This is a genomic window from Aequorivita soesokkakensis, from assembly GCF_001641085.1.
In the GTDB taxonomy this organism is placed as follows: domain Bacteria; phylum Bacteroidota; class Bacteroidia; order Flavobacteriales; family Flavobacteriaceae; genus Aequorivita; species Aequorivita soesokkakensis.
Window position 1 is genome coordinate 1 of sequence record NZ_LXIE01000014.1, and the last position, 46,300, is coordinate 46,300.

Below are 46,300 nucleotides of genomic sequence, written 5' to 3' on the forward strand. Positions count from 1 at the left end.
AACCGAGGTTTTTTAGTTTTACAGAGATTTTTTCAACTCGTAAACTCATAAACTCATCGACTTAATTCAACAGAAAGCTAACATTTACAGTAGTTTTAATCTCCATTTCGCCGAGGGCTATTGTTTGGTCACCACTTCCGGAGGAAGAATCACTCATTGCCATTTTATACATAGGTTGAGGTCCAACAGAATTATTAAATTCGCTTATGGAAACAGCTTTGCCTACTGTTTGGTTTAAAACAGAAGTATATTCTTCCGCCTTCATTTTAGCATTTTCAACCGCTTTTTTGCGGGCTTGGCTTTCCAAGGCAGCTTTGTTTGAGGACGAAAATTGAACTCCGTCAATTCGATTGATTCCTGTGTCAATAAGGCCTTTCATAACAGCTTCGTATTTTTTTAAATCCCGTAATTTTACCGAAAGAGATTGATTGGCAGCAAAGGTGTAGGTTTTACTATTATAATCGTAATTTTTGCTCAAGTTCATATATTCCGTTTTCACATCTTTATCGGCTATGTCCATTTTCTTCAGAAATTTTAAAACCTCGCTAATCGTAGCATCGTTTTGTTCTTTCAAGGTTTTGGTGTTTTCACCTGTATTTTCAACGCGAATGTTGATGGTAACTTCATCCGGAATTACACGAACAATGCCTTCGCCGGTAACGTCTATTGTATTTGGTGGTAAGGTGTTTTGCGCCATCATAGTGGTGGTTGTTATTGCTAAAATTAATAGTGTTTTTAAGGTTTTCATTTTTCTAAATTTTTGTTTGTTATTATTTGGCTTTTAGCTATTGGCTTTTAAATTTTACCTAATTTATGCAGAATGAACAAAAGAATTAAAGGAAGCGCCAGCAAAACAACAATCCATAAACTGGTTTCAAATAAATATGGGGCAAACAATAATGTTAAGGCATATCCTCCAATTGCTCCGCCAATGTGGGCGTCGTGGCCAATGTTTCCCATTCTTTTTTTCATTCCGTATATGGAATACAACAAATATGCCATCCCAAAAAGCCAAGCGGGAACAAAGCCGTAGAATAAAATATTTGGTTCAAACAGAATTGAGGAATAAACTATTCCCATAACGGCACCACTCGCCCCTATTGCGCTGTAATGGTATTCATCTTTATGAAAATAAAAGGACAAAAGATTCCCCACCAACAAACTGGCAACATAAATTATCACAAAATATGTCACACCCAAATTGCCAATAACAACATTTGCAAAAAAATAGAGCGTAAGCATATTGAAGAGCAAATGTGAAAAATCTGCGTGCAGAAATGCAGAACTGAACATTCTAATCTGCTCGCCACGGCGAATTCCCGCGATGTTGAACTTATACTTTTCGAAAAAAGCGAAATCGCTGAAACCTTTCATAGAAATAATGACGTTGGCGGCGATGATGACAATTGTAGCTATATCTAAATTCTGCATTTTGTATTGAAAACTTTATAGTTATTTATTAATTATGGATTTAAACTGAATATTGAATATTGAACGTTGAATATTGAACATTTATTTAATTAGTTTTGCGGTAACAATACTTATGCAAAGATTGCTTTATATACTGGCATATCCAATTCTTTGGCTACTTTCCATCTTGCCGATGCGCATTTTGTACATCAAATCCACTGCGCTCTATTTTTTGGTGTATTATATTATTGGGTATCGTAAAAAAGTGGTAAAAGACAATTTGGCATTGGCTTTTCCCGAAAAGACGCAACAAGAAAGAAACCGCATAGCAAAGCAATTCTTCAAACATTTATGCGATGTTATTTTTGAAACCATAAAGGCATTTACAATTTCTGAAAAGGAAATCCGGAAACGTTTTGTGGTTACCAATATTGAAATACTCGAACCCTATTATCAAAATGACAAAAGCATCCTTTTAATGGCTGGCCATTATGGGAATTGGGAATGGAGCGGAATTTTGAACAAGTTGATGCAGCATCAAGCGCACGCCGTTTACAAACCTTTGGACAGCAAACAATTTGACGCTTTGGTAAAAAAAACTCGCGAACATTTTGGCGGAATCATAGTCAGCAACAAAAAAATTGTAGCTGTTCTTTTCCGAAAGTGGAAAAAAGGAATTAAAACCCTAACCTATATTCTTTCCGATCAAACCCCAAAAGTAGGCGCTTTTAAACACCGAGATACGTTTATGGGAATTTACGTGCCAATGTTTACAGGAACAGAGGAATTGGCAAAAAAACTAGATTTTGCCGTACTCTACCTAAAAGTTGAAAAAGTGAAGCGAGGTTACTACACCGCCACTTTTGTTCCCTTGGTTGACAACCCAAAAGAATACCCAGATTTTCAAATTACCAGAATGTTTTTTGATGCTTTGGAAACCCAGATTCGCGAAAAACCTGAGTATTATTTATGGTCGCATAAGCGGTGGAAGCTGAGGAAAGTTTAAGAAAATTGGAAATAAAAAATTTCCTTGAATCAACTTATTAAGTTTTTATTTAAGAATTAACGATAACAAAAACCATTGACCTAATTATTTAAAGGACAATTTCTACAAAAAGAATTACATAAAACTTTAGAGCCAATTTGAATGAACAACGAACTAAATAATAAAATTTTTAATTTAGTTCCTTTAGTTACTAAAAAATTGGAACCAAAAAAACTTAAAGAAGATCCAAATGTGGATTTAGTTGGTATTCCTTTTTTATTCAATTTAGGAAAAGTCGAAAACATAAAAAGGTCGAGATCTGATGGTTATGGCAACATAATTGAAGCCTATAAAAATGGTTTAGGTTTAGATATTCAAAACTATCGGAAACTAAGTGATATTGCTAATCAAATAATCGAGTTTGAACCTTATGCAAGTTTTGCTACTGTAAATTTTATCGAAGAACATTTATTTGAATGGATAATTGAAACTTATAAAAACAATAAAGCTAAAAATGAGCCTTTAAATTATTTGCAAGATACTTTTGAGAATGACCTTAAAGAATATCACTTCTATTTTAGAGTACACGCTTTAGGAATTAACTCAAAATTCAAAATCGGAAAAGTAGATTTTACATTTTTTTCAGATGATTTACTTTTAGATTATTCTAAAAAATTCAAAGAGCAGTTTCCCGAAAAACCAGAGAAAGAATTTGAACTAATCTTTAAAGATTATATTTCAAAGCCAATCGCAAAAGTTAGTTCTAAAGGAATACAGGATAAAGCAAAACGAAATGCACAAAGGCAAGTTAATGTAGCCATCGATTCTTTAAAATGCTTTCTAATAAAAGAATCTATAAATTCATCTTCAAAAATTATGGATGCGGAATATAGGTTTACTGATAAATTTCCAAATTCATTCATTTACGACACAAGTTCTGAAAAATTTGACTTTAATCTACAATTTGAAAGAACAGACGGAATAAAGCCTATTTCATTGAATAAAGAAAAAATCGAAGAACTATTTAAATCTGGTTTGGGTGAGGTTTCGGATTTCATTTCGAACTCACCGACTAATGAATTGTCAAGACTAATTTTAAACACAATTTCAAGTATTGGAACTTATTCTTCAACAAGAAATTTACACGAAAGAGTAGTAAAAATAATTTCGGCTTATGAAATTCTTTTTATCCCTTTAAAAAAGGGAAAAGGTAGAGGGCTGACTATTATTAAATTAAATGTTTTACCAAAAATAATTGAAGTGAATGAACTCCAAATGGCAATAAAATTGTTCGTAGAATTTTATGATATAAGGGATAAATATCTACATAACGGTTTAGAGAAACACATCGATATTGATGACCTTTTTAAGGTTCAAAAAATTACAATATTTTTATTACAAAGATTGATTAGATTAAATAAGGAATTGACTAACTCTCTAGATTTACTAAAATACTTTGAAATAAAATAAAAACTGGCTTAAAAATATAAATATCAAAAGTAATTACTTCAAAATTTTAGGTTTCTAAAAAATTACAACCCCGCAATCCCCTCAATCTCTCCAATAATCCTATCCGCCAAAGCATCCGCCTCTTCCTGGCTTTTTGCTTCGGTATAAATCCTAATAATCGATTCTGTATTTGATTTTCGAAGATGCACCCAGTTTTCAGCAAAGTCAATTTTTACACCGTCAATCGTATTTATTTGTTCAGTAGCATATTTTGCTTCCATCGCTTTCAAAATTGCATCGACATCCAACTGTGGTGTTAATTCAATCTTCTTTTTGCTCATAAAATAAGCATTGTATTTTTTCCGAAGTTCACTAACGGCAATTTTTTCTTCAGCTAAAAAGCTTAAAAACAAAGCAATCCCAACCAAACTGTCGCGACCGTAATGTAACTCTGGATAAATAATTCCGCCGTTTCCTTCGCCGCCAATTACAGCATTTGTTTCTTTCATTTTTTCAACCACATTCACTTCGCCAACAGCGCTTGCAGTATAAGTTCCGCCGTGTTTTTCGGTCACATCGCGCAAGGCACGGGAAGACGACATATTTGAAACGGTGTTTCCGGGAGTGTTTTGCAACACATAATCGGCAACCGCAACCAGCGTATATTCTTCGCCAAACATTTCGCCTTTTTCGTCAACAAATGCAAGTCGGTCCACATCGGGATCTACAACAATTCCAAAGTCTGCGTGGTTTTTTACAACACTTTCCATCAAATCGCCCAAATGCTCTTTCAAAGGTTCCGGATTGTGTGGAAATTGTCCGTTTGGCGTGCAATGCAACTTTACGGGTTCAACGCCCAAAGCCTCTAAAAGCAAAGGCACCGCAATTCCTCCCGTGGAATTTACTGCATCAACAACCACTTTAAATTTGCAGCGTTTTATGGCATCGGCCTTTACCAAAGGAAGATTCAATATTTCGTCAATGTGCAAATCTATGTACGCATCATTTTTATGGATTTCGCCTAAATGATCAACTTCTGCAAATTCGATAGTTCCATTTTCTGCAATATCGAGAATTTGTTGTCCGGCTTCAGCGTTTAAAAATTCACCTTTATTATTTAGTAATTTAAGGGCGTTCCACTGTTTTGGATTGTGGCTTGCCGTTAAAATTATTCCGCCATCGGCATGTTCCAAAGCAACCGCAACTTCAACAGTTGGTGTTGTGGAAAGGTTTAAATCTATCACGGTAATTCCCATTCCAACCAAAGTGTTCATTACCAATTGCTGGATCATTTCACCCGAAATTCTGGCGTCGCGACCCACTACAACTTTATAGGTGTCTTTGTCGCGTTGTTGTTTCACCCAACTTCCGTAGGCAGCTGCATATTTTACGGCATCAATTGGGGTTAGGTTTTCGCTTTGCAATCCGCCAATAGTTCCGCGAATTCCCGATATAGATTTTATTAATGTCATTTTGTACTGTTTTTGGTTTGTGGCATTTTATACTTTACATTTCGTATTTCGTACTTCACACTTCGTATTTCAAAAGTTATTTTCTAAATTTATTTTTCAATTTTAAAAAGTAAAGCTCAAAGTAAGTGTAAGACAAATGAGCGATCAACAATGTGCCTGCGAAAGTAAGCAGATGTATTAAAAATATGGTTAAATTTTCATTAAGGTTTTGGAGCATTTCCAGTTTCAGAAACAAAAATACAACAGCATTTAAAACAATGGCGTGAAACATATAGATTCCATAGGAAATACTTCCGAAGTGATTTAAAATTTTACTCTTCACCTCCACCCCGCGATTGTTAAAGGCAAGCGAATGGATAAAGAATGCAAACAGCAAGCAAGTAAATGCTGCGCGAAGCCATAAAGGTGCTATCAAAAACCAATCGGTTACAAAATAAAGCAAAGTCGCAACGCAAATTACTAATGGAAAAACCGCCGAGCGTTTTAAAAATTCCAGTTTTTTCTTTTCTTCCAGAATTGCAATCACGCCACCAGAAAAAAGGTAGAAAAAAACAAATTTGAATTTATGAAGCACCTCAAAAAAATCAGACCAATAAAGAATGAAATACCCAAGTAGCAACACGGTCAAAATCCTTAAAATCCATTTCACATTTATAAAAAATAGAAGTGGCGCAATAACGAGATAGAATTGTTCCTCAATCCCGATGGACCAAAGAATTTCAAGTATGCCGCCGGGTTCGTAGGTTGTTGCGAAGACATTCGGAAGGAAAAAAATGTTGTAAAAAAGCGCTTCTTTCCACGTGTAATTTATTTCAAAAGGAATATTTAGAAATGGCAAAAGCACATTATAAAAAAACAGTCCAAACCCTAAAACGAGATAATAAAGCGGAAAAATCCGCAGAATTCTTCGAACGTAAAAATCCTTGATTGAAAATGTATTTCGAATTTTTGCACGATAAATAAGCCTGATTATTAAAAATCCGCTCAATACAAAAAACATATAAACCGCTTCCACTCCACGATGAAAGATGGGAAGCCCATCAAAATAAGGCAATCCCTGATGGGCGGAAAGTTGGGGCAAGTGAAAGAGCAACACGAGGGAAGCAAGGAAAAACCGCAATGGGTCCAAATTGGGTAATCGGTTCAATTTTCAGTTTTTACAGCTCAAAAATACATATATTTATTGAATGAATTTTTTAGCCCATATCTATCTTTCCGGCAACGAAGAAGGCGTTATTATCGGCAACTTTATTGCTGACGGAATTAAAGGAAAAAAGTATTTAAAGTATCCGCCACAAATTGCAAAAGGAATTTTATTGCACCGTGGCATTGACAGTTTTACGGACGCGCACCCTACTGTTCATCAAAGCACGGCGCGTCTTCACAAAAATTACAGTCATTACAGTGGTGTAATTGTAGATATATTATACGATCACTTTTTGGCTAAAAATTGGAGCAATTATTCAGATCAACCTTTGAATGAATATGTGCAGGATTTTTATGGATTACTTCGGAAAAACTTCACGATTCTTCCCGCGAGAATCCAAAAAATGATGCCTTATATGATCGCCGATAATTGGCTGCTAAGCTACGCGACCGTTGAAGGAATCAGTAAAATTTTGGCGCAGATGAACGTGCGTACCAAAGGGGTTTCAAAAATGAATTTGGCGGTTGCGGAACTCGAAGAATATTACGATGAATTTGAAGCTGAATTCACTTCCTTTTTTGATGAATTAATTGCCTTTTCCAACCAAAAACTAAACGAACTATGAGATTATCATCACTCGCCCTGATTGTATTTTTGCTATTCGCCTGCAAAGAAAACCCCAATGCACAACCCATAGTTGAAAAACCAAAAGTAGAAACAAAACAAGCAGTAATTGCAGACAGCGCAATGGTAGTTTCAGCACGCGCCGAAGCTTCCAAAATTGGAACGGAAATTCTAAAAATGGGCGGCAATGCTTTTGATGCTATGATTGCAACAAATATGGCTTTAGCCTTAACTTATCCCAACGCCGGTAACTTAGCAGGCGGAGGATTTTTGGTTTATAGAACCCAATATGGCGAAATTGGCTCGTTGGACTATCGCGAAAAAGCGCCAATGGCCGCCACAAAAAACATGTATCTCGATAAGGATGGAAATGTTATTCCGAACAAAAGTTCCATCGGCGCAATGTCAGTAGGTGTTCCCGGAACGGTTGCCGGAATGTTTGCAGCCCACGAAAAATTTGGAAGTTTGCCAATGGAAGTAATTTTAAAACCCGTGATAGAGCTTGCAAAAAAGGGCTATATAATCACCGAAAAAGAAGCCAAAGAATTGGAAATGTATGTTGCCTATTTTGAAGAAGTAAATGGCGAAACTATTCTTTATTCCGAAGGTTTAAAAACTGGCGATACGTTGAGAAATATTGCTTTGGCAAGTACTTTGGAACGAATTTCCAAAAACGGCCGAGCCGAATTTTACGAGGGCGAAACTGGCCAAAAAATTATTTCATTTTTAAAAGAAAAAGGTGGAATTATCACTTTGCAAGATTTGGAAGCTTACGAAGCCCAATGGCGCGAACCGATTGTTTTTCAATATAAAGATTTAAAAGTAATTTCCATGGCGCCACCTTCCAGCGGCGGTATCTGCTTGGCACAGATTTTAAAAATGGTGGAGCCTTATCCTATTTCCGAATACGGCCATAATTCAGAAAAATACATTCAAGTTTTGGCTGAGGCAGAACGCCGTGCGTATGCTGATAGAAGTTATTATTTGGGCGACCCGGATTTTGTGAATATCCCGACTGATTCATTACTTTCCGAAGCCTATATTTCCCATAGAATGGATAGCTTTTCCTTTGAAGCAGCAACGCCTTCCTCTGAAATTAAACCTGGTGTAATTATGGGGTATGAAAGTCCGGAAACCACACATTTTTCAATAGTAGATTCTTTTGGAAATGCGGTTTCTGTTACCACCACGCTCAATTCAACATTCGGTTCCTTATTGTATGTAAACGAACTCGGTTTCTTCTTAAACAATGAAATGGACGATTTTAGCGCAAAACCAGGCGAGCCCAATGTTTATGGCTTGGTTGGCGGACAGGCAAATGCCATTGCACCCCAAAAAAGAATGCTCAGCTCCATGACGCCCACCATTGTTGAAAAAGACGGAAAGCTTTGGATGGTTGTTGGAACTCCCGGCGGTGCAACCATAATCACTTCCGTAGCACAAACCATTTTGAATGTTTACGAATTTAATATGGATATGCAAGAAGCCGTTGATGCTCCCCGCTTCCATCATCAATGGTTGCCGGATGCCATTCGGTATGAATTTGAAAGATTTCCTAAAGATTTAATTGAGGAATTGACACAAAAAGGCTATCCCGAGAATATCGATACAGACCCAATAATTGGCAAATTGGACGCAATCTTAATCCTTCCCAACGGAAAGTTGCAAGGTGGGGCCGATAGTCGGGGTGATGATACTGCCAAAGGTTATTAAATATTTCCGCTCTTAAACGAAATCTTGTGCATTACATCGAAAGCTGTATATTTGGCTCGCAAAAAAGGTTAGATTTGAGGGAATTAACCGTGGATTTTTACAAATTTAAGATCGAGACTTTTTGAAGAAACTATTCATATTCGCCTTTGCGGAAGCTTAAATATTCTTTTTTTATCTCCTATTGCAAAAAAATAACAATCTCTTTTTTGCAGTAAATTCTTTTTGTTTCATAAATCCATTTTTAGTATCTCTTCGCCATATATGGCGATTTTAGCCTATGAGAAATAAATCTTTTCTAAAGGATTTGTATTCCATTATCGCGTTTGTGGTAAGTGGGGCTCTTTGTGCAGGGCTAATTTTTCTTCTTTACGAAAAAAACGAAAACACACTAGGTTTTGAAACTACATTAAAAAACCTAACCACCATTTTTATAGGTGTGAGCGGTTTCCTCTCAGCAATTTTAATGGTTTTTTTGGCCACTTCAGCAATGACTTTGAAATCAAACAAAGCCAAAATAATTGACAAAATAAGCAAGACGACACAAAAGATGCATAATTTCAGAAGTATTGCTGAAATTATGTTCAACTCAAATATTTGGCTTCCGGGCTTAAAGGATTATATTGAAAAGGAATTTGCAGAGCTTTCCTATTTTGACGTAAAAGAATTCTATAAAGGAAAGTCAAAATTGGCGATTGAGTTTCTTCAGGAAACACATCATTACGGCGAAACAGAAAACATTTATTTGGAATTGAAATCCTTGTTGATGACGAGCCCAAAGGAAAAGCACATTCCAGAAAATATAAATTACCCAGTTTTTTACAACAACAACATTATAGATAAGTGGGTTGAGCATAAATCCGGTTCGGGACTTTGGTATGTTTTTGGTTATAAATATGGCGCTTATAAAGATTCCATAAACCTAGAAGCCATTTTTGAAAGACATCAAGAAAAAATTCTCACTTTAGCAAATACAATAGATGGTGAGCTTTTTGAAAATTCTTCCTTTAATGAAGTTTTTTTCGCTAAACTTTGGGAGCATTTAACAAAAGATGTTATCCCTAAACTATACCAATTTCAGAGCCAAATGCAGAGAAAAACACCGCGATTGGTGCGTTATTTATATATAATTTTTTTACTGCTGATGGTTTTCGGGGTATTGCTTCCGCTTATTTATTTGATGATTGATTTTTCAACTTGGGCAATTATTGTGGGTTATTCCATTGTTATTAGCACCATTTTCTACATTGCAGTAACCTTTCACGATTTTCTTTCCAAAGAAGTAAATCAGTAAATTTTTAAGAAAAAATCGTCAAAAATTAACACCTACAGGATGGCATGCATTCTTTATTTTCGGTTCAATTAAGTACCTTTGCAAGCTATGCTGAAAAATGAGGATTTTATTGAAGTTTTGGGCGCCCGCGTCCACAACTTAAAGAACATTGACGTTCGAATTCCACGAGAAAAATTAGTAGTAATTACAGGGCTTTCCGGCAGCGGAAAATCCTCTTTGGCATTTGATACTATTTATGCCGAAGGACAGCGCCGTTATATTGAAACATTTTCTGCTTATGCACGTCAGTTTTTGGGAAGTTTGGAACGGCCCGATGTAGATAAAATTGAAGGCCTTTCCCCCGTAATTGCAATTGAGCAAAAAACTACAAGCAAAAGTCCGCGTTCTACTGTAGGCACCATTACAGAAATTTATGATTTTCTTCGTCTTTTTTATGCACGTGCAAGTGATGCGTATAGCTACAACACGGGCGAAAAAATGGTCAGTTACAGTGATGAGCAAATAAAACAGCTTATACTGGAAGATTTTGCCGATAAAAAAGTGAGCGTTCTCGCTCCAATAATCCGTTCCCGAAAAGGACATTACCGCGAGCTTTTTGAACAGATTGCCAAACAAGGTTTTCTAAAAGTTCGCGTGGATGGCGAGGTTCGAGATATTGTAAAGGGAATGAAAGTGGACCGCTACAAAACCCACGATATTGAAATTGTAATTGACAGATTAAAAGTTCCCTCTCCTTCCGAAGCTTCAGCGAAGGAAGGCAAAGAAAGCGATAACACCAAACGTCTTTCGGAAACCATAAATACAGCAATGTACCACGGCGATGATGTGCTGATGGTCTTGGACAACGACACCCATGAAGCACGCTATTTCAGCCGTTCGTTGATGTGTCCGTCTTCGGGAATTTCCTATCCAAATCCGGAGCCGAACAATTTTTCGTTCAACTCGCCAAAAGGGATGTGCCCAAACTGTAAAGGGCTTGGAAAACTTTACGAAGTAAATTTGAACAAGCTCGTTCCAAATCCAAAACTTTCCATAAAACAAGGAGCCTTGGCCGCGCACGGCCCACAAAAGAACAATTGGGTTTTTAAGCAACTTGAATTGATTGCGGAACGCTTCAACTTTAAGTTGAGCGATCCGTTTGAAAGCATTCCGCAGCAAGCAAAAGATGTAATTTTTTTCGGTGGAAATGAAAAATTTGATGTCGCTTCCAAGGAACTTGGCATTACCCGAAGCTATAAAATAGATTTTGAGGGCGTTGCTAGCTTTATTCAAAATACATTTGATGCCAATGAAACCACTTCCCTAAAACGTTGGGCCAAGGAATATATGGACAAAATTCCCTGCCCTGAATGCAACGGAACAAGGCTTCGGAAGGAATCGCTTTATTTTAAAGTAAACGGAAAAAACATCGCCGAACTCGCCAATATGGACGTGGTTGAATTGGCGGAATGGTTCGCAAATCTCGACAAAAGCCTTTCTGAGACACAACTTAAAATCGCTTCGGAAATTATAAAGGAAGTGCGTTCAAGACTTCAGTTTTTGGTGGATGTTGGGTTAACGTATTTGGCTTTGGATCGCAGTTCAAAATCGCTTTCGGGTGGTGAAGCGCAGCGAATTCGTTTAGCAACGCAGATTGGTTCGCAGTTGGTGGGGGTGCTGTATATTTTGGATGAGCCCAGCATTGGCCTGCATCAGCGCGACAATGAACGCTTGATTTTTTCACTTAAACAATTAAGGGTAATCGGGAACTCTGTTATTGTTGTGGAGCACGACAAAGATATGATTGAAAGTGCCGATTACGTTATTGACATTGGGCCCGCGGCGGGAAGACATGGCGGCGAGATTGTTTCCGAAGGCACTCCCAAAGAAATAGAAAAACACAACACACTTACCGCAGATTATTTGAGCGGAAAGAAAAAAATTGAAATCCCAAAAAAACGCAGAAAAGGAAACGGAAAGACCCTAACGTTGAAAGGTGCTTCGGGAAATAACCTTAAAAATATTTCAGTTGAATTTCCATTGGGAAAAATGATAGGTGTGACGGGCGTTTCGGGTAGCGGAAAATCTACGCTTATAAACGAGACCCTCTACCCTATTTTAAACGCACATTTTTTCAACGGAGTAAAAAAACCGATGCCGTACAAAAAGATTGAAGGGCTTGAGAATATCGATAAAGTGATCGATATAAACCAGTCGCCCATCGGCAGAACGCCTCGAAGCAATCCGGCAACATATACTGGCGTTTTTTCAGAAATACGGAGTCTTTTCGCCAAAACTCCCGAAGCGATGATCCGTGGATACAAACCCGGCCGTTTCAGTTTCAACGTTGCCGGCGGACGTTGTGAAACCTGTAAAGGTGCCGGTTTACGCGTTATTGAAATGAATTTCCTGCCCGATGTTTATGTGGAATGTGAAACCTGTCAAGGGAAACGTTTCAATCGTGAAACGTTGGAAATTCGTTACAAAGGCAAATCTATTTATGACGTTTTGGAAATGACCATCAATGAAGCAGATGTCTTTTTCGAGAACATTCCAAAAATACACCGAAAAGTAAAGACAATTAAAGATGTAGGATTGGGTTATATTACGCTCGGCCAGCAATCCACAACGCTTTCGGGCGGAGAGGCGCAACGCATAAAATTGTCCACAGAGCTTTCCAAACGCGATACCGGCAATACTTTTTATATTTTGGACGAACCCACAACCGGGCTTCATTTTGAAGACATCCGCGTATTGATGATTGTACTGAACAAACTGGTTGATAAAGGCAATACGGTGTTGATAATTGAACACAATCTGGACGTTATCAAAACCGTTGACTATATAATAGACATTGGTCCCGAAGGAGGAAAACAGGGCGGAAAAATTATGGCTTTGGGTACACCAGAGGAAATTGCTGATGACAAAAAAAGCTATACGGCGCGATTCCTTAAAAAAGAGCTACATTAGTTGATGGATGTTGGGTGCTGGATGAATTATATTTAATACTGATTACTGAATTACTGAAAACTGAATAAATGAGAAATGAACAAACGCCTAAAAACTGGAACGAGGTAAAAACAAACGACTCTTGGGCGATTTTTAAAATCATGGGAGAGTTTGTAAACGGTTATGAAAAAATGAGCCGTATTGGTCCCTGTGTTTCAATTTTTGGATCTGCACGAACAAAACCCGACCATAAATATTACAAGCTTGCCGAAAGCATCGCCAAAAAAATTACCGAAAATGGCTATGGTGTCATTACCGGCGGTGGCCCCGGAATTATGGAAGCTGGAAACAAAGGCGCACATTTGGCTGGCGGTACTTCCGTAGGTTTAAACATTGCATTGCCTTTTGAACAGCATGATAACCCGTATATTGACAGCGATAAAAGTATTGATTTTGATTACTTTTTTGTTCGGAAAGTAATGTTCGTGAAATATTCGCAGGGGTTTGTGGTAATGCCCGGAGGTTTTGGAACACTGGATGAATTCTTTGAAGCCCTAACCTTAATACAGACCCATAAAATTGACAAATTTCCAATAATACTTGTTGGTACCGAGTTTTGGGGAGGTCTTTTTGAATGGGTGAAAACAACGCTTTTACACGCCAATAATAACGTGAATGCCGAAGATTTAGACCTTGTGCATTTAGTGGATACCGAAGATGAAGTTCTTACTATTTTGAATGAATTCTACAACGAATACAATCTAAGCCCGAACTTTTAATCTTCATAAAAAATTCTTGATACTTAAACGTTTTTTATATAGTATTCTTTTATGCCTTTCAGTCCAGGCAGTGGCCCAGCATACCCTAACAATTGATGCCACGCTGAATCCATCGCAAAGAACTATTTCAATAAAACAGCAGCTTACCTATAAAAACACTTCCGCAGATACATTAAAAGAAATATTCCTGTTTGATTGGGCAAACAGTTTTTCTTCCAAAGTCACGCCCTTGGGCAAACGTTTTGCCGAAAACTATGAGAGCGCATTTCATTTTGAAAAGGAATCGGAACGCGGAAAAACTACCATTGAAAAAATTTATACCAATTCCACAGTTCCCCTGCAATGGCAAAGAGGCGCTGCTGTTGATATTCTGAAAGTTATCCCGGAAACACCTCTAAAACCCGGTGACAGTTATACTTTTAATTTGGAATATACCGTAAAAGTTTCTGACGATAGATTTACGCGTTATGGAGTTGATAAACAAAATGATTACAAGCTTCGCTACTGGTACATAGCTCCAGCGGTTTATGATGGTGAATGGCAGGTTTACAGCAATAAGAACACTGATGATTTATTCTTAACTCCTTCAGATTTTTCCATAAAACTTCACATTCCGAAGAATTATACCGTCACTTCCGATTTTGATGTGGTCTCAGAAAATATTTCAGAAAACATAAAAAACCTTGAGCTTTCAGGAAAGGACAGAACAAATTCGGTATTGTATATTGAGAAAAATTCAAACTTTGAAACCATTGAAACCGATAAATTACAGATTGTCACCAATCTGCAAAACAGCAAGGTAAATCCGCCCGTGCAGGCTTTGATGATTGATCGGGTTGTTCACTTTTTAGATTCAAAACTGGGGGCATATCCACATAAAAAAATGGTCATTAGTGAAACCGATTACCGTACAAATCCGGTTTATGGCCTCAACCAATTGCCAAGTTTTATAAGCCCTTTCCCAGATGGGTTTGAATATGACATGGAGCAACTAAAAACAATAACCCGCAATTATATTGACAATACGCTGATTCTAAATTCACGCGAGGATTATTGGTTGCAGGATGCCTTGCAGATTTATTTGATGATGGAATATGTTGATATCTATTATCCAAAAATGAAGATAATAGGTAACCTGAGCAATTGGTGGATCATCCGTTGGGCACATGCGGCAGACTTGGAATTTAATGACCAATACCCAATACTTTACCTCAATATGGCCCGCAACAATATTCATCAGCCACTTACCGCATCAAAGGATTCTTTGCTGAAATTCAATATGAATATCGCCAACGGATACTACGGTGCAAGCGGGTTAAAATATTTGAATGATTATTTGGGCGATGATGTTTTGAAAAAAAGTATCAAGGAATTTTATTCCGAAAACAAAATGAAACCTATAAAATCTTCAGATTTTGAAGCGTTTCTTTCCGAAAAAACTGTGCTTCCAATCAATTGGTTTTTTGAGGATTTTGCGAACACCCGGACAACCATCGATTTCAAAATAAAGAAGGTAGAAAAGAAAGGAGATTCGCTGCAGGTTTTCATCATAAACAACAAAAAATCTGAGCTTCCCGTTTCGTTGTACGGTTTAAATAAAGATGAAATTGTTTTTCAAACTTTTACAAAACCTTTTGACAGTATTACCACCATAACAATTCCTTCGGAAAATATTCGAAAGTTGGCGTTGAATTACGAAGGAAGAATCCCGGAATACAATCGCCGCAACAATTTTAAGGCAGTAAAAGGTTTGTTGAACAAGCCAATTCAATTCCGTCTTTTTCAAGATATTGAAGATCCAAATTACACCCAGTTTTTCTTTATGCCAATTTTTGAATATAATCTTTACGATGGCATTTCAACGGGTTTGCGCCTTTACAACAAAACAGTGCTTCCAAAAGCGGTGCATTACAGTTTGGAGCCGCAATTCGGTTTTAGAAGTAAAACGCTTGTGGGAAGTGCTTCCATAAGTTATACCCAAACTATGGATCAAGGCGGATTATATGCAATGCGGTATGGTTTTTCTGGAAATTATTACTCCTATGATCGTGGATTATTTTACAAACGTTTTACGCCATATATAACTTTCGCTTTCCGTAACGACGATTTAAGGGACAACGAAAAACAGTTTATAAATCTTCGGAATGTAAACGTTTATCAGGACGAAGACCCTAATAATCCACAACAAGAGCCCAATTACAGTGTTTTTAATATTCAATATGTATATTCAAACCCAAACCTGATAAATTATTTTAGAGGAGTTGTGGATTATGAAATTTCTTCAAAGTTCAGCAAAGTTTCCATGAATCTTGAATACCGAAAACTCTTTTTAAGCAACCGTCAACTTAATCTTCGCTTTTTTGCAGGAGCATTCCTTTTTAACGATACACGGGAGAATGAGGATTTTTTCAGCTTTGCGTTGGATCGTCCAAATGATTATCTTTTTGATTACAATTATTATGGACGAAGTGAAGATACCGGACTTTTCAGCCAACAATTGATTATTGCCGAAGGTGGTTTTAAATCACAACTGGAACCGGCCTATGCCAATAGCTGGATAGCTACGGTTAATGCCAGCACAAACATCTGGAAATGGATCTATGCCTATGGCGATGCTGGACTTGTTCACAACAAAGCCCGAGGTACAAACGCAGTTTTTGACAGTGGCATCCGCTTAAGTTTGGTGGCCGATTATTTTGAGCTTTATTTTCCCGTTTATTCAAGTTTAGGTTTTGAGCCCAGCTTGCCACATTATGATGAAAAGGTGCGGTTTATAGTAACTTTGAGCCCAAAAACATTACTCGGATTGTTTACAAGAAGATGGTATTAATTGAAACCCGAAAAATTCATAAATTCACAAAATGCAATTTCTAAACAACTGGCGAATTATTCTCCTTTTATGCATAACGCTTGGCTTGGCGCCTTTCTTTACAGAACCGCACATTTGGGGCAAACTGAAATGGATTGCTGGTGGCGCCAAAGGAATGCAAGCTGCGGATTGGTTTGACGTTTTGCTTCACGGATTCCCTTTTGTTTTATTGGTTAGATTGCTGATTATTAAACTTCTTTCAAAGAAAAACAACTAGTTTTAAAAACCTGTTTTCCCTGAAATTCACTGTGGATAACTAAGCGTTGTGAAACACGCCCGATTTCGTTATTTTTGTAAACCATAAAAATTTTAAAACGATGCAGACAAACCCAAAGACTAACGGCGAGATTTCTTTTGAAGATTTTAAAAAAGAAGTGCTGAATGATTACAAAATAGCAGTAACCAGCCGCGAGTGTAGTCTGTTGGGCCGTCGCGAAGTGTTGACGGGAAAAGCAAAATTCGGAATTTTTGGCGATGGAAAGGAAGTGCCACAATTAGCGTGGGCAAAAGCATTCCAAAATGGTGATTGGCGAAGCGGATACTACCGCGACCAAACTTTTATGATGGCGATCGGGAAATTGACCATCGAGCAGTTTTTTGCAGGTCTTTATGCACATACTGACATTAAAGCAGACCCAATGAGCGCCGGAAGACAGATGGGCGGTCACTTTGCAACACATAGTTTAAATGAGGACGGCAGTTGGAAAAACCTTACCGCTCAAAAAAATAGCAGTGCCGATATTTCACCCACCGCAGGCCAAATGCCCCGTTTATTGGGTTTGGCGCAAGCTTCAAAAATTTTCAGAAATGTAAAAGGGATTGAAGATAAAACCAATTTCTCCATAAACGGTAATGAAGTTGCATGGGGAACCATAGGAAATGCTAGTACAAGTGAAGGCCTTTTCTGGGAAACCATAAATGCAGCCGGAGTTTTACAAGTACCAATGGTGATGAGTGTTTGGGACGATGAATACGGAATTTCCGTTCACGCAAAATATCAAACTACCAAAGAAAATATTTCAGAAATACTTAAAGGATTTCAACGCACAGAAGAAGAAAACGGTTACGAAATCATACGCGTAAAAGGCTGGGATTATCCAGAGCTTATTGAGGTTTACAACCGTGCTTCACAAATTGCGCGCGAAGAGCACGTTCCCGTTTTGATTCACGTGCAACAACTTACGCAACCGCAAGGCCACAGCACAAGCGGTTCGCACGAACGCTACAAAAGCAAGGAGCGTTTGGAGTGGGAAGCAAAATATGACTGCAACGTAAAAATGCGGGAGTGGATGATAGCCAGCGATATTGCTTCGGAAGAAACCCTTGTAGAAATTGAAAACGATATAAAGAAAAAAGTCCGCGATGGTAAAAAAGCGGCTTGGGAAGCTTTCCTTGCGCCACAAAAAAAAGAACAGGAAGAAGCGGTAGTTCTGCTTGGCAACTTAGCCGAAAACAGCGCCAATAAAGTTTTCATTGAAAAAATAAAAAACGAACTGGCTTCAGAAAAGGAACCTTTGCGCAGAAATATTCTTGCAGCGGCACGTAAAGCGTTGCGATATAGCGTTGGTGAAGCTTCTTCAGAAAAGAAACAATTACAGGATTGGATCAATAATTATTTCGAAATAATCCAGCCAAAATACAGCGCCCACCTTTATAGTGAGGCAAAAGAAAATGCAAAAACCATAAAAGAAGTCCTTCCCTCCTACGCCAATGACGCCGAGGATGTAGATGGCCGTGTTATTATCCGCGACAACTTTGACGCTATATTCAGTAAACATCCAGAAGTTTTGATTTTTGGGGAAGATGCCGGAGAGATTGGCGACGTAAACCAAGGTTTGGAAGGAATGCAGGAAAAATACGGCAAACTAAGGGTTGCCGATGCAGGAATTCGCGAAGCTACTATTCTTGGGCAGGGAATTGGAATGGCGATGCGTGGCCTCCGCCCTATCGCCGAAATTCAGTATTTAGACTATATATTGTATTGTCTTCAAATAATGAGTGATGATTTGGTGACGGTGCGTTACCGAACCAACGGTACCCAAAAAGCCCCATTGATTGTTCGTACCCGTGGCCACAGACTGGAAGGTATTTGGCACAGTGGCTCACAAATGGGCGGTTTGATCCATTTACTACGCGGAATGTATATACTTGTACCGCGAAATATGACCAAAGCCGCAGGTTTTTACAATACATTGTTGGAAACTGACGAACCCGCTTTGGTTATTGAATGCTTGAACGGTTACCGTTTAAAGGAAAAAATGCCGAACAATCTGGGCGAAATTAGAACGCCAATTGGTGTTGTTGAAACTATTAAAGAAGGAACGGACATTACCTTGGTTTCTTACGGAAGCACTATAAGAATTGTGGAAGAAGCCGCAAAAGAACTGCAACAAGCAGGAATAGATGCCGAAATTATTGACGTGCAATCCCTACTTCCTTTAGACTTGAATCATGATTTGGTAAAAAGTGTAGCCAAAACCAACCGTTTGCTTGTTATTGACGAAGACGTTTCTGGCGGAGCCTCAGCTTATATACTTCAAAACATTTTGGATGTTCAGGGCGGTTATAAACACTTGGACAGCAAGCCACAAACGCTTGCCGCGAAAGATCATCGTCCAGCTTATGGAACGGATGGCGATTACTTTAGCAAGCCTTCCGTTGAAGATGTTTATGAAAAGGTTTATGAAATTATGCATGAATCAAATCCGTTAGATTTTCCAAAATTGCGATAAAATCCACACTTTAAAGATTTTGAAAATCATAGGGGGATTTCCCCCTATTTTCAATTTAATTCAAAAAATAATTGCTTTTAGTCCTATAATTATTTTACATTAGCAATTCAATTATAAAAACAAAAACAAGTTTATGTTGCATTTCAGCCTAAATACAAACAATAATAATAACGTGCTGCCGTAATAAAAACTTGTCGCGATATATGGCCTGTCAAGTTTTTTCTTGACAGGCTTTTTTTTTACATCCCCCTTGCCCCCTTCAAAGGGGGAATGTCAATACTAACTAATCAATTAAAAAATAGAAATTATGTGTGGAATTGTATGTGCATTCAAATTAAAAGAGCCCGCAGAGGCCTTAAGACTTCAGGTATTGTCAATGGCAAAATGTATCCGTCACCGCGGGCCGGACTGGAGCGGAATTTTCAGTAACGACAAAGCAATTATGGCGCACGAACGCCTCGCCATTGTAGATCCCACTTCTGGCAAGCAACCGCTTTTCAGCAGTGATGGCAACCTCGTTTTAGCAGCCAATGGCGAAATTTATAACCATATGGCTCTTCGGAAACAATTCAAGGATTATGAATTCCAGACCAAAAGCGACTGCGAGGTAATCCTTCCGTTATATAAAGAAAAAGGTGCCAGCTTCCTCGATGAAATGAACGGCATCTTCGGCTTTGCGCTTTATGATATTGAAAACGACAACTATTTTATCGCCCGCGACCATATGGGCATTATTCCACTTTATTATGGTTGGGACCAAAACGGAACCTTTTACGTAGCTTCCGAATTAAAAGCTTTGGAAGGCGTTTGCACAAAAATAGAACTCTTCCCGCCCGGTCATTATCTGGACAGCCGCGAAGGCGAACTGAAACGCTGGTACTCCCGCGATTGGATGGAATATGAAAACGTAAAGGAAAACGAAACAAAAATTGCCGAACTCCGCAAAGCCTTGGAAGCAGCAGTACACCGTCAATTGATGAGCGATGTGCCATATGGAGTTTTACTTTCCGGCGGCCTGGACAGCAGCATCACTTCCGCCATCGCAAAAAAATATGCCGAAAAACGTATTGAAAGCGAAGACACCGAAGGCGCTTGGTATCCACAGCTTCACAGTTTCGCTATCGGACTTGAAGGCAGCCCCGATCTTGCAGCTGCACAAAAAGTGGCAGATCATTTAAAGACCGTTCACCACGAAATAAAATTCACAATTCAGGAAGGAATCGATGCCATCCGCGATGTGATTTATCACTTGGAAACCTACGATATTACCACCATCCGTGCCAGTACACCTATGTATTTAATGGCCCGCGCCATTAAGGCGATGGGTATAAAAATGGTACTAAGCGGTGAAGGAGCTGACGAAATTTTTGGCGGCTACCTCTATTTCCACAAAGCCCCCAATGCAGAGGAATTCCACAAGGAAAACGTGCGCAAGTTGGACAAACTACATATGTATGATTGCCTCCGCGCCAACAAATCCCTAGCCTCTTGGGGAATTGAAGGCCGTGTACCCTTTCTCGATAAGGAATTTATGGACGTCGCTATGCGCATAAACCCGCAGGACAAAATGATAAACGGCGAACGCATGGAAAAGTGGGTATTGCGAAAAGCCTTTGAAGACATGCTCCCCGAAAGCGTTGCCTGGCGACAAAAGGAACAATTTAGCGATGGTGTGGGCTACAGTTGGATAGACACCCTAAAGGAAATGGTAAACGAAAAAGTAACCGACGAACAGTTGGCAAACGCCAAATACAAATTCCCCCTCCAAACCCCCACCAGCAAGGAAGAGTTTTACTACCGAAGCATTTTCGCAGAACATTTCCCCAGCGACACCGCTGCCCTAAGCGTGCCCAGTGTACCCTCGGTGGCATGCAGCAGCCCCATTGCTTTGGAGTGGGATGCCAGCTTTAAGAATATGAACGACCCAAGCGGCAGGGCGGTAAAAAATGTCCATACAGATGCTTATGCGAAGTAGGGAGAAGTAAAATATAATTTTTTTCTCGGCCTATTTATATTTTTTGTAAATTTAGGTTATTCTTAAAATTTGCCATGGTTTTAAGGCAGAGTTAAACAATTTATTAAAAGGTCAAACGCCAGTGATTTTGTTTCACTGGCGTTTTTTTATGCGCTTCCCTCAACCTTTCGTTGATAACTTCCTGAAACCTATTCTTTAACAACTTGGGTTTTGGGGTATATTTGAAGAGAAACAATAAAAGATATAATGCGGATAAACACCATATGGTGTTTATCCGCTTGTTGCCATTAATTTTGATAAAAAACAAATGAAGAGATTTTTATTTATTACAATTTTATTATGCCAAAGTTTAATCATAGCGCAAAACGAATCTGATTTTAAAATATATGAAAGTCCAGCTTATAACGACGAAGTAAAAACTGATAGCGTAAGAGCTATATACACTTCTGATTTAGGTAATACTGGAATTGTGAGAAATGACGAAAAACGAATTGTATTTGATTTATTTAACGAGAAATTATCAAAGATTCACACAAAGATTATTGAGACAGACCGTAAAGAAACTTATATTGGAGATATTTTTTTCAATAATCAAATTAATGTTTTTACAGAGACGTTTCCAGATAAAGACGTAAAAGTACTTTCCTGTTATGTTTATAATTTAATTGACAAAACAGATAGAAAAATTGAGTTATCATCAACTACAATTGATAAAAGGTTAAGTCTTTTTTCTAATGAAAAAGGTGCGGAATTTTCAATTTCACCAAATATGAACTATTTCTCAATAACCAATTATACCATTCACAGAGATGAGATTTTTTATCATGTTAGTGTATTCGATTCCAAAACTTATAAATTGATTTATGACCAACAAATTACCCGGAATGAAAACAAATTTTATTCACTTTCAGAAATTAAAATTGATAACGAAAAAAACGTATTCGTATTAAGCGAATCCTTTTATGATGAGGAATCTCCTAAACTAAAAAGTGAAGAAAATAGACATTTTATTTTAGAAAAATTTAATGGGAATAATTATTCAAAATTGAATTTAGATTTGGAAGGTAAGCACATTAAATCCTTAAAAACTGTCGTGAATGAAAATGATTATAATGTTTACGGTTTTTATTCTGATTCGGGTTTGAATGCAATTAAAGGTGTTTGTAATATTTTAGTTGACATGAATAAATTTGAAATAATTGAGAAAAACTTGCAAGATTTGCCAGCACAAGTTTATGAAGATTTGTTTGGTAATGACAAAGTAGATAAGAAAAAAGATGAAGAGTTGTTTAATTTCAAAATAGATTATATTCTAAATGACAGTCAAGACAATGTTTATCTGTTGGCTGAACAATTTTACATAACTTATAATAATAATCAAAAGGTTGAGCATTATGATGATATTTTAATAATCAAATTCAACTCCAATGGCAATTTAGATTGGGGAAGAAGTATTTTTAAAAAGGATTATAGAACTTCCTATAAAGCCTTTCTCAAAAATGATGATTTGCACATCATTTTAAATTCAGGAAAAGAGCTAAAAGAACTCGAAGACGGCAGAACCAAAACATCTCAAGGATTTTTTGAATCATCCGCTTTATATGATTTTGTTTATAATAGTTCTGGAAATAATTCAATTCACAAACTTCAAAACAACAAAAAGAACACTTATTATTTGCCAAAATTTGGTAATTATATAAATGGTAAATTTATTATGATAAGTGATTCACGGAATGAACGACAGTTTATGTCATTGGAGTAAAAAAATTAATGGCAACAAAGAACTGAGGTAAAAAACAACTAATTTCTTCAATAAATTTTGACAGTATTATTCTACGCTTACAGATTGAGATAATAGACCCGTAAGCTATTTTTTTTGTGTATTCAATTATTTTACCGCAAGCACCGAAACGAATTCCGCGTCATAGGGCAGGCCACTCGTGCTCAAGACATAAATATTACCTTCCCCCCAGCTAACACAAGTTTGCAACGTGTGCTCACATCCTAAACCTCACCTCCCACACAAAACTTTCATATTTTCACTCCATACTTTCACAAATTAGCTTCATACTTTCATATTTTATGCAATAACTTTCATAAAATACTTTTACATTTTAAATTTTACATTTATCATTTTAACTTTATATTCCTATATTTTCATATTCTAACATTAAACTTTCACTTTTTTCTTTTATACTTTCACATTTTCCTTTTCTACTTTCAAAAACATACTTGCAACATTCCAAATAAAACAATAATTTAGTAAAACAAAACCCAAGCAGTATGATAACACTAAACCTAGAACAAGTATTCAAGGCCCGTGGCATAGACAAAGGCTATTCACTTATGATAAAACACGGCATATCAAGCAGCGCAGCGGGCAACCTACTCTACAGAGCGCCCCGCAGCATCCGCCTAAAACATATAGAAATACTTTGCAAGCACCTAGTCTGCGAACCAAGCGACCTCTTCGCCTATACCCCAGAAAAAAATGAGACCCTAAATGAGAACCACCCCCTACAAAAACTCATCCGCGACCAAGCAGAGGCCAACCTAAAACAAGCCATAAGCAACCTAAGCTACCAAGAGCTCATAGCGATCACAAAAAACATCAGCAAGAACAAAAAAGAAGACAATTCACATTAATTTTAAAAAGCAGTCCTAAAATAATAGTCAAAACTTCCGTATCTTTAGGAAACTAACCAATACAGAGTACTATGGGCATGTTTCACTATTACGAATTCAAGGAGTCACAAGTTTTTATTTTTGATAATTTCCTTGTGAACCAAATCAAGGAAGGAATTACTGTAATCCCTGCCCACAATGACAAACTGCGCAAAGTGATAGACAAACATTTTGCAAACAAAAAAATGGTCTATATCTCGAATAGATATTTTAACTACGCAGTAGATCCCCTAACCTATCTCGAAACCTCAAAAATCCACAACCTTGTGGCTATGGCCATTGTGGCCGATACCGCTATCGCAAAATCAAACGCAGCTCTGGAAAGTATGTTCTATAAAAAGAAATTTGAAGTATTTGAGACCCTAAGCGAAGCAATGGCTTGGGTTCAAATACAACTTGCAGAAAGCGAAGTCACAAAAGAAAATTAAAAAAAGTCTAAGTACTAAATTACGGCAGCCACTTTTTATCGAAATTAGGTTTCCTTTTTTCAAGAAAAGCATCCCGCCCTTCTTTCGCTTCGTCCGTCATATAGGCAAGTCTTGTAGCTTCACCGGCAAAAACCTGTTGGCCCACCATTCCGTCATCGGTTAAATTCATTGCAAACTTCAACATTTTTATGGAAGTTGGGCTTTTTGCCAAAATCTCCTGCGCCCACTCATAAGCAGTGTCTTCAAGTTCAGCGTGAGGAATCACGGCATTCACCATTCCCATTTCAAAAGCTTCCTGTGCAGAATAATTTCTTCCAAGGAAAAAGATTTCGCGGGCACGCTTCTGCCCTACCATTTTAGCTAAGTAAGCACTTCCGTAGCCGCCGTCAAAACTTGTAACATCAGCATCGGTCTGTTTAAAAATGGCGTGTTCCTTGCTGGCCAAAGTTAAATCGCAAACCACGTGCAAACTATGTCCGCCACCAACGGCCCAACCCGGAACTACACAAATAACGGCTTTCGGCATAAAACGAATCAACCGCTGTACATCAAGAATATTCAAACGATGATAACCATCCTCACCCACATATCCTTGGTGGCCGCGTGCCTTTTGGTCGCCACCGCTACAAAAACTATAAACACCATCTTTGGAAGAAGGCCCTTCGGCAGAAAGCAAAACCACACCAACGGAAGTATCTTCCTGTGCATCGTGAAAAGCATCCAGTAGTTCGGCAGTTGTCTTTGGGCGAAACGCATTGCGCACATCGGGCCTATTAAAAGCAATACGTGCCACGCCATTTGCTTTTTTATAGGTTATATCTGTATATTCTTTAACGGTTTTCCAGTTGGGTGAAGACATAATTCTTATTTTTGTTTTCAAAGATATAAATTGTTTGTGGTTTATGGTTTGTTGTTTAACCGTTGAAGCCACAAACCCTAAACATAAATTTCATAAAATAATGAAACATTTTCTTTCTTTTTTCGCAATTCTTTTCACAATCACCCTTACCGCACAGCAGCCATATAAATTTACTACCATTACTGACTTGGAGGCCACACCTGTAATAAGCCAGGGAATTACGGGAACGTGCTGGAGTTTTAGCAGTACTTCTTTTTTGGAAAGTGAAATAATTCGCCTTACGGGAAAGAAAATAGATTTGAGTGAAATGTACCAAGTGCGAAATACCTACCCTCTTAAAGCAGAAAACTATATTATGCGCCAAGGTCGCGCGCAGTTTGGCGAAGGCGGTTTGGCGCACGATGTAATGAATTCCGTAGAAAGAAATGGTTTGGTTCCCGAAGAAGCTTTCAGTGGTTTATTTGTTGGCGAAACAGTTTACAACCACGCCGAAATGGTTGCAGTGCTTGAAGCAATGCTAAAAACATATGTGGACAATCCCGGAAGAAAACTCAGTAAAAAATGGCGATCAGCGATTGAAGGGGTTTTGGACGCGTATATTGGTAAAAACTTAACCAATTTCACTTTTGAGGGAAAACAATACACGCCACAAACATTTTTGGCAATGACCAAAATACAGCCAGCGGATTATGTAAATCTCACAAGTTTTACGCAGGCACCATTCTACTCACAATTTATATTGAACATTCCAGACAACTGGAGTAACGGCAGCTTTTATAATGTTCCGTTGGATGAAATGATGGCGACAATTGACAATGCGTTGGAAAAAGGTTTCACTGTAGAATTGGATTGCGATGTAAGTGAAAAAACATTTTCCTCAAAAGATGGCGTAGCTGTTATTCCCGAAAATGCCGAAAATAATGTGAAAGCGTTGCAAGGCATTTATCCCGAAAAGAAAATCACCCAGGAATATCGGCAGGAAGAGTTTGAAAATTATGACACTACCGATGACCATTTAATGCACATTACAGGAATATTGCAGGACCAAAACGGCACAAAATATTATAAGGTAAAAAACAGTTGGGGAACAGATGAAACGCGTGTTGCCAATGGCGGATACATATATTTTAGTGAGGCTTATATGCGTTTAAAAGCAATAAGTGTTACAGTGCATAAAGATGCCTTGCCAAAAAACACGGCAACAAAACTTAATCTGTAAAAAAATATGACAATAAAGTTGGCTCAACTTTTGTTATCTTTGAAGCGATGAAAAAATTATTGTTTATAATATTGTTTTTCCCGTTAATTGCCGCTGCGCAGTTGGATTTTGAGAGCAATAAATTTAAACTTGATGTTGTGAAACTTCCCGAGATTGAAAGTTTGATGACTACTTCCCTACCTTCCAATTCAAATTTTACCAATAAATATTCCAATAAAATTCCTTCTTTTAAACTAAGCAAGGAAAATTACCGCGAGCCCGTAAGTATGTTTGAGGCCATAAGTAGTTACCAACAGCCTACCTCAAACATTCAGATAAGTCTGGATCCGCGTGAATATGGAGTTTTTGGTGGCAACAGCAGCTATTCTGCAGATAGCGCAACTTCCGTTAAAAATATTGCCTATAAAGAATCCCGAGGTTTTTTACGGCCTGAATTAATATACCCTTATAACTATTACCAACGCCCCACCAGAAGAAGTGGTTTCTACGTAGGTTATGGGGTCTATGGAACGCCTTCACAGTAATTAAATATCTTTTTTCTAAGTACAATCTGATGATCAATTTTAAAATAAATTAAGTTTTGTTTTATTTAGTTAGGATTCCTTACTATATTTGTTGAAGCGATATTGCTTTCAATCTTAAATTCTTTTAATTATGAAAAAGTCAGTTTTTTATCACGCCGGTTGTCCGGTTTGTATTAGTGCCGAACATGAAATCCTTGGACTTATGGATCCTTCTTCCGTTGAAATTGTTCATTTGGGAGAGGACAAATCAAAAATCCAACAAGCTGAAAATGCAGGCGTAAAATCCGTGCCCGCTTTGGTTACCCCTACTGGCAACGTACTCCATATAAATTATGGAGCTTCAATGGCCGATGTTAAAGGTTGAAAATTCAATTAGGAATACTAACTTTGCCTGTTAGGGCTTAATCCTTAACAGGCTTTATTATGGAAAAAAGTGTTTTTGACACCTCCTTTCAACAGGAAAGTGTGAGCAACAAAATAGTAGTTGGATTGGAACGGATTTCCGAAGTTTTCCGAACACTGCTCTGGGCAGAAGCCAAAAATTCTGGGGTAAGCCCAATTCAGATTCAAATCCTCATTTTTATTGCCTACCATAAAAGCTCACTATGCACGGTTAGCTATTTGGCAAAGGAATTTGATGTAACCAAACCCACCATCAGCGATGCTGTGAAATCTTTGGAACAAAAAAAACTGATTTTAAAAGATTTTTCAAAACCTGACAGCCGAAGTTATCTCATAGCTCTTTCGGAAAAGGGAAAAGAATTGGTTTCTGTTACAGAAAATTACGCCAATCCGTTAAAAAAGCAATTTGATACATTCGATGAATCGCAACTGGAAATCGTTTATGAAGCCATCGTAAAACTTATCTACAATTTAAACAAAGCTGGGATAATCAGCGTACAACGAACCTGTTTTGCATGTAAATTTCACAGTAAAAAAGAAGGTGGCGATTATTGTGAATTTCTTCAAAAGCCTTTAAAGACCGAAAGCATTCGCGTTGACTGCCCTGAATTTGAAGAAAAAATTTAAATCAATTCTATTCCGTCTTCCTTAATCACAATCTGCTTGTCTTTATAAAGCGTTCCAATTGCTTTTTTAAAGCTTTTCTTGCTCATCCCCAACATATTTTTGATAGTATCGGGATCAGATTTATCGTGAAGCGGTAAAAATCCACCCGCTGCTTCCAATTCTTCACGAATAAAGTTTGCATTGGGCTCAATGCTTTTATATCCGGGCGTTTGCAGCACAAGATCAATTTTATTGTCGGGGCGTATTTTTTTTATGAATGCCTTCATTTTATCACCCGTTCGGATGTCCTCAAAAATATCTTCAATATAGATAAGTCCTTTGTGAACACCGTTTACAATTGCGTTAGCTCCTTTTTCGGTAAGGTGTGTCACCAAAATATCAACTTCCTGAAAAGGCTCAACGGTCAAGGTTTCATTTTGAAGAAAGTGATTGGTTTTACTGCTTCCTACCAAACGGTTGGTTTTTTCATCAATATATAGGTAAACAATGTACCAATTACCTTTTTTCATTGGGCGCGCTTGCTCCTTAAAGGGAACAAAAAGCTGTTTTTCCAGCCCCCAATCCATAAAAGCACCATATTCCGTTACATCGCTACAGTGCAAATAACCAAAAGTATTCAATTGCAGAAAAGGATCGAGCGTGGTGGCGATGGGACGTTCTTCATTATCCAGATAAATGAAAACCGAAATTTCATCACCTATTTCATATTCCTCCGGTTTATATTTATGTGGCAAAAGCACCACATTTTCCTCGTCATCGCCCAAATAAAGACCCGGTTCGGTTTCCCGAAGTATCTCTAAAATATTGTATTCGCCCAGTTTTATCATAGCTGCAAAGGTACTGTTTTATAGTTAAAAAAAATGTGAAACACGTATATCGAAATGAAACTAAAAATGTAAATTCACGTTGAAATGCAAAAAATTACGCAACATAACCTTCCTAATGATTTCCAATTGAAAAGTAAATTGGAAACAGATATTGGCGTTGTTTATTTTTATGGAAATATCGTTGTGTTTGAAGCAAATGAAGGCGTAACGCTTTCCTATAAAACAGGTTTCTCTGTTTTATTGAAAGGCCTCACAATAGTGGGAACTAAACCATTTGTTTATATTTCAAATAGAACAAACTCATATTCCATAAAACCAATGGATTATAAATATTTGAACAAAGTGCCAACTTTAAAATGTGTTGGCATTGTTACTTATAGCGAAGTTGGACATTCCAATGCAGAACTGGAATCCAATTTCTGCAAAAAACCATTCCGGATTTTTGAAAATTTAACCGAAGCCGTTATTTGGGGAAAGGGTTTTTTATAGGATATATTTGAAATAATCCAAAAGCACTTTATCGTTTACCGTTGAAGGCGTGAAAATTTCAAGCAAGGCTGGCCCTTCATCACTATCAAAAAAATCATTAATTCTTTTGGTTAAATTATCTTCGGAATCAATGGTTTGGTAACTAAATCCGTACATTTCCGAAAGCTGTTTTGCACTTAGATTGTGCTTCGTTTCAAAATAAGTATCAAAAAGCTGGGAATCCTTTTCTCCCGGAAGTATTCTGAAAATGCCTCCACCACCGTTGTTCACAACAATAATTTTGAAATTCTTCGGAATGTAATTGTTCCAAAGTGCATTACTGTCATAGAAAAAACTGAGGTCGCCCGTTAAAAAAACCGTTGGCAATTTTGAAGCATAGCCGGCGCCGATTGCCGTGCTCATACTGCCATCAATTCCGCTGGTGCCGCGGTTGCAAAACACTTCTGCCGAAACAGGAATGTCAAAAAGTTGCGCATACCGAATCGTGGCGCTATTGCTCAACTGCAATTGGATGTTTTGTGGAAGCTGTTTAAAAATTTTAGAAAAAACCATAAAATCAGAATACGGAATTTCATTTTCATAAAACTCGTGACGCTGCAATCTATGCGTTTTTATGGCTAACCATTGGTTTTGATACTCGCTATCTATCTTTCGCGTCTTCGGAAGAAATTCAGCAAAAAAATTATTTATGGTTAATTTGAAATGTTTATCCAACACAAAGTAAGTATTGTATGCCTTTTTGGAATCAACATGCCAATGCTCTTTAGGCGGAAAACTGCGCAAAAATGCTTTTATCTTTTTAGAGACCACCATTCCACCAAAGCTTAGCAAAATATCTGGCTGTAATTTTTTGAAATCTTCTTCCGTTAATGAAGCAATGAGTTGGTCAATGGCTGAAATAAAATTTTCATCATGTAGATTTGATGTGGTTTCGGTCAAAACCAAAACGCTTTCATCTTTTGAAAGTTGGTCAATAAAACGCTGTTCCACACTATTTGGTGGCAAAACGCCGACTAGAACCATCTTTTTTTCACTTCTGTTCCATATTTCGGCATAAGAAAAAAAATCTTCCTCAAAAGTTTTTGTGTTTTTTCGAGGCACTACGTTTTGTGGCCAAACCAATTGGTTTTCAGTAGTGTGATAAAGCGGTTCAGAAAAAGGTACGTTAATATGTACAGGGCCATTTAGCTCTATTGCTGTGTTCAGTGCAATGTTAACCTCCGTCTCATTTTTAACCTGAAAATCTTCCCCTTCAACACAATTTGCGCTGTAAAGAATATGGTTTTCAAAAACATTTTCCTGCCGAATGGTCTGTCCGTCGCCAATATCTATATAATCCGAAGGTCTATCTGCGGAAATAACAACCAACGGAATATCGCTATAATATGCTTCCGCCACGGCGGGATAATAATTGAGCAAGGCCGAACCGGAAGTACAAATAACCGCGACCGGCTTCTGAAGCTGCTGCGCCATTCCCAACGCGAAAAAAGCGGCACAGCGCTCATCAACAATGCTGAAACACTTAAATTGCGGATGTTCACCAAAACCAATGGTAAGCGGTGCATTGCGCGATCCCGGGGAAATTATTATGTGGTCTATACCCTTGTCCAAACATAATTGTACAAGCGTTTGTGAGAGAATTTTATTTGAGAATTTCATGGATTACAAAGGTACAAAGAAGCCCAAAATATTATAGCATTGGCTTCAATACTTGTAGCATCGTTTGCATTTTATTTTGCGTTTCCTGCCACTCTTCCTGCGGTTGGGAAGCGAGTGTTATGCCACCGCCCACAAAAAGACGTGCCGTGTTATCAAAAATCTTCATACAACGCAGATTGACCATTAATGAAGCCGCTGCACCATTTTCCATAATTGGACCTAAAAAACCTGTGTAAAATTCTCTCGGATAGCCTTCATTGTCAACAATAAAATCCTTTGCTATTTTTTTTGGACTCCCACAAATGGCAGGGGTTGGATGAAGTGCCGCAGCAACCGTGGTTAAAGTTGCTTTCCCATTTTTTAGAATTCCAGTAATATCGGTTCGTAAATGTAGTACTGATCCTGCGCGATGTGTATGTGGGTTTGAAACTTTTAAAACTGAAGTAACCTTCTGCAAACTGGTGGTAATGGCATCGGTAACCAATTGCTGCTCGTCCAATTCTTTCGGGCCCCAAAGTACAGGTTCTTTATTTGTAAATGGTTGCGTTCCCGCCAGGGCCATTGTTTTAAAGGAATCATTCTCAACCTGAACCAATGTTTCGGGTGTGGCGCCGCACCAAATTCCAGTTTCGGGATGATACCAAACATATCTAAAAGCTTTGGGGTAAGCCGAAAACAATTGTTTTATTAAAATTTCCAATGAAAAGTTATTCAAAGAAAAATCCTTATGTCGGGAGATTACAATTTTATTCGCCTTTCTTTTTTTAATTGTGTCGAGGGTTTTCTCAAAAAGCTTAATGTATTTATTTTTTTCCTTAATATCTTTTAAAATGACAACAGGGCTTAAATCGATTTCTTCTTTAATCAGTTGACATTGATAGCTTTCAGCATCACTTTGAGGTATATATAAAGCTGTTTCACTATATTCAAAGGGAGCAAAAACAAATCCATTATCGGTAAATGCGGTTATCCTATGCGTATGATTGTCTTTTTGCAAAAGTGCATTTACACTTTCACTTTCGGGCAATGAAAAAATCACAAACGGTATTTTTTTTATATAATGCTGCGAAATTTTTTCGATCAGTAGGTTAAAGTCCATTACTTATTTTTGGGTAAGGTAAGGGTTGTGAGTTTTATTTGTGATACCAATGCGCCTTCCTCATTGGTTATTTTTATTTGCCAAAGCTGTGTGGTCCGTCCTTTGTGAATAATGCTGGCATGGGCATAAACATAGCCATCGCGAACGCTTTTAACGTGGTTTGCGGCAATTTCAATTCCGCGTATAACAATTTCTTCTGAATTCAAAAAAAAGTAAGCGCCAGCACTGCCCACACTTTCTGCCAAAGCCACCGAAGCACCCCCGTGCAGTACACCATCAGGTTGGTGAACCCTTGGAGTTACAGGCATTCTGGCAACTAAAAAATCATCACCTACTTCCGTGAACTCTATTTCTAAGGTTTCCATTAAAGTGTTCTTGCACATTTTTTTTGAAATTGCAAGAATTTCGTCTTTGGTGTACTTCATTCTATTGGATTACATTTGTAAAAATACAAAATTGAAGTTTACAAAATGAGCATTCAAAAAGAGGTTTCCTATACTGCCACAAATACCTATCATACGCTTAATGAGCTTACCGAAAAAACTAAGAATATTTGGATTGTTTTCCACGGAATGGGTTACTTGAGCAAATATTTCATCAATTATTTTTCAGAACTCAATGCTGAGGAAAATTACATCATTGCACCACAAGCGCCTTCCAAATATTATCAAGACAAAGCTTTCAAACACGTTGGGGCTTCTTGGCTGACACGTGAGAATACGCTGATGGAAACACAGAATATTTTGAATTATGTGGATTCCGTTTTTGAAAAAGAAATTATTGGAAAAACAAAAAACCTTATTGTTTTAGGATATTCACAAGGTGTTTCCATTGCAGCGCGATGGGTGGCAAGCCGAAAAATACAGTGTGATAAATTAATTCTCCATTCGGGAGGAATTCCAAATGAACTTCAAGCTGCTGATTTTGAATTCCTGAAACCTTCCGCCAAAGTTATTTATCTATATGGAAATAACGATCAGTACATCACGGAAGCCCGTAAAACCGAAGAACAGCTAAAAGGAAGCAAACTCTTTAAAGACCGCTTAAACATTGAGGTTTTTGAAGGTGCACATGAAGTAAACAGACAATTCCTATTAAAGATTTCAAAATAGTTTACTATTTTTAGTGCATTTCATCGAATAATTTTGCGCATTAACTTCTTTTGCATTTCTTTTACTACGCTTTAACAACCAATAGCCCCAAACTATGAAAAAGCTAATACTAACCTGCGTATGTATGTTTATAGCGTCAATAGTTTTGGCGCAAGTGAGCAAAGAAGAAAAACAAGTTCTTTTAAATCTTTATACCGCTACCAATGGTTTAGAATGGAATAACCAGTGGAACCTTGAAAAACCTGTGGAAACCTGGTATGGAATTACCGTGGAAAAAAACAAGGTTGTTGGTATTAATTTGTTGTTTAACAATTTAAACGGGAAGTTGCCAGCTTCTTTGGGACAGTTGGAAAATTTAAGAAAACTGGAGCTTTCCTTCAATCCAATTTCCGGAAGCATTCCTGCAGAGTTTGGTAATCTTGAACAACTGGAAGTCTTGGCAATCAACGGTACGGCTGTAAGCGGAAGTATTCCAGCGTCTTTGGGTAATCTTTCCAACTTAAAACAATTGCATCTAAGCAGCAATCAATTAAGTGGCACAATTCCCGAAAGCCTTGGTAATCTTAAAAAAATTGAAGTATTCAACGTGTTTGATAACGATCTTTTTGGCACATTGCCACAGGGGCTGGCCAGTTGCCAAAACCTAAAGCAACTAATGGTTGCGGAAAATAATTTTAATAACCCCAATGATTTTTCAGTGATACTACTGTCAAATTCGGGAGCAAAAATAGATTTACTTGAAAATTCCCCACATATTGAATCTTCCCAATCCATAATTGCTGTGGAACGGGATGAAAATGAAGACTAACACTATTCTATTATTTCCTCATTTCCGAGCGGCCCTTTTTAAGGGCCGCTTTTTTTAAAAACACGTTAAAAAACATATTTTACAGTTAAAATACATTGTAAGAAAAAAATATTTAGTAGATTGTCCCTGGTCTTTGAACCAAGTGGACCCCACCCACTCCAAAGACCTTAAAGCTTAATATTTGGTTAAAAAACAAGCTTTTAAATTGAGCGGCTCTTTTAGGGTCGCTCTTTTTTTTTATTTGAATGTTATCTGCTATGTTTTCTATATTCCAAATGAAGCTGATTTAGTTATATTTATGGTTATGATAAAATTTTCAAAATCACTTTTCAATAAACTTTATTGCTTCACAATTGTATTGCTTTTAATCATCTCCTGTCAAGATAAGCAAGCTTCCAATGAAAGAGCACCGGAAAAGCCCAACAATAGCGATACTTCCCTTGTACTTCTTGGGACCATACAGGATGGTGGTTCCCCTCACATAGGCTGTAAAAAGGATTGTTGCAAAAACCTCTTTGACCATCCCGACCCAAAAAGACAAGTGATTTCTTTGGGACTATTCGATAGTAGTACCAAAAAGAAATATCTATTCGATGCCACACCAGACATTACAACACAAATGAAAGCTTTAAAAAACTTTGGTGTGCAAAGCGAAAATGAGCTTGCGGATGGCATTTTTTTGACCCACGCCCATATAGGTCATTATACAGGCTTAATGTATTTGGGTAAAGAAGCTACAAATTCAAAAGACATCCCGGTATATGCAATGCCGCGGATGAAGACTTTTCTCGAAAACAATGGGCCTTGGAGCCAGCTTGTTAGTCTGAACAATATTGATATAAAAACTTTGGAAAACGAAACACCCATAAAACTTTCCAGCGAAATAAAAGTTACACCCATTCTCGTGCCACACAGAGATGAGTACTCCGAAACGGTTGGTTACCACATTCAGGGACCGAACAAAAGCGCCTTGTTTATCCCAGATGTTGACAAATGGGATAAGTGGGACAAAAACATTGTTGAAGAAATAAAAAAAGTGGATTATGCCTTTTTGGATGCCACCTTTTACAGCGGGGAGGAAATAAGTGCTCGCGATATATCTGGAATCCCCCACCCTTTTGTTATCGAAAGCTTGGAACGTTTTAAAGATTTAAACGAACAAGAAAGAAGTAAAATAATTTTTATCCATTTTAACCATACCAATCCTTTGATTGATATTAATAGCGAAGAAACTAAAAACGTCTTGCAACAAGGGTTTCGGGTTGGGCAGATTGGGGAGGTTTTTGAATTGTGATGTTCTTTTAGTTTGAATAGATTATAAACTAGTCTAACAAACAGTTTTATTAGTCTAATTGTCAATGTTATTAGTCTAACAGACAGTATCATTAGTCAAATAATCAATATAATTAGTCTAAATGTCGATGCTATTAGTCAAAACGTCAATTTTATTAGTCTAAACATCAATGTTATTAGTTAAACGGTCAATAGTATTGACTAAAAAGTTAGTTTTATTAGTTTAACTATCAATAGTATTAGTCTAACTGCCTATTAACCTATCAAATAATAGCTATTTACTACTCCAAACCATTTTTTAATTATATTTACCCTTCCTCCCCCATTCCGGCGTCTTAAAGATTATTGAGAGCTTAGATAATTTAAATTAAACAAAATATTTAATTAGTAATTCTATAATGACAACGAAAGAAGCGATTTTAAAAAGTTTAGATGAATTGAAAGGACTAAGTAATTACATGGAAATTCATGATCATATTATCCAAAATGGTTATTATGATTTTGGAACTGCTAAAACGCCTCCAGCTACTATTTCTGCTCAATTAGGCGAATTTATAAGGAATGGAGATACACGAGTTAAAAGAATAAAACAAGAAAATGGAAGCTATTCCTATTATTTAACTAAAAATGAATCTGAAATTGGAATAGAAGTTTTAACTGGTTCTTCTGAAATTACTGAACCAATTAAAACAAAACGTAAAACCTATAATGAAAGAGACTTACATAGACTTTTGAGTAGTTATTTAAAGAATACAAAAATTTACTCAAAAACGATTTTTCACGAACAATCAAAATACGGAAAAGACAATAATCAAATATGGACACATCCAGATATGGTTGGCATTAAATTTTTGAACTTACACACTAAGGTTAGTCAAAATTTTCTAAAATCAATTAATAGAATTGACACTTTTAAATTGAGCTCTTATGAAATCAAAAAAGAAATTAATTCTGATTCTGAACTTAAAAAAGCATATTTTCAAGCAGTATCGAATTCAAGTTGGACAAATTATGGTTATTTAGTTGCATTTGAGTTTAGTGATAGTTTATCAGATGAAATGGAGAGACTTAATCAATCATTTGGCATTGGTATCATTGAATTAAATTCAAATCCGTATCAAAGTAAGATTCTGTTTCCTGCTAATTATAGAGAACTTGATTTTAAAACTATTGATAAATTATGCAAAATCAATAAGGAATTTGAACAGTTTATAGAACAAACAGATAAATTAATGACAGCCCAAGAACGTTATTACAAATCAACTGAAAAGGAGCTGGATGAGTTCTGTGATAAATATTTTGAAAATGACACAGAAATTGAGAATTATTGTAGAGATAAAAACATTCCAATTGCAAATTAAAAAACTAGTCAGAAACTAAAAAAAACCGCAACCCTTTCAGGTTGCGGTTTTCACATTAATCTATTTCTAGAAGCTTACTTTACCTCTTCAAAATCTACGTCTTCAACATCGCTATTTTCTTCTCCGTTAGAAGAAGCATTACCAGCATCCTGTGAAGCATCACCCGCTGGAGCGCCTTGCTCTGCTTGGGCTTTGTACATTTCTTCAGAAGCAACTTTCCAAGCTTCGTTTATTTTATCCAAAGCAGGTTGAATATTGCTTACCTCCTTGGTTTCGTAAGCTTTTTTCAATTCTTCCAAAGCATTCTCGATTGGTTTCTTTTTATCATCAGATAATTTTTCGCCAAACTCTTTCAGTTGCTTTTCAGTCTGGAAGATCATTGCATCTGCTTCGTTCAGTTTTTCAACTTTTTCCTTGGCAGCCTTATCACTTTCAGCATTTGCTTCCGCATCAGCTTTCATCTTTTTGATTTCCTCTTCGGTAAGACCAGAAGAAGCTTCAATACGGATGTCCTGCGTTTTGTTGGTAGCCTTATCGGTAGCGCTCACTTTAATGATACCGTTGGCATCAATATCAAACGTTACTTCAATTTGTGGCGTACCGCGCTGCGCTGGTGGAATACCATCCAAATGGAAACGACCTATTGTTTTGTTGTCGTTTGCCATTGGGCGTTCACCCTGCAATACGTGGATCTCAACACTTGGCTGATTATCTGCCGCAGTAGAGAATACCTGACTTTTCTTGGTAGGAATGGTTGTGTTGGCCTCAATCAATTTGGTCATTACACCGCCCATAGTTTCAATACCAAGTGAAAGTGGCGTTACATCTAAAAGAAGTACATCTTTCACATCTCCGGTTAAAACACCACCTTGAATTGCAGCACCTACGGCCACAACTTCGTCTGGGTTTACACCTTTACTAGGTTTTTTTCCGAAGAATTTTTCCACTGCTTCCTGAACTGCAGGAATACGGGTGGAACCACCTACTAATATTACTTCATCTATATCGCTTTTGCTTAATCCAGCAGCTTTCATTGCTTTTTCGCAAGGCGCGATTGTTCTTTTTACAAGATCTTCAATCAGTTGCTCAAACTTAGCACGTGTTAGCGTTTTTACCAAGTGTTTTGGTCCGCTGGCGGTAGCCGTTACGTATGGCAAGTTGATTTCGGTTTGCGTTGAAGAAGACAATTCAATTTTTGCTTTTTCAGCAGCTTCCTTCAAACGTTGCAGCGCCATTGGGTCCTTGCGAAGGTCAAAATCTTCTTCAGCCTTAAACTCGTCTGCCAACCAGTTGATTATTTTTTGGTCAACATCGTCACCACCCAAGTGCGTATCACCATCAGTTGCAAGAACTTCAAAAACGCCATCACCCAATTCAAGGATACTAACGTCGTGCGTACCACCACCAAAGTCAAATACTACAATTTTTTGGTCAGTTCCTTTTTTATCAAGACCGTATGCAAGTGCAGCGGCAGTTGGCTCGTTTATAATTCTTTCCACTTTAAGTCCGGCAATCTCACCCGCTTCTTTGGTTGCGTGGCGCTGGCTGTCGTTAAAATATGCTGGAACAGTAATTACCGCACGGGTTACTGGCTGACCCAAGTAGTCTTCGGCAGTTTTCTTCATTTTCTGAAGAATCATCGCGCTCAATTCCTGCGGTGTGTACATACGTCCATCAATATCAACACGGGCGGTGTCGTTGTCACCTTTAACCACTTTGTATGCTGCGTGTTCCGCTTCGCTTTTTGATTCGGAATATTTGTTCCCCATAAATCTTTTTATGGAGCTAATGGTCTTTGTAGGGTTTGTAACCGCCTGACGTTTTGCAGGGTCGCCTACTTTAATTTCGCCACCTTCCACAAATGCAATTACGGAAGGAGTTGTTCTTTTTCCTTCGGCATTAGGAATAACTACTGGCTCGCTACCTTCCATTACGGCAACGCAGGAGTTGGTTGTACCTAAGTCGATTCCAATTATTTTACTCATATCTATAGTTTATTGTTATTATTTAAATCTGAAAATTTTTATTTACGGTCTGTATAAGACAATGATTGTGCCAGCGGAAAACTACTGCCATGATGGCAGAAACTTTTTTTGAATATATTGTTGGCAGTAGTTAAGCACCAAATCTCAAATTCCAAATTTCAAGAAAAAATAGGTCAACACTTTTGGAATTTGGAATTTGAAGATTTGGAATTTACCCGCAAAAGTTCCCCCCACTGCGTAGTGTAACGCGGGCTTCTTTCCTTTTTAATAAGCTCCCATTCATTGATTCGCGTTCCCACCAAACCTGAAGAAATGGTCGCTTTTCCAAATTTTCTGTTGATGGCATCAAAAGTTTCTATCAGCTTTGGGTTGTTCAGTTTTGAAGGCTGGTGAAACAGATTGCCTTGCACGTAATCCTGCGGAATAATACCCGTAAGGTTCACCCCCACTTTTTTGTAGCGATAACCCGGTTTATAGATTTCTACCAATGCCTTCCGCGCAGCTGAAATAATTTTGAAGGTATCATTTGTGGGAACTTCTAGGGTCACCGTGCGACTGTTTGAATATTGCTGGTCCACATTACTGTGATAATTGGTAATGATGAAAACCTGCACATAGGTAGCGCAGGATTTTTGGGCGCGAAGCACTTCGCTCACTTCGCTGATGTAATAGGCGCAGGCTTCCTCAATGCGTTCCAAATCCGGCAATTTTATACCGAAGGATTTTGCGGTGCCTATTCCTTTTTTGGGCGGCGGTTGTGTTATAAATTCATTGCATGGTTCTCCCCTCAACTCACGCCAAGTGCGCTCGCCCACCACGGTCATTTCCTTTCGGACCCATTGAAGCGGTAATTGGGTAAACTGAAAAGCATCAAAAACGCCTATATTTTTCAACCGTTCGGCATGCTTTCTGCCGATGCCCCAAACATCTCCTATCTTGCACCATTTCAGCGCCTCAATTCTTTTTTCTTCGGAATCTATTACACATACGTGGTTGTTTTCCGCTATTTTTTTCGACATTTTGTTGGCTAGTTTTGCCAGTCCTTTGCTAGGCGCAATTCCAACACCCACCGGCAATCCTGTATTTTTAAAAATTGTGTCTTTTATTTCGTGTCCGTAATTCTTCAACGAAACATTTTTCATTCCCGAAAAATCCGCAAAGGCTTCATCAATACTGTACACTTCCACATTTGGGGAAAACGTTCCGAGGATATTCATTACCCGCTGCGACATTTCGCCATAAAGCGTATAATTTGAGGAGAAAAAATTCACTTTATGGGCAATCAATTGATCCTTTATTTTAAAAACAGGTTCAAACATGGGGATGTCCGTAATTGCTTTAGCTTCTTTGTTTGCGGCAATCACGCAGCCATCATTATTGCTAAGCACCACAACGGGTTTTCCCAAAAGGTCGGGACGAAAAACCTGTTCGCAACAGGCGTAAAAACTGTTACAATCTACCAAGGCAATCATCGGGCGTAATGGATTATATAAGTGATAATTCCCCAAACGGTGAACTCTTCCTCTTCTTCAGAAAAACCAAACGGAATGCGTTGTATCTTAAATTCCCCTTCTTGAATTATTAATGCCAAGTCATCAAAATTTCGTGATAACGAACGGTCAATAATCAATACATCTTTATTGAGAATATTGTGTTCCTTAAAGGCATTTCCATCCACCCGAACAAAAAAAGTAGCATCGCGGTTCACAACAAGCTCTTGGTTTAAATCAATTGTGGGTTCCAAATAATGTGTTGCGGGGCTTGCAAAACCAGTCTGTTTTGAAACGCCCGGCTCGTGCCTACTTTTTACTTTTGTGAGTTTGCCTGAAGTGAAGATTTCCATAATTCAAAAATAGGAATATTTCCTATTTTATGGAATATTTCCAATAATAATTATGAACAAATACTACTTTCCTTTTAGCGGGATAGCGCAAAATTTCTTAGGTTTGAATTAAGATTGAATTTATGGAAAGTATCAGCGTTTTTGACATGCTAAAAATAGGAGTTGGGCCGTCCAGCTCCCACACTTTGGGTCCGTGGCGCGCGGCGTTGCGTTGGATTGGAGAGTTGAAAGAAAAAAACCAGTTTGAGGAAGTTACCGAAATTTCAGTAGATCTGTACGGTTCATTATCCCTCACAGGCAAAGGCCACGCCACCGATATTGCGGTAATGCTCGGGCTTTCGGGTTTTGACCCTGTAACTTTTCCTATTGAAAATATTGAAAAGGAAATTGATTTTATCAATTCAGAAAATAAATTGAAACTGAACGGCGAATTGGAAGTACCCTTTTTTCCGAAACAAAACATCATCTTCAACCGAAAGTTTTTGGAATTTCACCCCAACGGAATGACTTTTAGGGCCACGTTGAAAGATGGTTCCAAAAAATCTTCTTCTTTTTATTCAATAGGCGGCGGTTTTACTGTAAAAAAAGAACGGAAGCGCAAAAAAATTAAATTGGCAAAATTTGCCCAATTCCCCTTCCCTATTGAAAAAGGAACGGAACTATTGGCATATTGCAAAGCCGAAGGAAAAAGCATTTCTGAAATAGTTTTGGAAAACGAAAAATCACTGCGAAGCGAAGCCGAAATAAACGACGGTTTAAAGAAAATCTGGAATGTAATGCTAGATTCCATGTACGTTGGCGCCCATACGGAAGGCACCTTGCCGGGCGGACTCAACGTAACGCGCCGTGCTTTTGAAATGAACAAGAACCTAATTGGCGACAGCAAATACACAAATGCCGAGGAATGGATTGCCGCAATCAGAAACACCGAAGTAAAGTTCCGTCAAATTCTGAAATGGGTTTCGTGTTTTGCCTTGGCCGTAAACGAAGTAAATGCATCATTGGGACGGGTTGTTACCGCTCCCACAAACGGAAGCGCAGGGGTTATTCCTGCCGTGATGATGTATTATATGGTGATTGAAAATCACGATGCAAACTTTGAGGATGTCCGTAAATTTTTGCTTACTTCGGGCGAAATCGGGAGTATTTTCAAAAAAGGCTCTACTATTTCCGCTGCTATGGGCGGCTGCCAAGCAGAGATTGGAGTTTCCTCTTCAATGGCGGCTGGAGCTTTGTGCGAATTGATGGGCGGAACTCCAGAACAATGCTTAATGGCCAGTGAAATTGCAATGGAACATCATTTGGGCATGACTTGCGACCCGATTGCCGGCTTGGTTCAAATTCCTTGTATTGAGCGCAATGCAATGGGTGCCATAAAAGCAATCAACGCCTGTGAAATGGCTCTGGACAGTGATCCAAGTAAAGCCAAAGTACCGCTTGATAAAGTGATTGCCACTATGTGGGAAACCGCAAAAGATATGACGTCTAAATACAAAGAAACCAGTGAAGGTGGCTTAGCGGTGCAAGTAAATATAAGTGATTGTTAAAATAAAATTCCAAATCTCAAATTCCAAATTCCAAAAATCGTAAATCGTAAATCGTAAATTATTTGCAATCTTCTTTTCTTCGGGAATCTATAATGTGAATTATCTTCCAACCCTCATCAAATTTTGTGAGCGTAAAGGAATTTGCGCCACAATGGCTAAAATTTCCGTTGAACCAAAATTCATAGGGAGTCCAAACATGGGCCAGATTTCCGTCAATTTCAATTTTATAGCCAAGTAAACGTTCATCCCATTTCTGATCGGCGGGACGGTAAGCAATAGCATTTACAAAATTATTTGCTTCCTCGCTATTTAACTTATGGCTTCCGTTTTTATCAGTAAAAACAGTTTGCATTATTATATTTTCTGCCATTACCGACTTCATTAAAACGGTATCTCCTTTGTGAAAACCTTCAAAAAAAGTGTCGATTACATTTTTTGCGTCTGTATCGGAAAAAGCATTTTGCGAAAAGGAATTTGTAAAAGCGCTAAAGCAAAGTAAAAAGACGGAAAACTTCATAAGTACATATTAAAAGAGTGAACTTCAAAATTAGTACTTTTACCCTCCAATTTGTTACAACTATGAGCACAGCAAAAAAAGAATACAAGCGCATCACTACCAAAACGCTGGTAGATATGAAAAAGAAAGGCGAAAAAATCTCTATGCTTACGGCCTATGATTTTACGATGGCTAAAATTGTGGATAGCGCCGGGATAGATGTGATTTTGGTTGGCGATTCTGCCAGTAATGTAATGGCCGGTCACGAAACTACACTACCTATAACTTTAGATCAGATGATTTATCACGCCGCTTCTGTGGTTCGTGCTATTGAGCGAAGTTTGGTTGTGGTTGATTTGCCTTTCGGAAGTTACCAAAGTGACCCGAAAGAAGCGCTTCGTTCAGCAATTAGAATTATGAAAGAAAGTGGAGGACACGCTGTGAAACTTGAAGGCGGAAAAGAAATAAAAGAATCGATAAAACGGATTTTAAACGCAGGGATTCCCGTGATGGGCCACTTGGGCTTGACGCCACAATCCATCTATAAATTTGGAACATATACCGTTCGCGCAAAAGAAGAAGAGGAAGCAGAAAAATTGCTTGAAGACGCAATTTTACTTGAAAAAGCAGGTTGTTTCGCAGTGGTTTTGGAAAAAGTTCCCGCCAAATTGGCAAAAGAGGTTGCTGAAAAAATTAGCATCCCCGTAATAGGCATAGGTGCCGGGAATGGTGTGGATGGCCAAGTTTTGGTTACCCACGATATGATTGGGATGACGCACGAATTCAATCCGCGCTTTCTTCGACGTTATTTGGATTTATATACTGAAATGAAAAGTGCTTTCAGTAAATACAGCGCAGACGTGAAAAGCGGTGATTTTCCAAACGATACTGAACAATACTAATTATAAGACCTTTAGATTATTGGATTTTTAGATTATTAGAAAGAAATCCAGCAATCTAAAATTCTAACAATACAACATTCTGATAATCCAACAATCCAAGCTACATAGCACCAAAGACAATCTTCAAGTTTTATTTGAAGACAATCATTTAATTGTTGTAAACAAACGGCCCGGTGATATTGTGCAGGGCGACAAAACGGGCGATGCTCCTCTTTCCGAAGTTGTAAAGGAATATATTGCGGAAAAATACAACAAACCAGGGGCGGTATTTCTTGGAGTAGTTCACAGATTAGACCGACCTACAAGCGGAATTGTAGTTTTTGCAAGAACGTCAAAAGCATTGGCACGATTGAATAAAATGTTTTCAGAAAGGGAAACCGAAAAAATATATTGGGCAATCGTGAAAAACACGCCGCCCAATACGGAAGATACTTTGAAGCATTATTTAAAAAGAAACCCAAAACAGAACAAATCCTTCGCGCATATTAAAGAAGTACCGGACAGTAAAAAAGCGGTGCTTCATTACAAAATTTTGAAAAAACTGGATAATTACTATTTGCTGGAAGTGATTCTTGAAACGGGCAGACACCATCAAATCCGTTCACAACTTTCGGCCATTGGCTGCCCTATTAAAGGCGATTTAAAATACGGTTTTGATAGAAGCAATGCAGATGGAAGTATTCATCTTCACGCGAAAAAGTTAAGTTTAGTTCATCCGGTCCAAAAAGAGGAAATTACTATTGAAGCGCCAACTCCCGATGATGCGGTTTGGAATGCGTGCAATTAAAGCTTTATCAAATTTTTCTTTAAAGCAAAGATTACCAAACCGACCCTGTTTTTTATTTTGAGACGTTTAAAAAGGTCTTGCCTATAGCCGTCTATGGTTTTTGGGCTTAAATCCATTACATCTGCTATTTCCTTATAGGTCATTTCTGAACAGGCCAACTGTATAAAGGTCAGCTCGTTTTCCTTAAAATTCATAATCATTCCCTCCTCATCGGGACTGATGGAATGCAACAAGGTTTCGGAAACTTTCTCTGAATGGTAAAACCCTCTTTCCATCAATTCATTCAATGCTGTATTTAAAATTTCAGGGTGAATATCTTTCAGCAAATATCCTTTTGCGCCTTTGCGGAGCATTTTCAGGATTGTTTGCTCATCATCTTCCATAGAAAGTGCTAGTACCTTTATTTTTGGATAATTTGCTGTAATCCACTCAGCTGTTTCAAACCCATTCATTACGGGCATATTTATATCGAGCAAAACAATTTCGGGCAACACTTCCCTTTCCTCTATAAAGTCTTTAAATTCTTTCCCGTTCTTTGCGTGGAAAAGTACTCTGAAATGTGAAAAGGAATTGATGAGTTTTTCCAATGAGCGCGCAAAAAGAGAGTGGTCGTCAACAATTGCAACAGTATGTTTGTCTGCTAAGTTCATTGGGAATTTTTATATGGATAACTCAAAAATAATTGGGTGCCTTTTCCTACTTCCGAAACAATTGAAAAATCTGCATTAATAAGGGCGGCTCGACTTCTCATGGTTTCCATTCCAGAACTGTCTGTTTTTACGGAAGTGTCAAAACCTACACCATCATCAATTGCAGTTATATCCAAGGATTTTTCTTTATAATCTAAATGTACGAATAATTTTGAAGCTCTTGCATGTTTCACAACATTTGATAGGAATTCTTGAAGAATTCGAAAAATAATGATCTCGTTTTCGCTGTTTATTGGTATTATATCTCCAGTAATCTTTAACGAAGCGTCCAAATAACCCAATCTTTTAAATCGGTCAAGTTCCACTTGCAGCGATGCCAAGAGTCCATTTTTAAGCACTACATCGTTATTGAGCACTTTTGAAAGCGTTCTTATTTCTTGTACGGTTTCCTGCACGATGCTTTTGGTTTCACTTACTTGATCATGGAAATTCATAGGGATGGCATTCATCAAAACATTCAGTTGAATATTTGCGACAGAAAGTAACTGTCCCACATTGTCGTGCAATTCCCAAGCAATGTTCTTAAGGGTTTGTTCCTGAATTTCTATTTGAGAGTCTGCAAGTTCGCGCTGGTAGCGTTGCTCTGCTTCATAGCGTTCCTTTAAAAATTTATTTTTTCGCCGTTGAAAAGCTACAACAAAAACAATTGCAAAAACTGTAAAGAACAGCAATACCGCAATAAAGTAAACTATTAAAAGCTTTTCTTGGGGAAGTAAGGGTCCTTTTTCCGTAAGCATATTAAAAATCCAGCTATATAGATGGAATAAAGTAAATAATTGATCCCAAAGATAACCTGTCTATACAAACTGACAAAACTGGGGTCAATGGAATTACTGTAATAAGAGCTATAAAGAAATAAAGGGGTCGTACATAGGTGGAAGATCAATGCTCCCACCGAAACATAGAAGGGCAAACTTTTTTGAACCTGCAATATCTGGTCACTTTTCAGCAATTCCAAATAATAGAAAGCAATGCTGAGGAAGACGAGCAAGGTTCCCAATATATTGGAGATTGGCATGAATTTTATAAAGAATTCCCCCGAAAAAACAATTTCCAAAATACTTACTATTAAAAACACAACCGAAACCCGATTAAGAATAACGATAGAACTTTTGGAAGACAAATACCACTTAAAATAATTTATATAGAATAAATAACTTATTATGGAAGAAATATTTCCCCACCAGTAATTTGTCTCGAAGGGAGTTCCTTTTAAAAAATGCAAAAATCCAGTATTTACAAAATAGGCATACCAACTAAAAAG

42 protein-coding genes are annotated in these 46,300 nt (G+C 37.8%); 26 read left to right on the forward strand and 16 right to left on the reverse strand.

Going from position 1 to position 46,300, the window contains the following annotated elements:
* Positions 1-61: 61 nt before the first annotated feature.
* On the reverse strand, positions 62-748 hold the full coding sequence (locus tag A7A78_RS07675) for an SIMPL domain-containing protein (RefSeq protein ID WP_068761877.1): 687 nt from the start codon (positions 746-748) through the stop codon (positions 62-64).
* A gap of 47 nt (positions 749-795) precedes the next feature.
* Positions 796-1,431 (reverse strand): rhomboid family intramembrane serine protease, encoded by a 636-nt coding sequence (locus tag A7A78_RS07680; protein ID WP_068761878.1) that lies wholly within the window; start codon positions 1,429-1,431, stop codon positions 796-798.
* Positions 1,432-1,543: 112 nt separating this feature from the next.
* Here A7A78_RS07680 and A7A78_RS07685 point away from each other — a divergent pair, with 112 nt between their 5' ends.
* Entirely contained in the window at positions 1,544-2,416 is an 873-nt protein-coding gene (locus tag A7A78_RS07685) for a lysophospholipid acyltransferase family protein (protein WP_068761879.1), read from the forward strand.
* A gap of 141 nt (positions 2,417-2,557) precedes the next feature.
* The gene (locus tag A7A78_RS07690; RefSeq protein WP_068761880.1) at positions 2,558-3,865 is read left to right on the forward strand and encodes a hypothetical protein; all 1,308 of its coding nucleotides are present in this window, start codon (positions 2,558-2,560) and stop codon (positions 3,863-3,865) included.
* Between the two features lie 62 nt (positions 3,866-3,927).
* Here the strand turns inward: A7A78_RS07690 and glmM are convergent, their stop codons facing one another.
* Together glmM and A7A78_RS07700 are read right to left on the reverse strand one after the other, a co-directional pair.
* On the reverse strand, positions 3,928-5,316 hold the full coding sequence (gene glmM, locus A7A78_RS07695) for a phosphoglucosamine mutase (protein WP_068761881.1): 1,389 nt from the start codon (positions 5,314-5,316) through the stop codon (positions 3,928-3,930).
* 76 nt (positions 5,317-5,392) lie between these two features.
* A complete protein-coding gene (locus A7A78_RS07700; protein ID WP_068761882.1) occupies positions 5,393-6,463 on the reverse strand; it encodes an acyltransferase family protein in 1,071 nt (356 codons plus the stop codon).
* A 40-nt stretch (positions 6,464-6,503) separates the two neighbouring features.
* Here A7A78_RS07700 and A7A78_RS07705 point away from each other — a divergent pair, with 40 nt between their 5' ends.
* The 12 genes from A7A78_RS07705 (at position 6,504) to A7A78_RS07760 (ending at position 24,487) form a co-directional block, all read left to right on the forward strand.
* Entirely contained in the window at positions 6,504-7,088 is a 585-nt protein-coding gene (locus tag A7A78_RS07705) for an acyl carrier protein phosphodiesterase (protein ID WP_068761883.1), read from the forward strand.
* Positions 7,085-8,800 (forward strand): gamma-glutamyltransferase, encoded by a 1,716-nt coding sequence (gene ggt / locus A7A78_RS07710; protein ID WP_068761884.1) that lies wholly within the window; start codon positions 7,085-7,087, stop codon positions 8,798-8,800. The genes A7A78_RS07705 and ggt overlap by 4 nt, the downstream gene beginning before the upstream one ends.
* Before the next feature lie 277 nt (positions 8,801-9,077).
* Positions 9,078-10,091 carry a hypothetical protein gene (locus tag A7A78_RS07715; protein WP_068761885.1) on the forward strand — a complete coding sequence of 338 codons (1,014 nt, stop codon included), beginning with the start codon at positions 9,078-9,080 and terminating at the stop codon, positions 10,089-10,091.
* An 87-nt stretch (positions 10,092-10,178) separates the two neighbouring features.
* Positions 10,179-13,040, forward strand: a complete 2,862-nt coding sequence (gene uvrA / locus A7A78_RS07720) for an excinuclease ABC subunit UvrA (protein ID WP_068761886.1) — start codon at positions 10,179-10,181, stop codon at positions 13,038-13,040.
* Between the two features lie 68 nt (positions 13,041-13,108).
* The gene (locus tag A7A78_RS07725; RefSeq protein ID WP_068761887.1) at positions 13,109-13,798 is read left to right on the forward strand and encodes an LOG family protein; all 690 of its coding nucleotides are present in this window, start codon (positions 13,109-13,111) and stop codon (positions 13,796-13,798) included.
* A 16-nt stretch (positions 13,799-13,814) separates the two neighbouring features.
* On the forward strand, positions 13,815-16,628 hold the full coding sequence (locus tag A7A78_RS07730) for a gluzincin family metallopeptidase (RefSeq protein ID WP_068761888.1): 2,814 nt from the start codon (positions 13,815-13,817) through the stop codon (positions 16,626-16,628).
* 31 nt (positions 16,629-16,659) lie between these two features.
* The gene (locus tag A7A78_RS07735) at positions 16,660-16,884 is read left to right on the forward strand and encodes a hypothetical protein (protein ID WP_068761889.1); all 225 of its coding nucleotides are present in this window, start codon (positions 16,660-16,662) and stop codon (positions 16,882-16,884) included.
* A gap of 100 nt (positions 16,885-16,984) precedes the next feature.
* Positions 16,985-19,399, forward strand: a complete 2,415-nt coding sequence (locus tag A7A78_RS07740; protein WP_068761890.1) for an alpha-ketoacid dehydrogenase subunit alpha/beta — start codon at positions 16,985-16,987, stop codon at positions 19,397-19,399.
* 307 nt (positions 19,400-19,706) lie between these two features.
* Positions 19,707-21,374: an asparagine synthase B gene (gene asnB, locus A7A78_RS07745; RefSeq protein ID WP_068761891.1), complete on the forward strand. Its 1,668-nt coding sequence runs from the start codon at positions 19,707-19,709 to the stop codon at positions 21,372-21,374.
* A gap of 307 nt (positions 21,375-21,681) precedes the next feature.
* A complete protein-coding gene (locus tag A7A78_RS07750; RefSeq protein WP_068761892.1) occupies positions 21,682-23,136 on the forward strand; it encodes a hypothetical protein in 1,455 nt (484 codons plus the stop codon).
* A gap of 521 nt (positions 23,137-23,657) precedes the next feature.
* Positions 23,658-24,020, forward strand: coding sequence for a helix-turn-helix domain-containing protein (locus A7A78_RS07755; RefSeq protein WP_068761893.1), 363 nt, complete (start codon positions 23,658-23,660; stop codon positions 24,018-24,020).
* Positions 24,021-24,091: 71 nt separating this feature from the next.
* On the forward strand, positions 24,092-24,487 hold the full coding sequence (locus tag A7A78_RS07760) for a hypothetical protein (protein ID WP_068761894.1): 396 nt from the start codon (positions 24,092-24,094) through the stop codon (positions 24,485-24,487).
* 19 nt (positions 24,488-24,506) lie between these two features.
* Here A7A78_RS07760 and A7A78_RS07765 read toward each other — a convergent pair whose 3' ends face one another.
* Positions 24,507-25,346 (reverse strand): 1,4-dihydroxy-2-naphthoyl-CoA synthase, encoded by an 840-nt coding sequence (locus A7A78_RS07765; protein WP_068761895.1) that lies wholly within the window; start codon positions 25,344-25,346, stop codon positions 24,507-24,509.
* 100 nt (positions 25,347-25,446) lie between these two features.
* On the opposite strand from A7A78_RS07765, the gene A7A78_RS07770 reads away from it, so the two are divergent.
* The 4 genes from A7A78_RS07770 to A7A78_RS07785 all read left to right on the forward strand — a co-directional run bounded on the left by A7A78_RS07770 (position 25,447) and on the right by A7A78_RS07785 (position 28,118).
* Entirely contained in the window at positions 25,447-26,565 is a 1,119-nt protein-coding gene (locus A7A78_RS07770; RefSeq protein WP_068761916.1) for a C1 family peptidase, read from the forward strand.
* 47 nt (positions 26,566-26,612) lie between these two features.
* Positions 26,613-27,089: a hypothetical protein gene (locus tag A7A78_RS07775; protein WP_068761896.1), complete on the forward strand. Its 477-nt coding sequence runs from the start codon at positions 26,613-26,615 to the stop codon at positions 27,087-27,089.
* Between the two features lie 130 nt (positions 27,090-27,219).
* Positions 27,220-27,453, forward strand: coding sequence for a thioredoxin (locus tag A7A78_RS07780; RefSeq protein ID WP_068761897.1), 234 nt, complete (start codon positions 27,220-27,222; stop codon positions 27,451-27,453).
* Positions 27,454-27,512: 59 nt separating this feature from the next.
* Positions 27,513-28,118 (forward strand): MarR family winged helix-turn-helix transcriptional regulator, encoded by a 606-nt coding sequence (locus tag A7A78_RS07785; protein WP_068761898.1) that lies wholly within the window; start codon positions 27,513-27,515, stop codon positions 28,116-28,118.
* Here the strand turns inward: A7A78_RS07785 and A7A78_RS07790 are convergent.
* Positions 28,115-28,945 carry a CvfB family protein gene (locus A7A78_RS07790; RefSeq protein ID WP_068761899.1) on the reverse strand — a complete coding sequence of 277 codons (831 nt, stop codon included), beginning with the start codon at positions 28,943-28,945 and terminating at the stop codon, positions 28,115-28,117. The two genes, A7A78_RS07785 and A7A78_RS07790, sit on opposite strands and share 4 nt — an antisense overlap.
* An 84-nt stretch (positions 28,946-29,029) precedes the next feature.
* On the opposite strand from A7A78_RS07790, the gene A7A78_RS07795 reads away from it, so the two are divergent.
* Positions 29,030-29,434: a hypothetical protein gene (locus A7A78_RS07795; protein ID WP_068761900.1), complete on the forward strand. Its 405-nt coding sequence runs from the start codon at positions 29,030-29,032 to the stop codon at positions 29,432-29,434.
* Here A7A78_RS07795 and menD read toward each other — a convergent pair.
* Genes menD through A7A78_RS07810 form a run of 3 tightly spaced genes read right to left on the reverse strand, consistent with a single transcriptional unit; the run spans position 29,429 to position 32,617 of the window.
* A complete protein-coding gene (gene menD / locus A7A78_RS07800; protein WP_068761901.1) occupies positions 29,429-31,093 on the reverse strand; it encodes a 2-succinyl-5-enolpyruvyl-6-hydroxy-3-cyclohexene-1-carboxylic-acid synthase in 1,665 nt (554 codons plus the stop codon). The genes A7A78_RS07795 and menD overlap by 6 nt on opposite strands.
* Before the next feature lie 31 nt (positions 31,094-31,124).
* Positions 31,125-32,192 carry an isochorismate synthase gene (locus A7A78_RS07805; protein ID WP_068761902.1) on the reverse strand — a complete coding sequence of 356 codons (1,068 nt, stop codon included), beginning with the start codon at positions 32,190-32,192 and terminating at the stop codon, positions 31,125-31,127.
* Positions 32,192-32,617, reverse strand: a complete 426-nt coding sequence (locus A7A78_RS07810) for a PaaI family thioesterase (RefSeq protein WP_068761903.1) — start codon at positions 32,615-32,617, stop codon at positions 32,192-32,194. The genes A7A78_RS07805 and A7A78_RS07810 overlap by 1 nt, the downstream gene beginning before the upstream one ends.
* A gap of 45 nt (positions 32,618-32,662) precedes the next feature.
* On the opposite strand from A7A78_RS07810, the gene A7A78_RS07815 reads away from it, so the two are divergent.
* From A7A78_RS07815 to A7A78_RS07830, 4 genes are all read left to right on the forward strand, one after another.
* The gene (locus A7A78_RS07815) at positions 32,663-33,304 is read left to right on the forward strand and encodes an alpha/beta hydrolase (protein WP_068761904.1); all 642 of its coding nucleotides are present in this window, start codon (positions 32,663-32,665) and stop codon (positions 33,302-33,304) included.
* A 94-nt stretch (positions 33,305-33,398) separates the two neighbouring features.
* Entirely contained in the window at positions 33,399-34,112 is a 714-nt protein-coding gene (locus A7A78_RS07820; protein ID WP_068761905.1) for a leucine-rich repeat domain-containing protein, read from the forward strand.
* Positions 34,113-34,416: 304 nt separating this feature from the next.
* Positions 34,417-35,406, forward strand: a complete 990-nt coding sequence (locus tag A7A78_RS07825; protein WP_068761917.1) for an MBL fold metallo-hydrolase — start codon at positions 34,417-34,419, stop codon at positions 35,404-35,406.
* 397 nt (positions 35,407-35,803) lie between these two features.
* Positions 35,804-36,766 carry a hypothetical protein gene (locus A7A78_RS07830; protein WP_068761906.1) on the forward strand — a complete coding sequence of 321 codons (963 nt, stop codon included), beginning with the start codon at positions 35,804-35,806 and terminating at the stop codon, positions 36,764-36,766.
* A gap of 74 nt (positions 36,767-36,840) precedes the next feature.
* Here A7A78_RS07830 and dnaK read toward each other — a convergent pair whose 3' ends face one another.
* From dnaK to A7A78_RS07845, 3 genes are all read right to left on the reverse strand, one after another.
* On the reverse strand, positions 36,841-38,751 hold the full coding sequence (dnaK, locus tag A7A78_RS07835) for a molecular chaperone DnaK (RefSeq protein ID WP_068761907.1): 1,911 nt from the start codon (positions 38,749-38,751) through the stop codon (positions 36,841-36,843).
* 173 nt (positions 38,752-38,924) lie between these two features.
* The gene (locus tag A7A78_RS07840; protein WP_094746077.1) at positions 38,925-40,223 is read right to left on the reverse strand and encodes a Y-family DNA polymerase; all 1,299 of its coding nucleotides are present in this window, start codon (positions 40,221-40,223) and stop codon (positions 38,925-38,927) included.
* Positions 40,220-40,594 carry a S24 family peptidase gene (locus tag A7A78_RS07845; RefSeq protein ID WP_068761909.1) on the reverse strand — a complete coding sequence of 125 codons (375 nt, stop codon included), beginning with the start codon at positions 40,592-40,594 and terminating at the stop codon, positions 40,220-40,222. Before A7A78_RS07845 ends, A7A78_RS07840 begins: the two co-directional genes overlap by 4 nt.
* Positions 40,595-40,716: 122 nt before the next feature.
* Here A7A78_RS07845 and A7A78_RS07850 point away from each other — a divergent pair, with 122 nt between their 5' ends.
* Complete coding sequence (locus A7A78_RS07850; RefSeq protein ID WP_068761910.1) at positions 40,717-42,141, forward strand: L-serine ammonia-lyase; 1,425 nt, start codon at positions 40,717-40,719, stop codon at positions 42,139-42,141.
* A gap of 58 nt (positions 42,142-42,199) precedes the next feature.
* Here the strand turns inward: A7A78_RS07850 and A7A78_RS07855 are convergent, their stop codons facing one another.
* Positions 42,200-42,658, reverse strand: coding sequence for a nuclear transport factor 2 family protein (locus A7A78_RS07855; protein WP_068761911.1), 459 nt, complete (start codon positions 42,656-42,658; stop codon positions 42,200-42,202).
* Between the two features lie 62 nt (positions 42,659-42,720).
* Here A7A78_RS07855 and panB point away from each other — a divergent pair, with 62 nt between their 5' ends.
* Entirely contained in the window at positions 42,721-43,539 is an 819-nt protein-coding gene (panB, locus tag A7A78_RS07860) for a 3-methyl-2-oxobutanoate hydroxymethyltransferase (protein ID WP_068761912.1), read from the forward strand.
* A gap of 85 nt (positions 43,540-43,624) precedes the next feature.
* Entirely contained in the window at positions 43,625-44,326 is a 702-nt protein-coding gene (locus tag A7A78_RS07865; RefSeq protein WP_068761913.1) for an RluA family pseudouridine synthase, read from the forward strand.
* On the opposite strand, the gene A7A78_RS07870 is transcribed toward A7A78_RS07865, so the two are convergent.
* The 3 genes from A7A78_RS07870 to A7A78_RS15215 all read right to left on the reverse strand — a co-directional run.
* A complete protein-coding gene (locus tag A7A78_RS07870; protein WP_068761914.1) occupies positions 44,323-44,976 on the reverse strand; it encodes a response regulator transcription factor in 654 nt (217 codons plus the stop codon). The two genes, A7A78_RS07865 and A7A78_RS07870, sit on opposite strands and share 4 nt — an antisense overlap.
* Positions 44,973-45,773: a sensor histidine kinase gene (locus A7A78_RS07875; RefSeq protein ID WP_068761915.1), complete on the reverse strand. Its 801-nt coding sequence runs from the start codon at positions 45,771-45,773 to the stop codon at positions 44,973-44,975. Before A7A78_RS07875 ends, A7A78_RS07870 begins: the two co-directional genes overlap by 4 nt.
* Positions 45,728-46,300 (reverse strand): hypothetical protein (locus A7A78_RS15215; protein WP_207489343.1); only part of this gene is annotated, 573 nt, incomplete at its 5' end. The genes A7A78_RS15215 and A7A78_RS07875, both read right to left, overlap by 46 nt.

What these genes read in the sequence shown, in the direction of transcription:
- A7A78_RS07675 (WP_068761877.1), bottom strand. Translation starts at nt 748, where the DNA reads ATGAAAACCTTAAAAACACTATTAATTTTAGCAATAACAACCACCACT.
- A7A78_RS07680 (WP_068761878.1), bottom strand. Translation starts at nt 1,431, where the DNA reads ATGCAGAATTTAGATATAGCTACAATTGTCATCATCGCCGCCAACGTC.
- A7A78_RS07685 (WP_068761879.1), top strand. Translation starts at nt 1,544, where the DNA reads ATGCAAAGATTGCTTTATATACTGGCATATCCAATTCTTTGGCTACTT.
- A7A78_RS07690 (WP_068761880.1), top strand. Translation starts at nt 2,558, where the DNA reads ATGAACAACGAACTAAATAATAAAATTTTTAATTTAGTTCCTTTAGTT.
- glmM (WP_068761881.1), bottom strand. Translation starts at nt 5,316, where the DNA reads ATGACATTAATAAAATCTATATCGGGAATTCGCGGAACTATTGGCGGA.
- A7A78_RS07705 (WP_068761883.1), top strand. Translation starts at nt 6,504, where the DNA reads ATGAATTTTTTAGCCCATATCTATCTTTCCGGCAACGAAGAAGGCGTT.
- ggt (WP_068761884.1), top strand. Translation starts at nt 7,085, where the DNA reads ATGAGATTATCATCACTCGCCCTGATTGTATTTTTGCTATTCGCCTGC.
- A7A78_RS07715 (WP_068761885.1), top strand. Translation starts at nt 9,078, where the DNA reads ATGAGAAATAAATCTTTTCTAAAGGATTTGTATTCCATTATCGCGTTT.
- uvrA (WP_068761886.1), top strand. Translation starts at nt 10,179, where the DNA reads ATGCTGAAAAATGAGGATTTTATTGAAGTTTTGGGCGCCCGCGTCCAC.
- A7A78_RS07725 (WP_068761887.1), top strand. Translation starts at nt 13,109, where the DNA reads ATGAGAAATGAACAAACGCCTAAAAACTGGAACGAGGTAAAAACAAAC.
- A7A78_RS07735 (WP_068761889.1), top strand. Translation starts at nt 16,660, where the DNA reads ATGCAATTTCTAAACAACTGGCGAATTATTCTCCTTTTATGCATAACG.
- A7A78_RS07740 (WP_068761890.1), top strand. Translation starts at nt 16,985, where the DNA reads ATGCAGACAAACCCAAAGACTAACGGCGAGATTTCTTTTGAAGATTTT.
- asnB (WP_068761891.1), top strand. Translation starts at nt 19,707, where the DNA reads ATGTGTGGAATTGTATGTGCATTCAAATTAAAAGAGCCCGCAGAGGCC.
- A7A78_RS07750 (WP_068761892.1), top strand. Translation starts at nt 21,682, where the DNA reads ATGAAGAGATTTTTATTTATTACAATTTTATTATGCCAAAGTTTAATC.
- A7A78_RS07755 (WP_068761893.1), top strand. Translation starts at nt 23,658, where the DNA reads ATGATAACACTAAACCTAGAACAAGTATTCAAGGCCCGTGGCATAGAC.
- A7A78_RS07760 (WP_068761894.1), top strand. Translation starts at nt 24,092, where the DNA reads ATGGGCATGTTTCACTATTACGAATTCAAGGAGTCACAAGTTTTTATT.
- A7A78_RS07765 (WP_068761895.1), bottom strand. Translation starts at nt 25,346, where the DNA reads ATGTCTTCACCCAACTGGAAAACCGTTAAAGAATATACAGATATAACC.
- A7A78_RS07770 (WP_068761916.1), top strand. Translation starts at nt 25,447, where the DNA reads ATGAAACATTTTCTTTCTTTTTTCGCAATTCTTTTCACAATCACCCTT.
- A7A78_RS07775 (WP_068761896.1), top strand. Translation starts at nt 26,613, where the DNA reads ATGAAAAAATTATTGTTTATAATATTGTTTTTCCCGTTAATTGCCGCT.
- A7A78_RS07780 (WP_068761897.1), top strand. Translation starts at nt 27,220, where the DNA reads ATGAAAAAGTCAGTTTTTTATCACGCCGGTTGTCCGGTTTGTATTAGT.
- A7A78_RS07785 (WP_068761898.1), top strand. Translation starts at nt 27,513, where the DNA reads ATGGAAAAAAGTGTTTTTGACACCTCCTTTCAACAGGAAAGTGTGAGC.
- A7A78_RS07790 (WP_068761899.1), bottom strand. Translation starts at nt 28,945, where the DNA reads ATGATAAAACTGGGCGAATACAATATTTTAGAGATACTTCGGGAAACC.
- A7A78_RS07795 (WP_068761900.1), top strand. Translation starts at nt 29,030, where the DNA reads ATGCAAAAAATTACGCAACATAACCTTCCTAATGATTTCCAATTGAAA.
- menD (WP_068761901.1), bottom strand. Translation starts at nt 31,093, where the DNA reads ATGAAATTCTCAAATAAAATTCTCTCACAAACGCTTGTACAATTATGT.
- A7A78_RS07805 (WP_068761902.1), bottom strand. Translation starts at nt 32,192, where the DNA reads ATGGACTTTAACCTACTGATCGAAAAAATTTCGCAGCATTATATAAAA.
- A7A78_RS07810 (WP_068761903.1), bottom strand. Translation starts at nt 32,617, where the DNA reads ATGAAGTACACCAAAGACGAAATTCTTGCAATTTCAAAAAAAATGTGC.
- A7A78_RS07815 (WP_068761904.1), top strand. Translation starts at nt 32,663, where the DNA reads ATGAGCATTCAAAAAGAGGTTTCCTATACTGCCACAAATACCTATCAT.
- A7A78_RS07820 (WP_068761905.1), top strand. Translation starts at nt 33,399, where the DNA reads ATGAAAAAGCTAATACTAACCTGCGTATGTATGTTTATAGCGTCAATA.
- A7A78_RS07825 (WP_068761917.1), top strand. Translation starts at nt 34,417, where the DNA reads ATGATAAAATTTTCAAAATCACTTTTCAATAAACTTTATTGCTTCACA.
- A7A78_RS07830 (WP_068761906.1), top strand. Translation starts at nt 35,804, where the DNA reads ATGACAACGAAAGAAGCGATTTTAAAAAGTTTAGATGAATTGAAAGGA.
- dnaK (WP_068761907.1), bottom strand. Translation starts at nt 38,751, where the DNA reads ATGAGTAAAATAATTGGAATCGACTTAGGTACAACCAACTCCTGCGTT.
- A7A78_RS07840 (WP_094746077.1), bottom strand. Translation starts at nt 40,223, where the DNA reads ATGATTGCCTTGGTAGATTGTAACAGTTTTTACGCCTGTTGCGAACAG.
- A7A78_RS07845 (WP_068761909.1), bottom strand. Translation starts at nt 40,594, where the DNA reads ATGGAAATCTTCACTTCAGGCAAACTCACAAAAGTAAAAAGTAGGCAC.
- A7A78_RS07850 (WP_068761910.1), top strand. Translation starts at nt 40,717, where the DNA reads ATGGAAAGTATCAGCGTTTTTGACATGCTAAAAATAGGAGTTGGGCCG.
- A7A78_RS07855 (WP_068761911.1), bottom strand. Translation starts at nt 42,658, where the DNA reads ATGAAGTTTTCCGTCTTTTTACTTTGCTTTAGCGCTTTTACAAATTCC.
- panB (WP_068761912.1), top strand. Translation starts at nt 42,721, where the DNA reads ATGAGCACAGCAAAAAAAGAATACAAGCGCATCACTACCAAAACGCTG.
- A7A78_RS07870 (WP_068761914.1), bottom strand. Translation starts at nt 44,976, where the DNA reads ATGAACTTAGCAGACAAACATACTGTTGCAATTGTTGACGACCACTCT.
- A7A78_RS07875 (WP_068761915.1), bottom strand. Translation starts at nt 45,773, where the DNA reads ATGCTTACGGAAAAAGGACCCTTACTTCCCCAAGAAAAGCTTTTAATA.